We start from the raw sequence: 57,671 nt of genomic DNA, 5'->3' as shown, positions 1-57,671 counted from the left end.
GAGCAGTATGGTCATGTCACAGAAATTTGAAGGCCGAACCATTGTGAATGGCAAAACTGTCACCATGATGCGCAGTATGTTGGGGAGTAGCAAAGGTGTTGTGACCGGCAGTGATATGTTTGGCAACAGTTATGTGCTTGATGCTACAGGCGAATATGGCGCCGAGGGCAAGATGGTGATGTCACAGGCATTTGTAGGTCGTGAGGTTGTGGATGGTAAGACGGTGACTGTGATGCGTGGCCTGTTGGGGAGCAGCAAAGGTATTGTGACCGGCAGCGATGCTTTCGGCAACAGCTATGTGAGTGGGTCCGGCGGCAAGATGGTGATGTCTCAGAAATTTGTAGGTCGTGCCATTGTGAATGGCAGGACTGTCACCATGATGCGCGGTATGTTGGGCAACAGCAAAGGGATTGTGACAGGCAGTGATGCCTTTGGGAACAGCTATGTGAGTGGGTCCGGTGGCAAGATGGTGATGTCCCAAAAATTTGTAGGTCGTACTATTGTAAATGGTAAGACCGTGACCGTGATGCGCGGTATGTTGGGGAGCAGCAAGGGTGTGGAGACCGGCAGCGATGCATTTGGGAATGCATACATACGCGGCAGCAATAACAAGATGGTGATGTCGCAAGCGTTTGTAGGTCGTGAAATTGTGGATGGCAAGACCGTAACCGTGATGCGCAGTCTGCTGGGCAGCAACAAGGGCGTGGAGACCGGCAGTGATATTTTTGGCAATAGTTATGTACGTGATGCCACCGGCGAATACAACGCCAAGGGTGAAATGGTGATGTCACAGGCGTTTGTAGGTCGTGAGATTGTGGATGGCAAGACCGTAACCGTGATGCGCGGTCTGCTGGGCAGTAACAAAGGTGTAGAGACCGGCAGTGATATTTTTGGCAATAGTTATGTACGTGATGCCACCGGCGAATACAACGCCAAGGGTGAAATGGTGATGTCACAGGCGTTTGTAGGTCGTGAGATTGTGGATGGCAAGACCGTAACCGTGATGCGCGGTCTGCTGGGCAGTAACAAAGGTGTAGAGACCGGCAGTGATATTTTTGGCAATAGTTATGTACGTGATGCCACCGGCGAATACAACGCCAAGGGTGAAATGGTGATGTCACAGGCATTTGTGGGTCGTGAGATTGTGGATGGCAAAACCGTAACCGTGATGCGCGGTCTGCTGGGCAGCAACAAAGGCGTGGAGAGCGGCAGTGATATTTTTGGAAATAGTTATGTTCGCGATGCTGCAGGTGAATACAACGCCAAGGGTAAGATGGTGATGTCGCAGGCATTTGTGGGTCGTGAAGTTGTGGATGGCAAGACTGTGACCGTGATGCGCGGCCTGCTGGGGAGCAGCAAGGGTGTGGAGAGCGGCAGTGATGCCTTTGGGAATACTTATACACGCGATAAAGCCGGAGAGCATAATGCCAAAGGCGAGATGGTGATGTCGCAGGCATTTGTGGGCCGTGAGATTGTGGACGGCAAGACGGTGACCGTGATGCGCGGCCTGTTGGGCAGCAACAAGGGCGTGGAGACCGGCAGTGATGCATTTGGGAATACGTATACGCGCGACAAAGCCGGAGAGCATAATGCCAAAGGTGAGATGGTGATGTCGCAGGCATTTGTGGGCCGTGAGATTGTGGACGGCAAGACCGTGACTGTCATGAGAAACCTCCTGGGCAAGGACAAAGGTGTGGAGACCGGCAGTGATGCATTTGGGAATACGTATACGCGCGACAAAACCGGTGAGCATAATGCCAAAGGCGAGCTGGTGATGTCACAGGCATTTGTGGGCCGTGAAATTGTGGATGGCAAGACCGTGACTGTTATGAGAAACCTTCTGGGTAAGGACAAAGGTGTGGAGACCGGCAGTGATGCATTTGGGAATACGTATACGCGTGACAAAGCCGGTGAGCATAATGCCAAAGGCGAGCTGGTGATGTCGCAAGCGTTTGTGGGTCGTGAGATTGTGGGCGGCAAGACCGTGACTGTGATGCGGGGCCTGCTGGGCAAGGATAAGGGTGTGGAGACCGGTAGTGATATCTTCGGTAACATGTATGTCTGCGGCAAACGGGCATCCGGCGCAGCCAAGGCGAATATGCTCATGTCTCAGAAATTTTTGGAGTACCGTGTGGTGGACGGCAAGACCGTGACCATGATGGAGGGTACGCTGGGAACGGGTGAGGGTGTGGTCAGCGGCAGCGACATGTTCGGCAACCAATATGGCATGATCGAGAGCCGAAACAGCAAGGCTGAATTTGGTATGACCAGTAAATATCTGGGAACCGTAATTATTGACGGTAAAACCGTCACCAAGATGGAGGCCTTGTTGGATCTTGATCAGGACGGTACGGTCGAGCGGGGTGAAAAAACAATCACCGGTTCTGACGTATTTGGCAATCAATATGGTGTGGACAAAGAGGGCGAATTTGGTACCAAAGGCGCTTTTACTATGACATCTAAATTCATGGGCAATGAAGAAATAGGCGGCGTCATGGTCACCAAGATGATCAACTTGTTGGATGAAGATGCGACCATGACCGGTTCGGATGTGTTCGGCAACCAGTACGGTATTGACGAAAAAGGTGTCCTGGGGGACAAGGGTACATTTAGGATGATTAGCAAGTATCTTGGTAAGGAAGTCGTTAATGGCATGACGGTCACCAAGATGGAAAATTTGCTGGAAGGAAATGTGACCGGTACAGACATGTACGGCAACCAATATGCTAAAAATGAACATGGCAGTCTGGTGCAAATTAGCCGTACAGAGGTTATTACTGTTGATGGCAAGGATATTAAGTTGACCCTTTCAGTTGAGGACGATGCGACCATGGTTCGCGGTCTGGGTGAAAAGCCCATTAAAATGGGGGCAGATATCAAGGTCAAGGTCGAGGGTGACAAAATTATACTCACCGATGCCCGGGGTGTCAAACGCACCTACACCGGAGATGGACGCGAAGTGACATCACTTGGCCGGAAATTCGGCAATGTTTGGAATAAATTTGCCTCTGCGATTTCCGGTGCGGTTAATAAATATGTTGACGGTGTGATGAAGGCCTATAATGAAGAAGGCGGATTTACACTGAAATATTTTGGCAAGTCCATGGGTGAATTCGGTAAGATGCTGGGCCGGATGACCTTGGCTACTGTGGTAGGTATTTTGGATGGCGCCGGAACAGCCCTGCGAGCGGCGGTTGAGGTGTCGCTTGATTATTCCGGAACCGGCATGCTGTACAAAAAAATGACCGGTGAGTCTTTGGGTGCTTTGGTAATTGATAAATTTATGGCAGGTGTGGAAACAGTTTTTGCCCCTATGGATTCATTTTTTCAATGGGCCGGTGAACAACTGAATGCACTGGGTGATTATTTTGTGAAAGTTTCTGAATCCTATGCCGATATGCCTTACGGTGATGCGGCCAGTGCGATTTTTGGAACCTTGGCAGTATTGGCCAAAGCCACAGGCGATAATCTTCCGATTATTATAATTTTGTCCCTTAACCTGATTCCGGTTGTGGGAACGATGCTCAGCGGTATTGCCGCAGCGGTTATGATTGGAAAAGATGCACTGATCAATGGTTTGGGCACTATGTTCGAGACATTTTTCGTCGAACCTTTTGTACGAATCGCAGAAGGCATTCACATGATGGGGGATAGTTCCCGGCCCGGATCGCGAATTCGTCATATCGTTAACGGTATGTCCCAAGTCGTGGGCGGTGCCATCGGAGTTATTTTTGCAGTGATGATGGTCAGAGCACCATTTGTTCAGGCAAAGGGAGCCTTCAGTGAAGCTGGGTTGAGTAAGATGAAGCAACACATGAAAACTGAAATTGCACAGGGTCGCGGGAAGCAATTACTTAGTAAGACAGTTGAGCAGTTGGCAAAGGACGCTGGTTTGAAACCCAAGAAGGGAATGTCAGGAGGAGAAATTAAGGTTCGTGATCTTAATATCACTTCTGGTAAAGGACAGGGCGCAACGATCGGCCAGATGGCTGCCCGCCAAGGCGGCGGTGGCGGAATGGCTCAGTTTATGAAAATGGTGGAAGCTCCTGGATTTAGAATGTCGCATCTCCAGATGCCCAAGGGTGCGGGGACTTTTGCCGGTCATGCGTTAACAAGTGCTAAATTAGGCAAACAATTGAATAATTTCAGGGGTAGGCACAGCGCAGGGAATTATGCCAAAGCTGCGGGGACGTTTATCAGTTCGTTTGCCAAACATCAGGCGCAGATGATAACCAATGCGCCTAAGATGATCAAATTACTGGCAGAGGGTAAGACGATCATCAAAGGAAAATCCGGCGGTGTTAAAACGGTGGAGATTTCTTCAGTTGCACCGCGGTTTGCAGCTTTCTTTAGCCCAGTCGGTCGTTTTATGGGAGCTATACGGGTGCGTATGGTGAGTGTGCGCAATTCGGTCATGAGTCGCATTACCGGGCGCCAGACCAGTAAATCACAGGTTACAGGTGAGACCGGTGCAGCATCCAGAACGGTTCAATTGGAAGGCACACCGGCGCAGAAAACTGTTATCAAGGCGGAAGCATCGCTGAGAGTGGCTGAGAAGCTGCTTTCCAATGCCAAAGCCGAAGGAAGCGGGGCATCTGCCAGATATACGGCGGGATTGGAGGCCAAAGTGACCTCCCTTAAGGCGGATATAACAGCGGCCCGGGAACTGGTGATTCCTGAATTAAAAGCTCAGCGTACGGCTGCCGAGGCGCGTACGACAGATGCGTCTTTAAAAACAGCGGAACGTCAAGCTGCTGCACAGGAAAGTGCACTGTTAACTGAACAGATTAATGTTGAGTCTGGTAAAGTGGAAATTGCAAAACTGAAAAGCGATGTTAAAGCACTCCGGGCGGAAACCACGGCCAGTGATGCAAAGATTGCCAAGTTGGAAAGCCGCATGGAAAGTTATCAGAAAGCCATTGAAGGGTTGGAAGCCAGGATGCAGACTCGGGCCCAAGGGGGGACACATGCGGCAGCAATGGCAGAGCTGACGGGGATGAAAAATAAAGCCGAGACCCGGATGAAAACAGCTGGAACAGCAGAACAGCGTTCAGCCGCAGCGGCGGAATTGAAGCAGATTCAAGCAGAAATGACATTGCAAAAAGCCAAGCAGCGGGTATTGGATTTGGGTGCGGAAATCAAGTCCAAAACTGATGTAAACGAAGTCGCCAAAATGAAACTAGATACCATGGAGGCAAAACTGGAAGCTCAGCAGGAAGTTGTCAGCGGAATTGAATCGCGGCAGCAGAACCGCCAAGCACTGGCTGAGCAAAGCACAAAGCTGAAATCCGAGGCCAAGAAGATGGCCGGGCAAAGTGAGACATTGAAGACCGAAATGGAGCAGGCAAAAACACCTGGGGAACGTGCTCAGCTTGAATCTCAGGCCAAGCGTCTGGAGATCGCTCAAGAGCGCAATTCAAACCAGCAAAAGCAGGTTGATACCCAGAAAAAAATACTTGACCTGGATGCGCAGTTTGAGAATACAACGGATGCAAAGCGCTCCAATCAACTATTGGATCAAAAAGCGGAAGCCATGTTTGAGCAGGCCGGCCTGCAAAACGAGGCCAAGGAGATTGAAAACCGTATAGACAAAGCGGATATGGAGCAATTGGAGGCCAAAATTCAGGATCTGACGCAGCGCACCGGAGATGCAACGCAAGGACAGCCTGCACGTTTGAGTGAAGTCCAGATGAAGGAATTGACCAAATCCTTTACAGAAGAGGGCGGCAAGCCCGTGGAAGGACGCCGTCAGCTCATGAAAATGCTGGATGCCATACAAAAGGGCGGCAGCATTGACGCCAAAGTGATGGCCATGTTCCAGGGACCGGGAGCTGCCATGCGCCTTAAGGCTATGGCCGGAAACGGTATGAAATCCCAGGCACAAAAAGTATTTGAACAACTCTGTACTGAGCAAAAAAGCAGGGGGAATCTTTCAATAGAACAGCAGCATTCCTTGGCCAAAGACCTGGGACTCAAATACGATGCCGAACTGGCAGCCAAGGCCGAGGGTGCGTATGACGTGGCCTTAGCGAAAGAGAGCGTTTTCAACATGCAGGAATCAGCCGCGCGTCAGTCAAGCATGACTGCGGAATCAATTGGAGACCAGCATATTAAAAATCTTGATGCAGTGGAGACCTTTCATAATAATGTTGCTGAAGCTGGAAAACAGAATATGGATGTGGTAGATGCCCGTGTAGAAGGCTTAGCCAGAAGCAAGGCTCCGGCCGGGGAAGCTGTCAAGAACCTTATGAAGACTGCGGAAGGCCGGGCCACGGTACGCGAGATGTCACGCCGCATGACGGTTGATCAATTGCGTAAATTGCTCTCGTCCAGTGATCCCATGCAGGTGATCCGGAATTTCAAGATATCCCAGACCAGTCAGGCTGCCGGTGAAATTATGGGACGCCAGGCCAAGGTTGAATTGCGGCAGGCGGAAAGCCGGGCCAAGACTGCGGAAGCCAAAGTGGCGCAGGCCGGAAAACAGGGCGGTGATATTCTGCAAAAAGCGGAGATGGCATTGGAACAGGCCAATGCAGAATTGCAAACTGCAAAACAGAATGCAAAGATTGCGAACTCTGCTGAAGTTACCAGCGCAAGAAGTGCGATGACCAAGACCCGCAATCAAGCAGGAGAATTACGCAGGCAGATAAAAAAACCAGCGGAAAATCTCCAAAAAGCTGAAGCTGAGGCGACAACAGCCAAAAGTGGTCTGCGCGCAGCTGAACACGGCGTGGAAGCGGCCAAAACTTCGGGCAAGGGCGTGCAGGCTGCGGAAGCAAGCCTCAAACAGGCCCGGGCAAAAATGAGTGAGGCTCAGACCAGTCTGGCCAAAGCCAAAGCAGACTATATGGAAATTGCTGCCAAGTATAATGAAGCGAATCTTGCACAAAACCGTGCCGAAGCAAAAGTTGAGGCTGAAATTGCCAAGCAAAAACCCACTGCAATTGAAGCAGCCCAGGCTAAATCTGCGGAAATGGTAAAAAATGCCGAGGCGAGAAGTGCTGAGTTGACAGAACAACGTGTTGAAGCGGCAGGCAAAGATGCGGATACCATGATTAAAAAGGCGGAGAGTGGGATTGAGAATGCCAAGGCGCGTGTGACTGAGGCGGAAACCGCCCTGAAGAACGCCCAAGGTAAGAAAGCAGAGATACTTTCGAAAGTTGAATTGAAGAAGGCCCAGGAAACTCTGCGCGCTGCTGAGAACCATCTCAAAACCGTGAGTGAACAAAAAACCGGCATGATTGAGTCGGCCAGGAAAACCGGTCAGGAAACAGCCGCCAAGATGAAAGAACAGGCGGTGAAACAAGGTGAGCAACTTGTCAAAGAAGCGCAGACCCAGGTTAAGAAATCGAGCACACTTGCCGACCAACCCGGCAACCAAAAAGGCTTGATTAAACGCAGCCATCAGATCTCCGAGGCTGTCAAGGCGCGGGACCTGCTCAAGGCAAAACTTAATCGGGCATCCGACCAGACTGTCCGGGAAACGCTCAAAGCCGATATTGTCAAGGCTGAATCCCGAATCGATAACCTGCGGGAGCTGGCTTTGGAAAAACCGGCTGCAGGCAACGCACTAAGCGAAGCGTATATGAAGACCAAGCTCGCGCTTAAACGCAGGTTTGCTAAAAAAGATTCAGCGATTTTGAAATTTGATGTTGCTGCTGCGGTGGCACGCATCCTTGAACCTCAAAAAGCGGCTGATTTGAAAGCGCGCTTGAATAGGCTTAATGAACTGCAGGCGGAAATTGAAAAATCTGCTGAAACTACGAAGAAGACGTCCAAACGTCAGGCAGCCAAACGCGAAAAAATGATTAGTGAGCGTCAGGGAATTTTGGAAGGCCTGCACAATGACGGTTTTACCCAGGTCATGCTGGAGTCGCTCGGGTTGAAAAATATCACGACCAGCAAACCCGCAGTGCTGGAGCAGATCGGCTTCAAAATGGGTGAAGCGCTTACAAAGTTGCGCAGCAAAGGCCGGATTGGTGAGTTGCAATCCGAATTAACCAAGGCGTTTGATGCCAAGGAAACCGCCAAATTTGATGCGCTCATGAAGGAGTACAAGGCTGAAGTTGCCAAGTTAATGCCGGAAATGGAAGCGATGATTGAACGAATTCTACCCAAGGAAATGAACAGCCAGGCCAGGATGATTTTCAAGGAATTGGTCAAGCAGTTTCAGGCAGATGCCAGTTACCGGTTCTTTACCCTGGACCAGCCCATGCTTTCGTTTCTGTTCAGGCAGGCGGAATTGCATTATCTCAATATGGAGCTGCATGTGAAAAACCCGGCTATGAAAACTGTGATCGGCGAGGCATTGCAGTTGGCCATGGGCGGTGGTAAATCCAGTTCGCCGATTACCTTGAAAGTTGCGATGGAGCTTTTCAAAGCCAATCATCCGGGGATGAAAGTACCGGCCATGCTGTATATGACGGTTAATCCCTCATTGGTGAAACAGATACTGGGAGAATATGCATTTAAACAGATGGCCAAAGAGGGCATGCTGATTGAACTGACCAAGGAAACTTCAGCTGATGTGATCAAGAACGGTTTTCAGGAAGGTAAGATGTATGTGTCGGATTGTGAGACCTTAAAACATGTTGTGTTGGAAATGCGCAGTGCTGGCAAGACGGATGCTCAGATTGCAAAATTGCTTCAGAAAAAATTAGGGACCGCGGCCTGGGATGAACTTCATGCCGCTTTCCATGTGACGGACACCATTATCGGAGCGTCAGGTATTGCGCCTTATTTAAGCGGCGCGGTAAAGGCTCAGTTGGGTGATGTGGCCATCAAGCATGTGGAAATGTATGGTAATGTGCGGGAATGGTTTATCAATAAAGTCACGAAGGATGGTGTGGTACAGAAGAATAAAGTTTTTGAAGTTTTTGAGAATGTGGAAAATGGATTTGGTAAGCAGGCGCGTAACCAGATACAGTTTACAGCAGAAGCACTCAAGGAAATCCGTTCAGCGACGGGCCTGGATTATGCCAAATCAGGTGACCGTATTATTTTGGATAAAATGGCAAAAGTTCTTTCAACCAAGAATGGGCGCGAGTGGACCGGTGAGCTGAAAAAGGGTCGGGCGCATTATGGGACTGCTGAAGGCGGCGTGGGCAAGCCCAATACCATTTTCGGAGATCAGCTCCAGGCCGCTTTCACCAACATCGAGATATTTTTTCAGAGCAAGGGTGAGGGGATGACCGGACATCGGGCTGCCATGCGTGAGATCAAGTCGTCCAGTTTCCGTGCACGCAACAGTCAGTTTATAGAATCGGTTGTCGAGGCACTGGTACATACGACGACAGAGAGAGTAACCATGACCGAGGCTATGAATCTTTTGGGTGCTCAAAATATTGTGGGTTTTTCAGGAACTTTCGAGGGGATTACCGGAACCTTATCAACATGGGGTAAGCGTCTCGTTCGGGTGAATAATGAGCCTGTTGTTGATCTGTATGATGTTGTAAAACAGGAGGGTTATTTTCAGGTTAAGGTCGGTCAGGATGTTATTACGCTCCGTATGGGAAGTGACGGTAAGGTGAAGATGGAATTGAGCCGCGAAGGATATAATGATCGCACTGCCGTCGTGCGTGAAGCTATTAAACTTATGGAAACAAAAATTGAGGGTGAAACTATTCATCAACAAGTTTTTACGCATAATGATAATCCGGCACTGATGGGAACACTCGCTGAAATTAAAAAAGCATTACACGAAGGAACGTTCAGCAAGCAGAAATATAAAACACAGACTGTCGAGATCAACGCGAAATCAATTGAGCGCTATATCAGCGATCACAATATTAAGGTTGAGCGTGGTGAAGGCAATGTTTTGACCTCTGCTTCAGCGGAAAAGGTGATTCGCCGAATGATGAAACATCCTGGCGGGGACGTGGTTCAGCTGATTCAGATTGACGGTATGGCACCCGAACTTTGGACCGTGGCCATGGGTGAATTGGAAAGTATGATTAAGGCTGAAGGCGGTTGGAAGCAAAAACGTATGATTATGGCACCAAAGGTGGGCGAGGGGTTGAATACCTTGTCCACCAAAGGACATATGCAGAAAATGCGTGCAGCGATTCATCAGATGGATATGCGCCCAATTGATGTTTATCGGCAGGCGATGAAACGTGTTAATGTTCTTGATAACAATACGGGTGCGCATAAACGTGCTCGGGGTATTTCCGGACTGAGTCTTGATCTAAATGAGATCAATAATATTACGCGGGGTGAGATCGGTGAATTCAGAATCCTGTTTGACAAGATCCAGGCAGCAATGGAGAGTAAAGGAAATCAAAATAAAGTGCTTTCTGTTGATCTTCAAGCAAAGGAAGTTAATGGAAAGCGTGTTCCACTCAGTTCAACGGATGCCCATTTTGATCTGTTCAAGCAATTTAGCGACCTGTTGGTCGGTGAGGGCAGGGTAAAGGGTGAAACCACAGGTATTGCCAAGCGTATCTTGAACGAGGTGGATGTGCAGAAAACCCAGGCATCGCGGAAAACTCAGGCCGGCATTCAGACCGAGGAAACCGTTTCGGTCAAGGTGGCGAAGGGATCTCCGGAATATATGGCTGAGCTGGCCAAGACGGTTGAGAGCAACCTTCCCAAACTGCTCCGGAAATACCAGGGCATCACGGATATAGCTGCACGTCGCTCAGGGACACCTGCGACCGCGCTTTCACGCGTGTTGACCTTACCCAATTACAATGCCTCTCGGTTGCAGACAAACACCGGTTGGCAGCGGATTCCTGTTATCAAACAGCTTGCCGGATATTTTGAGGCGCGTACCAGTGCCATTCAGGCATCCGGTGCACAGATCCAGCTGGTGACCGAATATGCCAAGACTTGGCAGAGTGATGCCTGGCAGCAGAAAAATTCGGAAACAGTTGCCAAATATCAGGGACAATATGGGGAGCAATGGGTTGACGCTAAAATGACGGAAAAGTTCGGCGAAACCTGGAAACTCTACCAAACCATGGGTGAATCTAATAATATTGTCAGCCAAATACGTGTTTTGAATCGCGGCAATTCCCTTATGAAGCGTAGTTATATGAATGCCGTTGAGAATATTGCACGAGTCAGTATGGAAATACCTGAATTGCAAGCCAATCCCCATCATAGCACCATGAGCTATCAGGGACTGACCATGGATCTTTTTGGGGCCAATAATTATATAAATCAGCAGTTAAATAGAGTTCGTTATTTCAATCAATTTACAACGATTAAAGTCAGTGCATCGCTCCAGAAGCTTATCGAAAGCAGAAACAATATTCCTGTTACACCAGGCGAATTAGAAGTTGCTGCGCGTGAGACTTTGGCGATGCAGAGTTGGGCCAAGAGAACTGTGAAAGGAATGACGCAAGGTTGGAGCAACATGCTCCGGCACATGCAGCAGGCAAGATTTATTTTACCGCTGTTCAATGTCAAAGACAGGTATCTTGTGCCGAGCCGGACATCGACCCTGTTGATTGGTGCGGCAGCATTTGCTTTGCTCGGATTCACAGGATTACCGACACTGGGCTTGGCCAGTGGGTTGTTATTAATGCCTTTGGCACAGCCCTTGTTCAACCAGGCAACACGATTTATACCAGGTAAGGCACAGGAAATTGTGCAGGCAATGAGCGGTCGTTGGACATCATTGGGCAGTCGCTTGTTTTCAACTGTGATTACGGCAGCATTGATTGGTGTCCTATTGGGAGGACCAGTGGGTATGGTCTGCGCAATTTCCGCGACAACAGGTACTATTGTAGAGCAAGGTTTGATCGTCAGAGTAGAGAAGGAAAGTCGTGTGACCATTAATCATCAAAAACCGGAAGTGGCAGGTGCGGTTGAAAGCACACGCAGTGCGGAAAATCAGATACAGGCAGGCCGATCATTGGTAGACACCTGGAAGCAACAGATGGGTGGAAAAGAAGCGGACGGTCAGACGGCGGTCAACACACTCGTTAGTCTGCTTAAGGAATCCCGTTTTGGAAACATAGATCTTAATGTTCATCAGCAGGCGCGGCATTATGGGTATATGCATTTGTTGGCAGCTGTTTTTAGTTTGGTTCCCAATGCACTGGATAGTGTTCATGCCGTTGATCTTGGTTCGGATACAGTGGCGGAATCTGAAAATATTGTGAATCAGGCAGGTTCCAGAATTCGGGTTGGTCGTGATTCCATCCGGTTCCTGGATCAGAAATTTTCCAATATATTGTTGACGCAGACCATTATGGCGATCAGTTCCATGTTCAGTGATGCTGAGTATAATGCCCTGGAATCCAAGCTGCAGCAGAGCCCGCATTTCAGGGAATTTGGGCAGTTTGCGGTCGTCGAATTTATCAAACAGTATATTCTTGACGGAGAAGCTCTCAAAGAAGTGGTCGGGCAGGCCGAAATGACGGGTTTGCGTTGGGCCGGTATTTCCCGTGTCCAAGACGGCCAAGCGCTGCAAATCAATCTTTATGAGTATTTAAAGAGCAAATTTGAAGGTCGTGAGTTTACCAATGATGATCTGGTTGAGCTCAATCAGGCCATGGGTGAACTGGAAAATACGGCATTGCCGCTGATGCAGAAACTGTCCGCGCAAATTGAGGACCGGACGCTGGCCCGGGATGACCGTGTCTATCTGGAATCCTCGTTTGAAGCGCAGTTCGGTATTTCCTATGCCAGTTATACTAAGATGATGAATCCGTCACTCATGCAGCGTGTGCTGACCAGACAAATCGGACAGGATATTCTGGTGGGTACTGAGCCGCGCTCGGCAATCAAGCAGTATGGAAGAACGCTGTTCGGATTTGGTGCAGCACTGGCCTTGGCCGGCGGTATTGTGGTCGGGGTGATGATGTCGGCTGTGATTCCTGCGATTGTTGGTGCTGTGATTGCGGTCGTTGGTCTGGCGATCGGCATGCAGGGACTTCTGAGTTGGGTGATGGCTGATCAAATTGCGTTTAATGTTAATCCGTCCAATGCGGTTTTGGAAGGGATGCGCAATGCTGAATTTGGTTTTGCCAATCAAGCTCAGCAGGAACAGGTTCATTCCCTGGGGCTGGACACACGCCAGTTGTTGGAGAATGTACAATTTACATCTGCAGTAGAAGGGTTGAAAATAAAGGGTACCGAGCAGATGTTATCGGAAAATAACCGGACCCGCGCGATCCGGATGGTGCTTTCTCATCTGGTTCGGGTGATGGAATCCAAACTCGACCGTGAGATGAAGATTCAGTTGGCGCGTGAGACGACGCAAGTTTTGGGTTTCTTGAAATTTGATATTGATATGCATGTCAAACAATATGAAAGCCAATTGGCCATGACCATGACACCGACGGTTGAACCGCAGGCACTGAAGCATGATTATAAGATTGGGCGTCTGATTCGGAGGTTAAAGAGTCTGGGTGTAGGCATTAATATTAATGTTGCTCCCGGTAAGCAACCCAAATTGAAGATCACGGGCAGTGCGGCGTAATGACGGCTCGCCGCTGAGGCGCTGAGGACGCAGAGAAAGTATTTTTGGATTACTGTAAATATAAAAAAACTTTTCGAAAAGAAGCCCGGTTGCAAGTACCAGTGCAACCGGGCTTCTTGATATCAGCAAAGAAGCAATACTTTTCTTGAAACCCATTTCAAAGCAACGTAAAATAGACAACATGACAAAGCATCTGGTGGGAATTCAATATCCAAAGCTGACGGCCGCAATTTTTGTGGGGATACTGCTGTTGGTTCCGGGAACAGCCATCGCTGCGGAAAAATTAAAAGCACCCCTGTACGGTGGTGCAGGAGTGCTGCAGCATGACGCCTATTCCTGGGAAGCATTAGAGGCCAAGGGACGGACGGTTTCACAAGCCCGGCGCCTGAGTGGCAATTTTTCCCTGCAGGAAGAATTTTCCCCCGACGGACGGTTGCTGGCGCGATTACGCAAGGATGGAAGCCGGGAAAGTGTTCATTACGGAAAACGCCGGGGAATGATTTTTGTTTGGGTGACGGATGGTGATGGTAAATTTAAAGAAGAACGTCTTTATGTGGATAATCTATTGCGTGCTGTTTTGTATGTGGACGGTTCCTTGAAAACACTCCAGCATTTGGCCCCGATAAGGTTGCACGATCCTGCGGCGAAAGATAACCGCGAATGCGCACTTTGTGTCGTTCTCTCATCTGGCAAGAAAACAAAAATACTGAAGTATAACCAGTTAGGGAAATTGATTTCTGTGTATTTGCCGGATGGCAAGGAACTGATGATCCAGACCCAGGCATTTACGGAAGACTTAAGTCAGGTGGTAAATATTGAGGACCTTGAGATTAAGCAAAAGAGATAAAAAAACAGGATGCCGGAATAGGGTCGGCTGGATGCTGGGTATCTGTCTGTTGGTGCCGTTGGCTGTTTATGCGGCCCGGCATGACAGCTCTGAGGTCCAGTCACGGCAGCTTGCTGAACAAATTTATAATCAAATTCGCGACCGCTATCCGGTGAAAAGTTACTCTTTTGATAATTCCGAGGGGCAGTATTTGGCAACCTTTAATCTGAAAGATGGGATGGTATTGACCTATAACGCCCGCGGACATTTGGTCAAGCGCCTTGAACCGAATGGCTATGAGATCCAGTATAAGAAAGGCTATCCGATAAAAAAAGTATCCCCTTTGGGTGAAATGATTTGGACAATTGCGTACACCTGGACGGACGCCGGTGAGGTTAAACGGACAATTCGGCAGCAGGGCGACTATATCACCGTCAGCTACTTTGACGACCAGGGAGCAACCCGTCTGGAAATGCATGAGGGGCCTGGGGGGAAAGTCTTAAGATATCATTTTAATCGTGAAAATCAGCGAATTTACAGTTATTTTGAGACTGATACGATGACCGGTATGACGGACCTTTTTTTTGTATCTGCCGTTACCGGACTGATTGAAGATCACTGGCGTATTACGGGGCGTGTAGAACAGATCTGGGATGAAAAATATGGTGTTTTTATGCAGTTGATTGAGGAGCGGTTTCGGCGGGATTATGCCGACCGGACAAAGTTTAAAAAAGACAGCTTGGGACGGACCCGAGGGGATATTTTGCTGGAAAATCTTGTGTCTGAGGAGTTATTACCCCGTCGGACATTTGCCCGATATGTGCAGGAAAAAATGATAACCTTTGATGACATTTGGGACTTTATTGATTGTTCGGATGTGAGGGTGACTGTTCCGGCAGTGGAGCTTTTTGAGAATGAGCAGGTTTTGGTCCAGCGGGCCAAGGTGCAGGGCAACACTGTTTTGGTTTGGGTTAAAGAACGATTGCAATGGGAGGTCTATCCATTTGATCCGCGTGAAGAAGAGTTGATTCCGGTCAACATGCGGGGGGATGTGCGTATTGAGTCGCGCTATCAGAATAACCAGTGGCGGCTTGTTCCGGGAAAGCGCACGGAGATGTATCTATCTGTAAGGTTAATGATTTCAGAAGCTATTCACCGGAAGCAACGCGAGCGACTTTCGCAACATCTGCATGATGATCCGGATTTTGATGATTTATTTACCGTGATGCAGCAAGCGGCTAAAAAATCGACCCCGACCCCCGCTGTTCAGATCGGAGAGGCGGTGACGCATTTTACACGTGACGTATTGGAAACCTTTCGTATTGAATTAACCTTTCGGGTGAAAAATATCATGCAGGCCGCGCCCCACCTCAATCAGCGGGATAGTTTTCAGCGTACGCAGGCGGAATTAATCCTTCAGACCCTGACGCCGGAAAAGATATTATCCCAGGAGGAATTTATGAGGCAAAAGCACCGGTTGCGCAGAGAGGTTATGCCGCCTTTTGATAGGATTATTTACAGTGGTCTTGAAATTTTTATGCCGGCGATAAAAAAAAAGAAGCTCTATAAAGAACTCACCCGGGTCCGTGAAAAAGATGGCTTGATACAGGTTTGGAAAGAGGATGTGGACCATCCGGACAATGGGTACTGGACGCCGTATGCGCTGCGGCCTTCACGCGATATGCTATTGCAGGATAACGGGCGGATGCTTATTCGGGTGGATGAGGGGAAATTTAAGTGGGAATTGACGTCGGTGTGGCGGGGAAAAATTGTATCGGGTGAGATTTTTATGGCCAAGGCGCAGGGAGAGAATTCGCAAGCCGTGCGTGTCAATGGCAACCAAAGCAATGTTGCGCTGGTGCAAGAAACCCGGGGCACACGCGGCAGGATTCAAGCTGGGCGCGAGGTTGAGCAAGTCGGGAAGGATCACTATCTACAGGCAGCGTTGCCAAAGCGTTGGCATGGTACCGGCTTATTTGCGCATGCGTTGATTGCCGTTATTCAGTGGATGATGGAAGGTCAGACCGGAGAAAATGTTGTTGTCCAAAATATAACTGCATCGGGTCGGGAGATCAGTATTTTAGAGATGCGGAATTGGCATGGTAAGATTACCGGGTATCGGCGTTTGGTAAAAAACCAGAGTGGTTTTTTTTCCCGCTCGCAGTATGATGCCAAAAAAAATCTTTTGACCATGGAGACCGCGAATGGTGATGACTATCGTATTGAGACCGTCGGACACGGAAAGCGTAGTGTGGCAAGGCGGAGGGGACGAGAGAAGCAGATATTTCATTTTGTAGGGAATCGATTGGAAGCCATTGATCTGACAGATAAAAAAAGACTTACATTTACATCGTCGGGTCAATTTAATAAAGTGAGTCTTTTTGACCGGGCGGAAAACTTGATTTATGAGAAGGTCTATAATGAGCAGGGTGATCAGGTGGCGCTTTATTTGCCGGATGGTGAAAAAATCCAGTATTTTTATAATCGGACGAAAAATATTTTAGGTATTACAGTGGAGAACCGGCAGGGGCAGCAGGCATCCTTGATCCTGACTCAGCAGGGGAAAATTACCAAGCATTCAGGTAATGGAAAACTTATTTATTTTGCGACCAAGCAACTCAACTTTATTCGACCGGATAAGTTGCTGCCTCTGACCATGGAGTTTAAACTACCGTCGTTTTAGGATATGTCCTGTATAATCGAGCCTGAAAAACACGAAAAATATTGGGGATATTGAAGAGACAGCAAAAAAGACCTGTGCGTGTTGTTGAATGAATATGCTGCAGGGGTATGGCCTGGCAGACTTATTCAGCAGCCGGTGACTTAGTGCAGGCAGTTATAATATCATAAGGCCCCTTTGCAGCACAGGAGTGAAACAATGCGCACAGGTATTGATCGTATGAAGGCACAAAAATCACGCTAGATTGATCGCGTGAGCCGCCAAAGGACAAAGTATGGAACCGGGGATGTGGATAGACACTAAAGTAGCGGCCACGAAGGCGAGGTATCATCGTATCATCCGAATCCCGGCAGCGTACTTGCTCAATCGTTTGACCAGGTTTCATCGGGAAATGAGTTTCAATTTGACTTTTTCAGGATTGACGATGTAAGTATGCGCACCAAAAAACATACCAAAATAACTACATTTTTTAGAATATTACCACTTTTATTCATATATAATATCCTGAGTGCTATCTGTTCTAAAATAAAACAATTTTTATCCTCGATTTGCGAACGTTTATTTCCTATGCTATACTTAACTCTGTAGAAATATATTTTTATTACCATAGGATATCTGTATCCTTTGCTTGATCTGCAGGGAAAAAGCAGTGCACCTATGTGCCTTGCAGGACCTGTAGATGAAGTCTGTGAAGGGAGTGACCTTTTCATGAAAGTTATTTCAAGTACTTTCCAGCCTGAAACCGTGTTCAGCCTTGATAGGTGGCGTACGCCCGGGCGGCGGATGTGGACCAAGGTGTTGGCAATCTTGGTTTCAATTTCTTTCTTATTGCCGTTTATGTCGTTTGCTTTTCAAGCCGGCTCTTATCCCGGCGGATTGATCGGCGAATTTGGTTATACGCCATTGAAGGCCAATGGGAATACGATTCATATCAAACCGGATTGGGGTCGGGTGACCGGCAGTTTTCAAGGCAATTCGGGACGTACCATTGTATATATTCAGGATTTACACTGTAATTATGAGGTGCAAACCAATATCCGCTTGATGCTGGAACGGATGATGAAGAAAAACAAACTGCGTCTGGTGGGTGTGGAAGGTGAGAGTACGCCGGTCAGTGTCAGCAAGCTTTCGACGGTTCCGGCGGAGGATCTCAGAAAAAACATCAGTGAATATTTTATGCAGCGCGGCCGGATTACCGGACCGGAATATCAATCCGCAGTCACAGATGGCGGACTTATTCTTCAGGGGATTGAATCGGAAAGGCTCTATGTTGATAATCGCGATACACTGATGAAATTTCTCAATGAGGAAAGTCAGGGGTATTGCGAAGATTTGCGCTATGCGTTGGAGCGGCTCAAACGTCCGCTGTATAATATGAATTTGGCAAAGATGGATCACAAGTGGGAAGAATTTAATAATGAAAACATCAGCCTGGAAAATTATTGCGATTTTCTTTTACTTGAAGCGCATACGACCGGGGTTGATTTGGAACCCTATAAAGTCATGCGGCTTTATTCTTTGGAGCACAAGCTTCCGGTAAACGCTGCGGTTGACTATGAGAAGTTGCTTCAGGAGGCGGAGACGCTTGAACGGGCCATTCGGAAAAAAATGTATACCTCGTATGAGCAGCGCCAATTAGACCACTATCTCTACATTCTGAAAGTAATGGAAAATTTGGTTAATATCAGCGCTACTACGGATGATCTGCGTTATTTTCGTACCCATCGGGAAGAATTTAAAATCACCACGATGCTTCACTTCCTGGAGGATATCAGTTACCGGTTTGCCATCCAGCCGGATCTGGATCCCGGTGTTTTGAAAATAAATCAGTATTTGGATTTGGCGGCAAAATTTTATGTTGTTGCCGACAAACGCTCGCATGCGTTTGTGGAAAATATTATGCAAACAATGGATCGGCGTAACCAGGTGATATCGGTATTGATTACCGGCGGTTTTCATGCCTCGCATGTGGAAAAAGCTTTGCGCCGTCAGGGTGTTTCGTTTATTACGGTGAAACCCCGCATTACCAATACGGACGCAGCCAATCCTTATTTTTCTCTGCTGCGCAATGAAAAAACTCCCCTGGAAAAATTATTGGCGCGCAATGAGAATATTTTCGCACCCCGTAGTTTATTCAACAATACGTTATTCAAACGCTATATGGAAACGGTATGGGAGGTTGAGCTGGGGCGTAAATTGGTTTTGGAAAACGGGCTCGCAGGAGAAGAACTCCAGGCAGCCTATCGCGAAATGCGGGGGAACTATGCGGCAGATGATCCCAATGTTGCGATGGTCTATCAAGCGGAAAATTCCAATCCGGCAAAAGGTGTTTATGTATTTACCTTTGAAAAAGCGCCGGAGCATTTTGTGGTCATTCGTCCCAATACAACCCAAAATTATACATTGGCAGTTCCCGGCGAAGCACTCCAAGGGAATAATTTTATGTTTCAATTTGTGTCTCAGGAAGAGTTTGCTCAGAAACGGGCGGATATTTTGGGAACAGAGAAAAAAGGTCGCGGTGGTGTTTTTGCGGTAACAGGATTGATTTCAAAAATTGGCGGGATCAATAATCCGGTTACACGTGCTTTCGGCACGCTGGCCATGATTGTGAGTCGGCCCGGAGGATTGCAAAGGGGTTTGTTGGCTTTTAGCAATAGTTTGTCCACGCTGTCACCTACAGCCATTCGGGAAGGTTGGCGAGGTTTTCAAAACATGCTTGCCGGCAATCGTTTGGCTGCTGTTTGGTTGACTACGATATCCGGTGTGCTGCTGGCCGGCAGTATAATCATGGGTATATTTCCTCTGATGCCGATTGCCTTTAGCGCTGCATTTGTATGGAGCGCAGGCACCCTGATGCAGAATAATCAATTTAAGTCGTTGGCCAACAGTGTCTTGCTTCCGCAAGGGGATTTGATTGCACGTGCCAGGACCTGGGCCAGTGATAATTACGGCTATGGCGCCAATACACTTAAGCAGACTGATTTTCAGATTGCTTTGGAAAATGTTATGACATTGGCGGAAGGCAGCCCGACGCTGAGTGATTTTATCAACAACCGGGCCGACCGTCTGGCCATGGCCGGGATGGCTTACCGGAGCGGGGTGATGCCCTGGACGGAAGGCACACCGGTTTCGCAGGTGGAGGCCTTGGCAGCGGATTTCATGGAAGCGGAATCTCTGGCAGAGCAGATAAATCAAGGTGTTGCGCTGGAAAGTCTTCAAGTCAAGGGAGACTCGCCGCTGGCGCAATTGATTAACGCAATTCATTTAAACCGCAATTCATTTGAATTGGGTGCTCAGGATTTTATAAATCCGGAACGCATCCTGCCGGAATATATTACACAGGCACAGCGGGATGCCATGTTGGCACTATCAAAAGCGCATGATGTTGAACTAGCAGTTTTGGATATTACCTTTAATCCTATTTCAAATATACGACCTACCTTGGCACAAGCAAAAGAAATTAAAAATAATGTTATTGAATTGTCAGAGGTACTTGCTGCAAAACAAGTAAGCGCGGATGAATTTAAAGGAATTTATGCCAAAGCTGCTTCTGGTGTACAGGAAGATGCTTCCGTTTCCGAGGACGTGGTGCTTGATTTGGAGGAAGACATTGACCTTGGAGATATTAACCTGACCGGAAAAACCCCGGGAGAAGATACGGGGCAAGTGTTGCAGGATACCGAGGCGTCAGGGTTGGAATTATCGGATAGACAGAAAAGGATTCTTGACCGCTGGTTTACAGTTGACGGCTGGAACACCCAGCATGTGAATATGGATGTGTTCACGGCTTATGATCAGGTATTGACCCGGGCGGAAATTTCCGAATTGATTTCCAAGACCGGCGACAATGCCGAAGTGCATGAACTCGGTGTTACGCTGCTGCAAAAAATATCCGAATCCCTCATGCAGGCCACCGAGGGCCTGTATTCCGCCGGTGATATCCTGGAGGTATTCAGAGTTGTATGGGAGCGGGGGTATTCGGTTGAGGTAGCAACACGTCGTTTTATGAATGAGCGGCAAGAATATTTGAGTCGAGCTGCGGATGCCCCGATTGTGGAAGCGGTGGCACTTTATGAAGAAAAAAACGGTGCTATTCAGAGTGTGACTGATCTTCAGAAAATGCTGCGTTCCGGCGATGCGGGTGAACAACTGGCGATTATACCGGCGTATCAATACTTTGCAGACAGGGTGGCGGCGCAAGAGCAGGCTGCCATGGCAGGGGATGTTAATTATACAGTTGATCTGTTTTTGAATTTTAATCAAAAGATAGGGCAGCGTCTGGCCGGGTTGCCGGCAGCTATTCAGGGACCGGCCATGGAGAGCTTGTATGCCGAAGTCACCCAGGCACTGGCCGGGAACCAGGGAGCCATGAGTGTGCTGGTTGCGAAAAAATTGAGCGGTATGATTACTTCGCAACAGGCCGCCATTGCTGCGTTGCGAAATTTTGATCAATTTATGCAGGACAGCATGAATGATGCGGTTTTTCAGGGTAAGGAAGACGCAATCCGGGACGGACTGCGCACCATGGGGCAGGATCTGCTGCGTCAGGCAGCGGCCCAACATGCCTTAGGTTTATTTAGTAACAAAGCGCCCCCAACCAGGGAAGACCTTCAACAACTACTTCCTGAAGGCTATCCTGCCGACCTTTTAGAAAAACTCTCAGATGCAAAACTGACCAGTCTATTTCCCCGCATGACCTCCCAATTGATTCGCAATTTTTCATATTTATATTCATCCAGCCAAAACAATTTTTCCCAAGCACTTGCCGCACTGACAAATGCACAGCAAACCGCCCGGGGAAAACAAGCTGATATTGAAACATTTGTCCAAAGCCAATTGAGTGAAATGAATAGTGTGTTTGATGAGATGACATGGCCCGAAATGATGCAGATGATTGCCGGCCGGTATATGGATCAGCATCTCCGGACAACCGCGCAGCAATCCGGAAATGCTTTGGAGCAGATGACGGACCTGACCGCGGAATTGAACATTGTCCTTGAAGTGATCAGCCAATTGCAGGCCAAACATGGCGGTGAAACAATTGCCATGGCAGCGCTGGTATCCAAATCTTCCCAAACAGCCAAAATGGGAAAGGGTTTGGAACTGGCAGCGTATGATCCCTGGACAGCGGCGGTACCTTTGGATGCCTATGGCAATCAGCAGGTCCAAGATGCAATTAATACTCAACTGACGCGTATTGGTTTTACCCTGGGTGAAGATAATACCGTGACGTTGAGCAAAGATGATCTGTTGGACAAGCTTGATCAAACACGCAATAAACTCGTTGCGGAACGAGATAAAAAAGAGAAACGCGATGTTTTTCTCAAGCGTAAAAAGAGTCTTTCTTATAATGAAAGTCAGGAACATGCCAAACTGAGAAATCAGCTTAATTTTGATTTTATGCAGGCCAATAGTGCATTGGTACAGTTGTACGCGAGTATTGCTGAAGGGCCGGCATTGACCTATCGTGTGCTGGTTTCGGATAAAATGTCTGATACGGATCACGGTGTTGCATTGGTGCGCGGCGATCAGATTTGCCTCAATGCCAATCAAATTCAAAAATACGCTGCAAAAAATAATGTGACCAAACTCATGCGGCTGTTGGCACATGAGACCGGCCATATTGCCGGTTTGAAGGGTGATACAACCGGTGAGGCATTTGCCGGAATTGTGGCCCGTTTGCTGGCGGGATACGACATGGGGATAGAAGCGGTCAGTGCCGAGTTTAGCAAGGCGGAAGACCGCAAATTGACAGCACCCGAATCTGACACAGCTTATTCAGGTGCCGCTGCCAAACAGGATTTGGTTGCAGCGGTTAAAGAAAATTTTAACACCGCATTGACCCAATACCGCAGCGGTCGCTATAATCAGGCCCGGTTGATGGAACTGTTGACTGAGGCTGAGCGGGTCATAGAAATTTTGGCAAAACGCTACAGCAAAGATGAAGATGTCCGGGTCCTGCAGGCCAACCTGGTAGAACAAAAAATGTTGCTGGTTCAGGGTATGCAACTGAATACATTTACCTCGCGCAATCCCGGTTTTCGGCAGGCGCTTGAACGTATTATGGATCAGGTGGAAGAAAGCGAGTCCGCAATCACGATCAGTGATTTTATCACCTATGCCGTGGATGGCAGCCAGGTAGTCTCGCGCGGCGGTGTGCCGCATGCCACCTATTCCAACCCGAATGCGGAGAATATTAGGACCGCCGGTTACGCCGGGTACATGCGTGTGGCAGTGATCAACGGGCAAACTGTGCTTTGTGTTGACAACGGCTCCTCGCATTTCAACCGTCCCGGGTTTAGGGGTGCGGAAAAACAGTTTATCAGCACCCTGCGAGGGATCAAACAGGCCTTGCCGGCTTTGGGCATTGACAAGGTGGCATTTTTCTCCGGACATTCAGTGGAAGGCATGACTGTTTTTGATCAGAGCAAAATGGTCGGTGTTATTGATTTGACCACACCGACACTGCGCGCCAGTAAGGATATTGGCATTCAAGCCAGCCGCCAGGCAAGAGCCAAACTAGTTATGACGATGGGAAATGCGGTTCTGCGCAGTGCAGTGGCTTCAGAAGAAGCCCTCGCGGTTCAGACCGTGGGAGAACAAATCGGACGCGGCTTGCGTGTGGTGGCGGTCCAGGATCAATTGCCGCATCCGGTGGATACCGATTTTTTTAACTGGCAGAATCGTACACGCGACAATATTGATTCTTTGCAGCACAATGGTGCTGAGTTGGTGGTTTTTCCTGAACGGTATATGGCGACCGCTGATCCGGCCAAGATGGAACAAGCCATCGATGCTTTACAGAAGCAGGCGAACGATAAAAATGTAAATATTATTATGGGTGTGCGCTTGTCGGCGGAAGGGATGCCGGTTGACGGTGTGTTGGTGATTCGTCCCAATGTTCCGGCGACGATTGCGCGTGATCTGGATACACTGCGTGCCGTCCGGCAAGGGACCCGTTCAGCCGATGTGGCCGGTAGGCCGCAGATTCAAAAGCTTTTGGCGGATCACCCGGTGGTTGCGCAGGCTTTTGCTGATGGGTTGGCGCTCCGCGACAATATTGTTTCCCTGCAGGTTGATGGGAAAGAGTATGTCCTGCATTTGAATATTTGTGCAGATGCGCGGCAGGCTTCCCATTATAAAAATTTACCTGTCAATGTTGACCTCTCGGTAAATGTTGCCAGCACGCGGCCCGAGGATGTGGAGTTGTATGTCGCAAATATGCGTAAAGGGATGGGCGAGACCGCTCCGGTTCTGGTTGTCAATGCCGGGGTGAGCAGCAAGAGGCACGGTGGGAATACAATGCTTTCGCTGGAGGCGGGAAAAGAATTTCGGCTGCAGTCTGAGAGTCAGATGGTTGGGGCCATGGCTTTTGAAGTGGCCGGACTCAGCGCGCAACCGGTGTTGGTGGAAGAGTTTACCCAGGTGCAGAGCCGGTCCGAGGCGTTGCAGGAAGAAAAGACGGAGGTTTATGCCCGTCATATAAAAATGCGTTCCCGCGAGGTGGTAAGTGTTCTTGATTCTTTTATCGAGGACAAAACGGTGTTGGCAAGCATTGAAAAAGATTTACATGCCATTTCAGCGGAAAATCTTTCCATTCAAACAACCGACAAAATCGTTGGCGCCTTGGCGGTGAATGAAAATTTTAGCGGTAAGATTAGTGTTGTTTTTGAAAGGCAACTTTATGGCGAGCTGAGAGCTTCGACGGTTTTACATGAAATTGTCGAAGCTGTACTGCAAGCCAATGGGATTGAGCAATCACACGCTTTGGCGTTTATTATCGAACAAGCGCTTTATCCGGAAAGTATTGATGCCAAATTGAGCAACCCACGGCATTATGATGATGCTCATTTGGCGGCCATTATTGAAAATACGGCGAATGTGATTACTCAGATAGATGCGCAACCAGGCGGGGTGGCAGCCATCAAGGAGCAACAAAAGAAAAACACACTCCTGGTTTTAAAGGCCGCCAGAAAGATATTGAATCTTCGGCAGCAGGCAATAGCACTGAACTTGCAGGAACGCGGTTTCTATGGGGAAGAAACGCAGCAGACCCTTACACAGATGATGACAAAATTTCTGGAGGGACGTACGACGATTTTTAAAAAAATGCGCCTGACGGCTCGACAGAATAATATTATTGCCTCACAGACCGGGGACTTGGCTGATGCTGTTGTTAAACAGGGTTTCTCACTGATGAGCCAGAAACAACTTAATGCTTTTTTTGATTTTTTCGGACATAACGTTGAAACCAGAGATTCGGAGTATACGCGCGAGCTGCTGCGCTATGAAATTGAGCGTATGGAAAAACCTTTGCGCGGAACAATGTATGAAGCCACCCTGGCCCGGTTACGCAATGTACTCACGCAAATGGAAAAGGGAAATTCCATCAGTGTGGCGGTTTTAGGCCGGGATCAGAAAATTGTTGATTTAAAGGTCAGGAAAGTGTTTCCGCAGAAGGGGGTGCCATCACGGGCCAAGGAGATTGGCGCTTTTTTAACCATCGAAAAAACCGCCCACGGCAATATTGGATACATTAATGTATTGGAAGGTCATACTGTCAGTGAAGCGGTTCTTCATGAAGTGCTGGAAAGCGTACTGGGAGAACCGCATCAAACCGTCAGCGAACTCAGCACCTTTTCGAAGTATTCGTTGGGACAGATGACATCAATTCGGAGTTTTTTCCAGGAGATTGCCTGGCCCACCCGCTTATTCTCGGCGCTATTCATTACAGTGGGTGTGGTTGGCATAATCAGCGCACTGCTAACCATGTTTTTTGTCGGTACGATAGCGGGCATTTCCGGCGCGTGGATCGCCATCTCAGTGCTGGTGCTGGTTTGGGGTGTTTACAATTATTTTAAAATTAAATTTGTGATCACCGTGGACGGACCCGATGCTTCCGGAAAACAGGAGATTGCCCAGGTGCTTTCCAGATATTATGGATACACGTTGGTCGAGGCGGGTGTCTATTACCGTGCCTACGCCTGGGTGGTGAAAGCGGCAATTGAAAGCGGACGTTTGGATGCTTCGGTTTTTGAGAATCTTGCTGAAATTGATGAGGAGATTGATCAGGTGCGCAAGGAAATTCGTCAAAAGGAAGCGTTTCGTAAGGATATTGTTTATCTGATTGATCTGCTGGATACCCTGAAAGCGAAAAAAGAGCAGTTGGTTAATTATGTTGAAAACCAAGTTGTGAGAGATTTAGAACAAGCTGCGGTGAGTATGCAATTTGATCGCGCAGCGACCGAGCGTCGGATGCGGGTTTTCATTAATCCGGAGAGGAAACGCAGACAGGAAATTACGGATCAGGTTATTCCGCAACTGGATGCCGCAGGCAAGGTGCGTGAAGTCGAGGCAGGCATCAAACTCAAACCGATTGTGACGGCCTTGGGTAAAGTGCCTGCAATTCAGGATATGCTGGAAATACAATTGCGCCGCCTGGCCAGAGAACAAAATATTATTGCCGTCGGCCAGACCATGGGCGCAAAGATTTTTGACCGCCAGGCCCGGGCGAAATTTTATGTGGTCAACAATGATTTACGCAGCCGGATTGAGCGCAAAGCCCGGCGCCGGATTTCCAAAGATGAAGTTGTTGATGCAATGAAGCGTTTGCGGCAATTAGATAAACTTGCCCGGACGCGGAGACGTGATCCTTTGCAGGCAGTCACAGATGCTGTGATTCTTAATACCACTGATTTTACTCTGGCTGAGACGGTCTCTATGGCACATCAGGAAGTCATCCTTAAATCCAGTGTGTTGCAGCGTCTGCGCAACCGGTTTACGGGCTGGTTTTTCTCCTCAAATAAAATGTTGACCCGTGCACAGGGTGAGGCGCTGCGTAAAAGAATTCTGGAAAAAGGCGGCGATTTTTGGGAGGCGTTTTCAGATATTGACGGCCTCTCCTCCTACAACCTCATCTATGGTAAGGCTTTGACAAATTGTGTGCTGGATGATGTGCTGGCAGTGATGACTGAGACCGCACGGGCACCCGGTGTGAAGCAATATCTTCGGAAAGGACGCTTTGAAATTCTGAGGAAAATTCGGCAAGCACTTTTTCAGGTGCGTTTTTTAGAAGCGTTCCGTTTACTGCCTAAGTTGGCAACCGGCAAAATTTTTACGATTCGCCACGGTGGTGATGAAGGGATTTATGTGCTGCCGGATAATTTGTCCGTGGCAGATACCGAGGCGGTTTTGGAAGTGTTCCGCAAAGCCATTCAATCGCGGATGCATAATCAGCTGATGGCGTTTGAATTGCCGGGTATGGATGAAACCCAAATGCAATCCCTGAAAGCTATTGCCGATGAAATAAATCTCCGCTATGAAAAATTTGGTGCCAAGAATACGGTGCGGGTGGTGCGTGATGAAGTTATGGGTATTCGCGTTATGCTTAAAGTCGGGTTCAATGAATTATCTGCGGCCCGAAAACGAAAATTAATAACCCAATTGCAAACCGAACTCAAAGGGTATCTTGATCAGGACCAGCGTACGGCCTATTTGGAGGGTGAATCAATGGAGCAGGCCGGCGGCCGTTTGATGCAAGGGCTGCTGCAAAAGGCCATGGAAGATTTGAAAATAGATGTTCAGTTGAAAAACATGAAAATGGCTGACTTGGTCAGTCGGGAACTCCGGGAAACTGCCCGTGCGCAAGGGGTTGATTATCTGGAAAATGGAGCAGTGTTGACGACTACAGCAACCACCGGTGCCACCAAACCGAGTCGTGTTCCCAATGACATGGTACGGAAACAGCGTAAGGGGACGCTCAATCGCACGGATATCAATCAATGGGATGATGAGGTGTATGAACTGGCCGGAGATTTTTTACATGACGGCAAGCGCGGGGATAAACATGCCGTGTATGGTCCCGGCCGGATAGTGGATGTTGAAAAGGGGATGAAGAAGAATCAAGTCGTGGTGGATCAGATGGATAAGCCGATTGAGCCGAGGATAAAAGAAGAAGGGGCCACGCTGCTGGGTGAGACGCATACTGAGCAGATGCAGATGCAAAAACTCTTGTTTGAGGACAACCTTTTACTTAAAACTGAATTTCGCCCGGATGGCAACGGGCATAAGCAAAAATACGAGACGCTCTATCCCCGGCATTTTACGATTGAAGGATTGCGGGAAACGGTGGATCAGCGCTTGAAATTTCTCCGGGGGAAAAAGAATTTTTCATCTGAAGTTTATATCGGCCGGGCGCCGCCCTCGACCGGACCGGATAAGATACAAGTGGTTGTGATTACGCCCAAAGAAACCCACCTGATTGAGCTGGAGGGGCAGTATTACGGTAATTTCATAGATACTGCGCGTATTGGTTTTTCAGAGTCTTACGCTGAAGAGACGGCACAGAATATGAAGGCGGCCGGTGATACACGTTCTTTGGACGCTATTATAAAAGAGATCAAATCGGATACGGCAGGATTCGACGCTGCCGTGGATGAGGCGATGCGGGAAAAATTTGTCTCCATGTTTATTGATGTCGGCGGTAAATTGGTGAGTGCGAAGGAAGCCGCCTTACTGGATACGGCGGAACGTGCCCAATTGACACCAAAATATTATAAATTTAAATTTTTGAATGATTTCATCAGCTACAGTGCCGGCGACCAGCTGATCGCTTTGCCTCATCTGGCAATTGATACGATCGGGACGGATGTTTTGCGATCCGGAAAACCGGAAGATGAAGCGATTGATGCTTTTGTAACTGCCATTGAGGCGGAGATGAATAATTCCGGCTATGGCAATAATGCCCAGGTTTCCCTGACGGCTGTGTATACCAGCATGCCGACAGCGGAGGTCCGTCAGCCTGGTAAAATCGGGCGCATGTTCCAGGATCTTCAGGTCGCGAGTATGGCCAAGCAGGGGAAAATTACGCCTTACAGCCGAAAATTACTGGTAACAGCCCGGCAGAGTATGCGGGATCTGGCCAAAGAAAAAGCAGCCAGTTTTTATCGGGAATTAAGCGCCCAGGTCCGCATGGTCCGTGAAACCACTGGCCGGCTGGCAGTGCTGCCCCGCAATGAAGCGGGTTTCTTTCGGCTCGGGGCCGCAATTTCCCTGCTGGGATTGGGCATCATGACATTTGGAATTTACGGCATCATTGTAACCGGCGTTTTTGCGCCAATTGCGGTGGGCGTCATTGCGAGCGGTTTTTTAATAACAGTATTACCTTTTATTGGCATTAAAATTATCCAGAGCAGGCAGTTGCAGGTTCAGCCTCAGGAAGTGAGTCGGTTTGGGACACTGCGCAAACTGGCTCGGCGCGCCGTTGATTTTGTACGCGGCAACCCGATGATCATCCTGATGATCGCAGGCGGACTTTACAGTTATTTTAATCAGGAAGCCGGCGGCGGTATGCTGGCCATGGGGATGGTAGGATCGCTGGGGTCGGACGAGGGTTATCCGGGAAAAATTAATTTCCGGACTGCGGAATTCACAGATTCGGACGGCGATACTTTTCGGTTTAAAATACCGCTGAGTCGTGATTTTAAGCGTAATGAAAAAATAGAGGTCATCAAAAACGGCAATACAGAAGCGCCGCTCAAGATGGGATGCCAAGACATTTATGCTGGATATATTTTGTCAATTCTGCAGGCTTCATTTCCGCAGATCCCGCAGCCTGAAAAAAATCATATTCAGATTTTTCGCAACGGCCCCATCAACGGTGTGAAGCGGTATTTAAATGTGGTTGTCGCACAGGTTTTTGACGGCCAGGAGGAAATGCGCAGCAGCCTGCAAGATATCGTTTCAGATGCCTGGGAAGAAAGCTTTGGCGATTCTTTCGGGATGCGCCGGTATCTGGCCAAAAAGACGGCGGAAAAACAGATCACAGTTGATGGCAAACTGGTCCGGGTGATTTTTACGGATATTCAAAAAAGCGAACAACTGCGGATCAGTGAAGTTATCCAGCAGGACCATATCTTGGACGCGGCGCTGGAAGAATTGTTCGGTATGGGATTTCCTGAAAAACTCAGACCGGAAGATTATATTTCGGTTAGCTATATTGACAAAGGCGCAGAAAAAGCCGCTTACCTGATTAACATCAAGAGCGGCCGTGGATTTCGTTCCCTGGTTTTGAAAACCACGAACAAGCCGGGAAACACTGAAGTTGTCCGTCAGGCAGTTAAGGCTTTTGAGATTTTACGAAAAAAACGCAGGTACAAGGCATTGCTGATGGGACCGGTAGGCAAGGATTGGATGTTTGAGGAGTATTTCCCCGGGGAGCGCATTTCAGGATGGGAGCCGGAATTTGAAAATCCGGATGAAGAATTTCTTCAAAATTTTGAAGATGCGGTGATCGCTGTTGTGGGTGAATATATGAAATTGGCCCGGATCGGTGGTACCATTTTCGATCCGACTTTTAAAAATATCTTGGTTAAACGGGTTCAGGTCGGAAAGAAATTCAGATGGACCGCTGCCATGGTTGATATGACCACACTGGATTTTCCGGAAGATTTTCCTCCGGAGCGTCATCTCTACCGCCTTTATGAAAATTTTAAAAAGGGCTGGAGTGTGCGCAAAGAATGGGTTCCTTATTCCGTGATTTATCGAGGGGTTATGAAAATTTTCGGTCCTGTACGCGGGGCCGCCTATTTGCAGTCGGCATTGGACAATCTGATTGCGACTGCCAAGGATCGTGAACTGTATCCACGGGAAGAAGCGCAGGTTGATACCCTGGTTGCGTTTTTAAATGATCTTGAAAAAGCGAATTTAAGCGGTACACTCCAGGGAGCAAAGGGTGAATTATTACTGGGGACTTTATTGAAAAACGCGACCGAGAGCATGTATAACATCACGCTCCAACCGGCCAAGGCGCTTGCGACGATTGCGGCATTTTCACGTGACCGTATTGAAGAAATTGTGAATGCCGTATTTTCCGCCCAAGGCCTGGCGGCAGTGACCCTCTCGCGGTATCGCGGCCGGGCATCTCCCATCCGGAACCAACTGGCGGATTATCTGGAAATGGCGGTCAATGCGGCCCGAGATGAGACAGAGGCCGCACAAATCAAAAAAATTAATGCCACGCAAATTTCCATCCATATCGCGAGGCGTGTTGACGGAAAAAGGATCGAAACGGATCAGGATCTCTATGAAACCGGTGCATTCCATCTCAATGGGAAAGTCTATATCACCGGGAAGGCATTCCAACAGTTTGAAAATAACCGCAAAGATAATGAGGTGGTTGCCGCCATTGTGCTGCATGAAGCATTGGAAAGCGTCGGGTTTTCCCATGACCGGGCGGATGAGATTGTCACAGCAGTGACCGGTTACAGTACGGATGCGCTTATTGCCCGTGTGGAAGGCATGGGTGTGGTTTCCGGCATCCTGACCTCTGACGAATCACAGCCGGGGCGCTTGAAAGATACGGATGATTATATGTTTGATACCTTGCTGCCGGAAATTGGGATTGACTTGAGCCAAAACAATCCGGTGACCGGTAAGGCACCTGTTTTTATAGAGGTCGGACCTGGCCGCGATGCGGACACCACTTTGGAAACCGCCAAACGGATCGGTGAGATCAATCGTGAGGCACAGGTGATTGGCATTGAAAACAGTCTGGAGAATTACCGCCAAATCGTTGCACTGGAGGAAGCGCATAATAATGTCGCTTTCCAATTGGGCGGATTTGAGATTCAGCAGGAAAATGTTGACATCATCCGCTGTACAAACGTGTTGCGTTGGTACAAAAGCGAGCAGGCCAAACAAGCAGCTGTACAAAGCATGGGCAAGGCTTTGCGTGAGGGCGGTATTCTCATCGAAGGGCGTGTAAGCACCATTGGCGATAACAGTTCTATTCTGGTGCACATAAAAAGAAACGGCCGGTTGGTGCCCTATCAGATGATGATGCGTTTCAGTGACAATGCACATGAATTTCCGGATAGCCTCGATCAATCCGATCTGCTTAGGAAAATACGGACGCATCTGGGGCAGGCACGGAGTAAGGTCCTGCAGGATCTCCGGCAGAGTTTCGGCATGCTCTCGCCGCAGATATTGCGGCTCCTGCCGGGCAAACTTAATTCGGCCATGGAAAGGGAATTTGGATATAGTGTGGATTCCAACGATTCCAATAAATTATTAATTAATTTTGATGCGCAGGGAAAGCCCCAGGCGAAACCTTTACGGTATCAATGGCTTAGTTTGAAAAACACCCTGGTTGTGAGTTTGCTGTGGACGATGCTATTACTCCCGGTGGTCGGTATGGGTCCTGGATTGGCAATCGGCTTGCTTTATCCTTCTGCCAAACTGGCGGCTGTGGGCCGGGCACTGTATGCCAAACACGGCTGGTCCGGCATGCTGAAAAACTGGGGAAAACCAGTGGGTGCGTATGATCCGGTTACGCAAAAAATGGTTGATCCGGTAACCGGTCAGGTTGTGGCCGAAGCGCCCTGGCCGATTGTGGCGCATGAATCCTATTCGCATGTTCTGGTGGATAAAATGATGCGGCAGCTTGGGCTGGATATTACCCGACAGCAACCCGGAACTCCGGCATACCGGGTGATGAGTGGTCTGGCTGAATTTATGGCGCATACACTTGATTTTTTTACTGCTCCGGTTGCCATCGCACGTGTCGAGCGCAGTGGTGTTCGCACCGGTGCGCTGGTATTGAGCGGAGTGTTTACCCTGTCCGGTGTGATGCTGGCAGCCGGTTTATTTCTGACAATACCGGCCGCTTTGGCGGTACTGTTACCGGCCGCGATGGCGGTAAGCGGGATCGGTATTGGGCTTATGTCCGGGGTGCAGACGCCTCGTGACAGCCGGCGTTCCTTCGGAACTCCCGGCAGAAATATAAGCGGATTATTAAATGAACTTTTACAAAAAACTGACTACGCCCGGGCAGCGCAAGCCACGGCCCCATACGATAATATTGAAGAAGCGCTTTTTAATGCATCTTTGGATATTTCGGATGAAGCGTTTGCGCAAGCCAAAAAGCAGATTGCACAGTTTAGCCAAAGTCCACGGCGGGAAATTTTAGAGGCGCTGGCAAAAACAGTAGGCGGTGAAAAAAATACGCGGCAGTTGTCGGAAATGATCAGGATTCTAAACCACTATGCGCTTTTTTATGCCTTGCAGGCCGCAATTGGGCGTTTGCCTGAAAACAGGCGGTCGCGTTTTATGACCCGCGGTGTGATCACCGCGCCCGTGTTTTACGCAGGCAGTATGTCGCGCCTGGGAGAACCGGTCACTGAATCAGATATGGATATGTTTTGGATCAGTAAAAATGATGCTGACCACAAAGCGGTTGAAAACCTGAAAAATGTTGTTGACGGTATTCTTAGTAAGGAACTGGGATACTTGTCTGATCCGACGAACGAAATTTATGCCATTGAAACATTGGAAAATTGGTCGCAGGACACAGACTATTTGGTGCGCAGTAAATTACTTGGTGCCCGCGCTATGACAGGATCGCAAGCGGTGCAAGCGGATATTATTCGGATACAGGCGGGAATTATGGCGGATATAAAGTATCAACTTGATTTGACCTATCTTGCCAAGCAGCAGATTAAGAAGTCCATTTCAGCGATCACGCCCAAAAAGACACAGAAGCTTTTTTATAATCTTATGCTGATGGCCAACAGCCTCTATGGCCGTCATTTTGCTTCGGTGGATGAAGTCATCAATCAGTATGTCCGGGAAGGGATTATTTCAGAGGCGGAAGCAGCTGCCATGTTACGGGCATATAGTTTTATGATTGATGCGCGAATGCAGGGGATTCCGCAGCAGACATTACTTGATGATGTTGCTTTTAATCAATATTCCGATCAGGTCAAGGAAATAACCGCCAAGGTTTCTTCGGCGTTGTTGCCGCAGCTACAGGCCGGGATGGCGCAAAAACTGATGCAATTCCGGGAGAATGCAGAGCAAGCCGTTCCGGATGCGTTGTTGTTATCCCGGGTGGGAAACCGTGAAAGCGTCGTAGCGTTGTGGGATGCAATGAATAAAAATGTATCTGTCAAGGCGGCTTTAAGTGACGCCCAGGCGCAGGTGCTGATCCAGGCAGTAAACAATATCTCGATTGAGGATCTGGATAGTGTGATCCGCTGGATATCGGAAAGCCAGGCGAGGGCACAAAGGTCTGCTATGGCGTTCGCCCAGGTGGACGATACCGGTACGATTCAAAATGTGATTGATCAAATTTTGCGTGTTCAGCAGATTGGTGCGGCAACACCCCAAACCGCAGTGCGACCTGCCGGTGGAATACTTCTCAATATGCGGGAAGGCCGGCTTGGGCAGTGGTTCAATCGAATGCGCGGTGTTCCGACCAGTTTGCGGTTAATGTTGTTACTCTCCAATCCGCGTTTGCAGGGATTTGCTAAAACAGCAATGCTTGGATTGCTTCTGAGTGTTTGGGCAGGTCTTGGTGTGGCTTTGATGGGCGGTTTTAGTGTTGAACTGGCGGTAGCAGGAACAATGCTTGGTGTTGCGACCTTTGCCCCGGCCCAGTATTATCACTATCGACTCAAGACATCAATCACGAGCCAGGTAAGTACACAGTTGGTCCAAAGCAGATGGATGCAGCAATCGCTCCAAAACTTAGGCCAAAAGTGGGACCAGGCTAAAGTCATGTTTCTTGTTCAGGGGCTTATGAGTGTCCTGGAAGGGGTTCAGGATAGTACCGAAGCAAGTAAGGGTGTTCTTTCTGTTTTGGGAGAAATTCCTCCTGGAATCGCAAAAGAAACAATAACCGTCACAACCCGGGATGGTACTAAAATTGATCAGGTTGTTCCGCGGATTGTTATTGAAAAACCCTATTTATTAAGGAAATTATTGAAAATGTTCCCGGCGACCTTGTGGAAGGGTGAACCCTTACAACTTCCCAAACCGCTTTATCGTCGTGGATTGGATAGTGCTGCCTAAAATATTAGGCGAATTTATGTTTTATGCTGTAGTGAAACTGAATAGATATAAACGCTTCACATTGAAATACGGCTTAAAATGTGCTATATTATATATATATAATTGATTGTGATTTATAATAAAACACTTTTGGCCCTTTATACTGAAAAACATGGGGGTATTGACACATGAAGATAAAAGGTTCATTTACTGAAGGAAAACTAGATTCCTGGTTATTATCACTATGGCACAAGCCATCACAAATGATGGTGAAGCGGACCATAGCCTTGTTGATATCCATTAGCTTTCTCTTTCCCACGTTGAGCTGGGCTTTTGATGTAGAAAATTATCTTTACGCTTCTGTCCAGGGTATTGAACTGGGCGGACCCGGCAGCCGCAGTCTGGCTTTGAAGTATTCGGTTCCTTCGAATTTGGGAAAAGTTGTGGCAGCAGATTATCAACCCGGTAAGCAGACCTTTATTCTTATCCAGGACCTCCATTGTCATTACGAAATCCAGAAGAATATAACCGGTATTTTGGATACACTGACCACCCGCCATGATGATATCAATCTTATTGCTGTAGAAGGCGGCAGTGGGATTATCCCTTCGCTTGAATTGGCGGTTATCCCTGACTCTGCTGCCAAGCGTGCGGTCTCGGATTATTTTATGAAGCAGGGAAAATTGACCGGTGCGGACTATTTGGTGATCAATGACAGGCCGGATCTTGAGTTGTACGGGGCAGAGGATGCGCGGCTGTATCAGAGCAGTCTGGCTTTAATTCAGCGTTTTACCACGGAAGAAAATCGCGGTCGGGTGATTGAAATTTTAGATCAGCTGGAATTCATTCAGGAAAAAGTTTACAATCCGGCGTTGCTTTTTTTTGAAAAACGCAGGAAGCACTACTTGAGAAGCGATGCGGATTCCGATGCTTATTTGCGGGCGTTGGTCCGCGAGGCAAACAAGACGGACATTGCCCGCTTACCCCAAACGCTTCGGCGGATTGGTAAGCGCCGTGAGCTCAATTATCATGAAAAAATTGAGCAACAACAGTATTTAGAGAATGCACTGCGGGGAATGGTTTTTCGGACGGCAGTGGAACGCCGGCTGTATCAGTATCAAGTGTATATGGAGCTGGTGGAGCGGATGATTAATGTCTCTGCGTCGCGCGAGGACTTGGAAGCATATCGTTTGCTCGCGGAGACTGTTTCGCTTAAAAAAATTACGGCGGCGCTCAAGCGTGATTTGGGTGGTGTGTATTTTAATCTCTCCGAAGAAGCGGTGCGGCTTGAGGCCTCGCTGCATCAGGCGCTGCGTTTTTACCAATTTGCCGATCAACGCGATCATGCTTTATATAAAAATGCACTGCAAAGGATTCACGATCGCGGCGAGCAAAAAGTTATTCTAATCACAGGGGGGTATCATACTGTGGCGATTCAAGAGCAGATTAGTCGTGCCGGATATACGTATGTGACCATTCAGCCGGATATGTCCAAGGCGGAAGCAGGAACACACTATTTTGAACTGCTTCGCTATCCGGAGCAATTGACTGAGTTTGAAAGAATTATTGCCGGTCAGCCGGTAATACCGCTGGCGATGGCGGTCAGGAATTTTTTGACAATGGGAAATTTCCGGAATCAGTTTACGCGGGCAGTTGATTTTGTGAATTTGACAACGGTCCGTATGCGCGAGAGTGCTCTGGTGCGCCTGCCGGGACTAAGCATGGAACGTATTCGCAATAAACTGGTTAAGTTTGGGACACCGGACGGCACGAATTTTATGGGAATGCTTTTTAAACGCCGGGGTATGGAAATACTCGATAAAGAAGCGGTGAAACGCTATGCGGGTGAGCCCACCCTGCTGGGTTCCAATCAGGTGCGGGTGGTTTCTTTGGCAATGTTAAGCGCAGCAATTTTGTCCATAACCATTCTGCCATTACTTGGTATCGGCGCTGCGGTTTCGCCCGCCTTGACCCTGATGGCCATGAGTTTGATTATCATTGCCGGCTGGTGGACTGCCACCAACAGTGACGGAGATTTTCTGACCAGGGTTTTCACCAAGCGCAATATTATTCTGGCGGTTATGGCTATCGGTGTTTTTGCGTTGCCGGTCATCTCCCAGGTGATTATGGCGGATGTCACGTCAGCTGTGGCCACGGGTGCTGTCGGTGAGATGAGCAATTTGCAATTGTTGCTGGGCGGCGTAAAAAATATTTTTAGAATTTTCCCTGAAATTGCCGCCATGTCGCCAGTGGCGCATGATCCGGCTCAAGCGCTGGCCGCTTTTGCCGGGACTGTGCAGTTTATGGCCATGGCTCCGATTTTTACAGGCTTAAAATATCCAACTATTATGGGTAGGCGTGCGATACGTGATCAGAAAAGCAGTAAAAGTGTTTTGAGAGAAGAATTTTCCAAGCTTGTTGCAGATGAAATTGAAGGTCAGATTCGTCAACAGAACGAAGCGGATTATGGTGTGAGGTATGAAAAGGGAGATGCGCGTCCGGCGCATGGTGCATTTGCAATTGTTCCAGATCAAAATGCCGCCGTTATGTTGGACGTACTTGTGCAAAATGGACTTCCCAGGTTTGAAGATGATAGAGTAGCAATTGATTTTACCATTAAAGATGTTGTGGTTAAATCTGGAGATAAAGAGTATGTTACAAAAATCCCAACTTCGAGTGAGTTGTTGTTGAAGTATCCCAAACGTAAGGGCGGGCATGCAGAGATTGATTTTCGTACACTTTTAGTGGATCCGCGGTTTGTAGATGAAAGAGGGAAACCACTATATAAGGAACTTCCTAAGCGTTATATTAAGGCTGTCCTAAATAATTTTAATCCTATGATGCTGTATAGGGCTTACGGGAACGAACTCGACGATTTGCTGTCGCGCGCTGGAGATCAGGGAGAGGCTTTTGGGAAGATTATTAAATATGCTGCTCAGCAGTGGAAAGACAAACAAACTCCGGATGATCAGGAAACTCTGCAGGAAGTGGTAAGTATGGGTATGCTGCATGAATTTACCCATGCGCTGGCCCTGCACTTGCCGGATTTAATTCCCGAGGGATCCTCCGAGGAAACCAAACGTGATTTGGAGCCCATTACATTTGATAAGTATCTTGAATTAGTTATGAACGATAACGATCTCATCACCAGTGTGGCATTTAATAAGAATCTTTTTAAAGCTTTACGTGAAGTGAAGGACAAGGACCCAAGCACAAAAACCCAGGGGACAATCAATGCAACAGTGGCACTGGAAATGTTCTGTGATCGATTTAGTATGTTTTTATACCAGAATTATATAAAAATCCAAATTTATTCTACGATCTTCAAAGATGCAGAGGTTCCTTTTTCAGTGGATATTGACGCCATGCTGCGCATGGAAACCCAGCGTAAGGCAGGTCAATTACATGAAATGCGAGGGCTGAAGGATGTTTTGAGTGCTGAAGAGTTTGTTCGATTGGAAACTGAATTGGATGCAGCCGAGAAATCTCATTATTTTGTATCAAAGTTTGGAGATTCGGCGCTGACGGCCAATGAAACAGAGTTTTTTGAAAAATTTCTGAAATTATTAAAGCATTTTGATACGGAAAAAATGATTATGCGCTTTACTATGGATCATGCTAATAACAGCCGTTTTATGCGGGCGAGTGTCACTGGCTTAACAAGCCCAAAAGCATTAGGGGTCCAAGAAGTTGTTGAAGCTTCTGATGATTTAGGCGAGCTGGCGGTCAATACATTCAAAGCTTTGACGCCTCGGCAGAGTGGTATTAAAACCATTGTTGATACCGAAACGAAAGAAGCACAGGATGTCGCACAAGTTAAAGATGATCTTGATGGACCGTCACTGGAAATTCCGAAAATTGTACTTTTTGCAGAGCGCGAAACCGGTGAAATTCAGATCGTGAATGCAAGAGATGTTGCCAAACCCGCAGCAATTGGCATAACCGAAGATGTCGAGGTGGTTATCGGTAGTCAAGCGAGTGAAAAGAAAGATAAGACAGCTGGGGATGACGAGACGGCGCTGGAGTTGTTGGAACAAGTGGATGATCAAGTACCGTTTGATGCGGCATCTCTGCTGGGTACTGTGACGGTTGCCCGCTCTTCGGTTGAAGACACCAAAGAAAATGTAGCAAAGAAGCTGATTGATAAAAATAGAGCTGAAGCCAATGTGGGTGTTACAGGTGATGTGAATATCGAGGTTGCGGCCGGTGTTGCGCTCGCACAGGATAATTTCGCTTCCAATGTTGTCGCACCGGAGGCTAACCCGGATCTGGGCATGTATGCGGCTGCCGGACGTGCAGCTGTGCCATCCAGTTTTACCAGCCCCAGTCAAATGCCCTATTTCAGCGGGGCAGACGCTTTTGCAGGCAACAATATTGCCGGTGATTTATCCACCGCATTTCAAAATCAGGCGAGTCAACCATTGGCCGCTCCCGGGAGGGGGATTAATCAAGGTAGTATTGATGCAATGAATCAGAATGCCCAATTTACGGCCAATGCGGGACTCAATCAAGGCAGCTTGCAGGCAGTTCCCGGCTCCCTTGGCACGGGTATTTTTGAAACTTCGCGCTTTGGAAGAAGTGCTACTGATTGGCAGGCCATACCTTCCCGCGATATTCCGGGACAAAAAGGAGCCGGTAGGGATCAGGCGTTTTTGGCTAATTTTAACCAAGCCAATCCGGAATTGTTCCGCGCCTTAGGACTGCCCAAAGATACGCAGAACCAGATTTTGGCTGAACCGCGGATCGGCTACTTGCTAGGCAAGGCATCCCAGCTATTGCCGATGCTTCCGGGAAATCAACCCATTACGTTTGGATTCGACAGCCAAAGTTTGGCAGATCAAATGAATGCCATATTAACTGCTATGCTGGGAACGAAACAGGGGGCGGACTTGGCCGGCAGGATACGGACAGATGTGTTTCCCCTGGACAAAACTTCCGGGCAGCGCTTTGCGCCTTCTAACTGGCAGGTATTTAATGGTATTGCCGTGATTAGTGATCAGATGAATAATCTCCGGCCTGTGACAGTGGTTTTAAATGCTGACGGTAATGCCGCCGTAGCAGTTCCGCTTTTGGGAATTAAAAAAGATAAGGTGAATCTCGAATCATTACAGAGCATTCCCGGGTGGGAAAAAATACTGGCTGCCAGCAATAAAACCTTGGGTCAGATGCGCAATCAAGGAGAGCTCAGTGACTATTATTTGGTCACAGCAGCAACGATTCGTGAATTACAGCAGGGCCGGCAGGGACGACTTTTGAGCAATCTTTTATCCCCGGTAACCGGCTTTCAGGATGTGAGCAATTTAACGGTGCAATTGCCGACCTTGGCATTGCGGGTTGCCGCCCAGCCGGCTTTTAAACAAGGAGCAAAACGGGTGGTCATGGATATAAATTTGGCCGGGCTGGAATCGTTGCTGCGTGCAGGCGAGGCGAATGCATTGAGTATTGCGATGTTCGGCACGAGCGAGATTATTTCATCTTCTCTGGGATATAATATTAATAGTGCATTTATTCAGGCATTATTACAGGCAGATACACTGGAAGCCGCACCACTGGAAATGGTGGTTGAGCAAAATGCCCTGGAAAGCGAGTATGGTGTCAACCGCCAGAGTGTATTTAATCAATGGTTCGAGAGTTTGCAAGCAAAATTTCAGCAGTTGCTGGGAAAACAGGCTGCCGGGCGCATGAGCAAAGCGGAAGCCGAGGCGCAGGCTGATGAGTTGATGGGGTTGGATACAGTGACCCTTATTTCCCGCAATAAGCGTTTGGGTGAACATTTGACCCGGTTGCGCGGCCGGACTTGGGAGCAGGAACCTTCGCTCTTTTCTTCGGATATTTACTATGCCTTTAAACACGGGCGTATGCAGTCCAAACCGATTGTAGATGTTGAGGCCTGGAATCCCAAAGTAGAACCTACCAAGCACAGCCGCCAGCGCGGGCTTTCCAAGATATTTTCTGCGTTATTGCTGGGATTTGCCGCCGGGGTGCTGGTATTTGATACCTTTGTCGAGATCGGCCGCACCCGGGATGCTCAGGGCAAGCGTATCTCGGTTTTTGCCATTTTTCGTCACCCCAATTTTGTCAAAGCATTGCAATTAATGTCAATGGTGATCATGGGCAATGGCAAGGCCATGGATTATCTTTCACCGGCGGTGAAGCAACAAATCAATGATTTGCAGAAACTTAGCGCGGTTGAAGATGACACGGATGTTGTGAATTTACAGGAGCGTGAGGCCATGATTGATACCTTGTCGTTCGAGCAGATTCCTACATCGCTTAAATATTCGTTGGGGCAGTTTAAATCGTTTAAGAAGATGCTGGTCAATCATCCGATTTTTAAATTTTTAATGAGGATTACAGGTATTCGTAATATCGTGCCGCTCTATCCGGAGTTGTTTGTGATTCTTAGTGAATCGCAGAATATGCAGTCTGTGATGTGGTATTTTGCACCCGCAGTTACGACCCGGAAAAATATGGCTGAACTGGATAATGCCAATCAGGTACTTCAGGAGAATTTGACCCGTTCGGTTGAGACGGCCCGGGAGGAAATGGGACGGCTGCGTACGCAGTTGCAGGAACAGCAGGCCGGTGCCAAGCAGGATTATCAGGCCATGAATCGGATTAATAGTCAGATTAAGGATCGCCGGTTTACCTTGCTGTTAAACCGCGCGCTGGACAATCTGGGCAGGAACAACACAAACCGTAACATAAGACGGTTGATCCGGGTTTTATTAAAAGAATTGGCGCGGCGTGATGTTGAAAATGCTGAAGGGTATCAGGAAGATATTCTTAAAATTTTGTCCATGCTGGAACCGTTTCAGCAGGTTCCGGTCCAGATTGTGCTCGAATCCGGAAAAAAAGTACAGGCCAGTATTCCGGCCAGCTTAAATGATACCGTGTTGCGGGATCAGCTGCTTTTCTTTCTGGATGTTTATGATTCTAAAGGACAACCGATGCAGCCTTTGCGTCGGAAAGTCCTGCGGGCCGGTGCCTCGGCTTAATCGCCGGCATCAGTCAATTGTTATCAAGGGGCTGCACCAGACGGTGCAGCCCCTTTTTTTTAAAAACAATTGCTTGATGATCCGGGCGTGTTACCGTTTTTTTTGTTGCAGATGGGCATACGGTCGATCCGGGGATGCGGGAAGAGTATTTTGTTATTGGAAAACGGTGAATGACACTGAATATGCCAAACCCGTGCAGCCTGCAAAACCGGCAACATACCCGGATCATTGGAACCAGATAGCCTGATGCTTTGTGCGGTGCACAAAATCCATACCGCAACTGGAACCGGCAATATGCACAGACCGTTAATAAGTGCGTGTTGGAACAGGAAGATACATTGATTGAGAAAGCTGTTAGGGTTTGGTCGGTTGAACACGAAGTTTTGTTCAGCATCATGATGACGCTCATTGTGCATCCCCGGATGGAAGGATGGCCCTATCGCAGTCAACGAGATCAATGCATATCCCTGTTCCATAGCAACAGTAGTAAATAATGAAGGCCTGAAATGCTGAAGGAATAGACATTGTTGAATTTATAGGGATGGTTTAGAATGATATCTTGGGTTGCAGGGCATCCGGGATAGACGATGTAATGCAAGTTGACTTGGCAAACGAGGCAAATACGATGAAGCTAAAAATACTCCTGATCCTATGTGTCCTTTTGGGGTCCCTGACAACCGCTTGGGCCAAAGAACCAAAATTGATTACCCGCTATGAAAAAACGGCGCAGCGTTCACCTACGGAATTGATCATTCGTTATAAATCTCAGGAACATTTTCAGAAACAGGCCGGGCACTATTCTTCCATGCTTTCCATATATAAACAAAAAGTCCCGCATGGGCTGAAAATACAGTCTTGGGCAGAGGAAATCCGGAAGGATCCTGCCGTCGCATGGGTCCAACCCAACCACTGGCGCTATGCTTTGGCCGTAAGTGTGGTCCCCAATGATCCCTATTACCTGCCGGACAGAAATCAGCGACAGTATCAGCAGTGGTATCTCCCTAAAATAAATGCTAATTTTGCATGGTCCATTGCCTGCGGCAGCGACACATTGATTGTTGCGGTGGTGGATACCGGGATTGATCTTAATCATCCGGATATAAAAAACCGTCTGGTACCGGGTATCACCATTGTCAACCAGGAAAATTATTCAGCCACCTTGGATGGGATGGATGATCACGGTCATGGGACGCATGTGGCGGGTATTATCGGCGCCGGCACAGATAATAATCTGGGCATCAGCGGGTGCTCCTGGTACGGGAAAATGATGCCGGTCAAGGTGCTCAATAGTAATGGCGAGGGATTGGATTCGGATATTGCGGAGGGGATTCGCTGGGCCGCCACGCATGGCGCCCATATCATCAATCTTTCCCTGGGCGGAGCAACCGAGGACAACCAACCGCCCCAGGTGGTGCAAGAGGCAGTGGATGAGGCCTATGCCCGGGGCTGTCTGGTGATTGCCGCAGCCGGGAATTCAGGGGATGATACGGTTCATTTTCCGGCTGCGATGGACCATGTCCTGGCTGTGGCAGCGACCAATCCCTGGGATACGCGTGCTTCATATTCTACCTTGGGTGCTTTTGTGGACATCGCAGCACCGGGCGGCGCCGGCGATGACCGGTTCAACCGGGATACCGGTATTTTAAGCACCTACTGGAATGAGAATAGTGATATCACGGATGGTATGAGCGGTTCCGAGGCAGGCGAGTATGCCGTGACCGCCGGGACTTCCATGGCAGCGGCAGTGGTTTCGGGGGCTGCGGCGGTTTTATGGAGCCAACAGCCAACTCTTTTGGTGGATCAGATTGAAACTATGTTGAAATCGAGCGCACGGGATATCGGCGATTCGGGGAATGATCAGGCGACGGGCAGCGGCTTGCTGGATTTGCTGGCTGCCATGGGGAATCCGCCGGTGGAGCGTCCTGTTCTGACAACCTATAATTATCCCAATCCTTTTGATCCGGACAAAGATCGGGAAACCAGGATTGTTTTTTTATTGGATCAACCCACGGCAGTGGCGATTAAAATTTATGATAGTGCGCGCGATTTGGTTTGGGAAGATCGCGTGGCGGCGTCGGAAACGATTTCCGGAAAAAACACATGGGTGTGGACAGGTAAAAATAATAAAGGAATACGCGTCGCCAATGGCGCCTATTTTTACCGGCTGACAACCCCGGACGGCAGGCAGAGTAAAATAAAAATCATTGCGGTGCTGCGATGAAGAAAGATTTTAGAAAAAAAATTATGGCCGTGACGTATTTGATTGTAATCATCATGGTTGCGAAAACCGGCGGCGCGGAAGGAACGGCAGGTGCTGCCGGTGCTTATTTAAAAATGGGCATCGATGCCCGTGCGTTGGGGATGGGTGGTGCTTATACAGCCGTGGCCGATGATGCTGCTGCGGTTTATTGGAATCCGGCCGGACTGGCGGTTATGAAAAGACAGCAGCTCGCTGCCACGTATACCCTGTTTCCTGAAGGCGGCGATTATTCGCAATTTGTCTATGCCATGCCGCTTAATGTTTTTTCTTTTCCGGAAGATGAACTTTCAGGCAGCCATGGTCAAGCGGAGTCGGGCACCCTTGGGATATCCCTGATTCGTTATGCGGCAACGTACAATATTGAAGCACGGCGCATTGATTCGCTTAATCCCGATTATCTGTTTTCTGATATTGAGGGGTGCTATCAGCTGGCGTATGGAATACCGTTTTATCAGCGTTTTTATCTCGGACTTGGCGCAAAGGGATTGTATCATGAGCTGGATCAGGCCAATGCCAATGGTTGGGGATTCGATGCCGGTTTGACATGGCGCGGTATCGAAGGATTGCGGGTGGCAGTGGCGGTACGCGATGTTTATAGTCAATTGCATTGGTCAACCGGTATTCAAGAAATATTTCCAATGGTTTTTAAACTGGGTGCTGTATATGACTATGCAGTGCAAGCCCACGGAATTATGTTGAGTCTTGAGGGTGAAAACAATTTATCCGAGATGCCGACCCGTGTGCGTATTGGTACGGAATATAGATTTCATCAGCTTGTATTTGTCAGAGGAGGCTACAATGATGGTGCATGGGCTATGGGCGGCGGTATTCGTATTCCGTCAATCGGTTGGGGACGGGCCGGTTTGCAGCTGGATTATGCAGCCCAAGAGAACCGGATAACGGGTTGGGACCACTGGATGTCCATGAAGGTGAATTTTTAAGGGTCAAATTCAATGGAATCAAACAAGATGGAGATCATGCCCTGCGGGTTTCTCTGGTTGACAAAAAGGATAATCCCAAGTAAACTTTACTCTTTTCGGCAAGAACTACGAACCCTGTAGCCTTGGTTACAGGGTTCGTTTTTATAGGAAAAAGGGAGTGGTCAAATCGAATGCCTTCTCCAAATAGTAAGGGAAAAATCAAAGCAGGAACCCCGGAATTTTCCATTCGCGTAGCGTTGCTGGGGATTTTTGTATTGGCGGCAATAACCATCATCACGATTTTGTCATTACAGCCGCTTAATCCGGCAGTAATGCGGGTCATACTTATTTATGTATTCATTTTTTTAAGTGCCGGATTATTGGTTGCGGCGGTGATCAACCGTTTTATGGAAAAAAAGTCATCTGAGGAGTCTGCATGATTACCAGTATGACCGGGTATGGCCGGGGTGAGGCGCGTCATGGAAAAATGGCGGTTGCCATTGAAGTGAAGACCGTGAATCACCGGCATTTTGAAGCAATTATCAAATTGCCGGGCGGTTTGTGGGAATTGGAATCGGAAATGAAAAAGCGTTTGCGCGACGTGATCCGTCGCGGCCGCGCGGAGGTCTATGTGCATTTATTGTCGCCGGTCGCCGGGACCCGGGAGCCGGTGGTGGATGTTGATTTGGCGGCGAAATACATGCGTGCATTGAGCCGCGCAGGCGTACGCTTGAATTTGAAAGGCCGCCCGGATTTACCGCTTTTGGCAAGGCTCCCCGATGTGGTGCGGGTTGAGGAGCGGCCGGTTCAAACCAATGTGGTGAGCCCGTTGGTAGAGAAGGCCCTGCAGCAGGCTTTGAAGCGCCTTGCGATTATGCGACGCGTGGAAGGTAAACGCCTGACCCAGGATATCCGGTTGCGGTTGGGATTAATCCGGAAAACTCTTCAGCAAATTCAGCAACGGTTTCGCGTTGCCCTCAAGCTGCAGGAGCAACGATTGTATAAGAAAATTTCTTCATGGATTAATACGGATGGCAATGAGGCGCGGAAAATTACGCAGGAAGTCATCATAAAACACGTGCGTTCCGACGTGACTGAGGAAATCGTGCGGCTGGGATCACATCTGGCGCAGTTTGGTTCTTTTATTCAGAGCAAGGAACCGGTCGGGAGGCGGTTGGATTTTCTTATCCAGGAAATGAACCGCGAGATCAACACGATTGGCGCCAAGGTCAATGATGCGATATTGGCGCAGCATGTGGTGAGTGTGAAAGAAGAAATAGAGAAAATTCGTGAGCAGGTACAGAATTTAGAATAACAGGTGGGGGATGGAAACAACACTGATACCAATTGGTTACGGCAGCAGTCTTGCAGCCTGGCGCATCATCGCTATTATTGCGCCCGACTCATCACCGGTGAAACGGCTGCGTGAGGAAGCGCATGCCAATGGAAAATTGATTGACGCCACCCATGGGCGGCGTACCCGGGCGGTTCTGGTGATGGATTCAGATCATGTTGTGCTTTCGGCACTCCAACCCGAGACCCTATCCCAGCGATTTTACGGCAATGGCACAACGGAGACCGGGACGGAAAACCGGGGACGGAATAAAAAACAATGAAGCGCGGAAGACTCATTGTCATTTCAGCACCTTCCGGCAGCGGTAAGACAACCATCTGCGACCGGCTTTTAAAGCGGGACAAAAAAATCGTCCGCAGTATTTCCGCCACCACCCGTGAGCGCCGGGGGCGTGAGCGTCATGGCCGTGATTATTATTATCGGGACAAAGCGGTTTTTAAACGCGATATACAGGCGGGAAAGTTTTTAGAGTGGGCCGAAGTTCATGGACACTATTATGGGACGCTAAAGCAGGAAGTCGCCCGGCAGCGAAAGTTGGGCAAAGATGTTGCGTTGGTGATTGATGTTCAGGGCGGCTTGACGGTCAGACGGCTTGACCCGGAGGCGGTTTTGATTTTTATTCAACCACCGTCTTTTCAGGTGCTGGAAAAACGCTTGAGGTTCAGAGGCACAGACGATCGCGGGACTATTGCGCAGCGGCTGAAAAATGCCCGTTGGGAAATGAAATTTGTGAAGGATTATGATTATTCGGTTGTGAACAATCGTTTGGAAGAAGCGGTTGCGCAGATAAAGGCGATTTTAATCGCTGAACGATTGCGGGTAAGCGTAAAACGCAGAACCCGGAAAAAATAAAAGAACAAAAGGAGTACGTCGTATGAATACTTTGGATCTGGAAAAAATTGTGGATAAAGTGGGAAGCAAATATGAGGCAGTGTTGCGGATGTCGGTTATTGCCCGTCGGCTGGCCAATGACGGCGTCAATGAGGAAAATACCGGTGGGGATAAAATTACCCGGGTGGCGTTGAACGAGTATATTGAGCAGAACGATCTTACCAGCCACGTCGCAATCAGACCAAAGGAATAATCCGATGTTAAAAGGTCGGCGTATACTTCTGGGGGTGACCGGAAGTATTGCCGCATACAAAGCCGCCGAGCTGGCCAGGAAATTAATCAAGGCGGAAGCGGATGTCACAGTGGTTATGACCGGGAATGCGCAACAATTTATCACCCCGTTGACATTTCGGACCATTACCCGCAGGCCGGTGGTAACATCTCTGTTTGCCGACCCGGCATCTCCGGTGCCGCATATTTCTTTGGCCCAATGGGCGGAGCTGGTGCTCATCGCACCTGCGACTGCGGATACCATCGCCAGGGTTGCCCGGGGGCGTGCCGATGATTTATTATCTGCGCTGGTGTTGGATACCATTGCGCCGATTCTCTGGGCGCCTGCCATGAATACCCGTATGTGGGAAAATCCAGCGACACAGGAAAACATTCAAAAACTCACACGTTTTGGGCACCACTGGGTCCAGCCTGCTTCAGGCGAATTGGCTTGTCTGGAACAGGGCAAAGGCCGTTTGGCCGGGTTGGAAGTTATTTTTAACCAAGTCAGCGATATGCTGGTACCGACCGGTCCGCTGGCCGGGAAAAAAGTGCTTGTTACTGCCGGACCGACCCGCGAGCCTTGGGATGGCATTCGCTATTTATCCAATCGATCAACCGGGAAAATGGGATACGCTTTAGCGCAGGAAGCGCAGCGCCGGGGTGCATGCGTAACGCTTATTTCCGGACCTGTGGCATTGGAATCACCTGGGGGTGTTGAATGTATTTTGGTTGGCACGGCCAAGGAAATGCATGCTGCCGCCATGCAGGTGTTTTTGCAAACAGATATTGTGATTGCGGCGGCGGCGGTCGCGGATTTTAAACCGGCAGAAAATATTGTGGGTAAAATTAAAAAGAATCAGATGCCTGATCGGATTAAGCTGGAACCCAATCCGGATATTTTAAAGGAGATGGGCGCGAAGAAACAGCACCAGCTTCTGGTTGGGTTTGCGGCGGAATCGGAAAATATTGAGGCAGCGGCCATTGCCAAGCGGAAGGCTAAAAATTGTGATCTCATGATCGCCAATCAGGCATCCGGACCGGAAGATGCTTTTGCGGCGGATACTGCGCAAATTTTTTGTATTGACCGGGAGGATAGCGTGGAATTATTTGAACGCCAGTCCAAGGATGCGGTTGCCGGATTGATCTGTGACCGGATCGGGAAAATGATCAAATTGGAACAGTAGGGGCGAATTCATGTATTCGCCCGGCTGGGCGCAGGATGATTAAAGCAGGGTGAAAAAAACAAAAGGACGTCTGTAGTATGACTATGAAAAAAGGTATGCCTTTCATCATCATGATCGCAGTGTTGTTTTTGCTAGCCGGTGCGTCATGGGCTTCCTCATACAAACCGGGCGAGCTGCTGATAAAATTTAAAAGTCAATTAAGCGAGGAAAGTATTGTTCATGCAGCGCAGTCCTTGGGACTTCAGACGAAAGAAAAGAAGGTGTTGCAGCAGGCCTTGCTGTCCCCTTATGGAAAAAAAATATCCACTATTTCAGAGCGGCTTGGTGTAGGACAATGGCAGCTTGCTGATCCCAATACGCTGCAGCAGGTGCTCAAGACATTACAGCAGTCTTCGCTGGTTGAGTATATTGAACCTAATTACCGGCGGATTGCAACTGCGCCGCTTACCAATGGGCCGAATGATGCTTTTTACCAAAACGGGAGTCAATGGTGGCTGGAAGCTGTGGCAGCGGATCGTGCTTTTGCCGAAGGATTGATCCCCAGTGGGAATACAATCATCATCGCCATTGTGGACAGCGGTATTCGTTTGGATCATCAGGATCTAAGTGCGCAATTGGTAACCGGAAGAGACTATGTCAATTTAAACGGCAATGCAAACGATGATGAAGGCCACGGGACTCATGTGGCCGGGATTATCGGTGCGACGACGCATAACACGATCGGGATTGCAGGCACAGCATGTGATGGGAGTATTCAATTAATGCCGATCAAAGCGCTGGATAGTGACGGCGTTGGTTTTGATTCGGATATTGCCGGCGGAATTATTTGGGCTGTGGACCATGGTGCCCGGGTTTTGAATTTGAGTTTTGGCAGTGATGCAATGGGTAAGACGCTGCAGGATGCAGTTGACTATGCGTATCAGCAAGGCTGCGTGGTTGTTGCATCAGCCGGGAATTTTGCCCAGGAAGGTAATCCGATATTTTACCCGGCAGCATATCCTTCGGTGATTGCTGTGGCAGCGACGACAAGTACCGGCGCCTGGGCGGATTATTCAGAGTATCATGACTATGTAGACATTGCCGCGCCGGGTGGGCACGATAGCGGAAATAATGCAACCATGTTGTTGAGTACTTATTTTATGGCAGACGATTCCTACGCCTATTCATACGGCACCTCCATGGCATCGCCGGTTGTAGCTGGCGCGGCCGCACTGCTGTTAATACAAAATTCGGACCTGGCGCCGGACGAAGTCAAAAACCGGCTATGCATGACAGCGACCAAGACCGGCAGTCTGGTAAATGATCCGGACGGGTGGAACCGGCAATTAGGATGGGGTCAGGTGAATGTTTACCAGGCGCTGCGCAATACAACCACCTATGTTCTGAAAAAAACCGGACGGTCAAGTTATAATTTTCCCAACCCGTTTCAACCGGCCAGAGGGGAAAAAACCGAGATCATGATCCCGGCAGAGCAGGCAGGCGGCGTGGTGAAATTGACCATTTTGGATGCCATGGGACATTTGGTGTATACGCAGACAGTCTCAGGGAGTGTGGTCTATCCCGGCGCCACGCTTGTCTGGGACGGACATGACAACCAGGGCGATTGGGTCGCCAACGGTATCTATTTCTACCGGTTGGATGTGAATGGTGAAATTTATGAAAATAAGATTGCGGTATTAAATCAATGACCAGGCAATCAAGCATACATCGCAAGCAACGACTGCCGGTGCGGCGACTGATCGCGGCAGCACTGGGACTGATCGTGATAGCCGGTAGCAGCTATGGTCCGTGTATTTCGCAGGTTTATGCAGCCGGCCAAGCAGCCGCTTATCTGCGCGAGGGTATTGGGGCGCGTGCTATGGGCATGGGTAATGCCGGAACCGCATTGGCGGATGATGCCACAGTTGCTTACTGGAATCCGGCAGCCTTGCCTTTTTTAGAAGCGATCAGCATTGCCTCACAAACCGGTATTTTGGAATGGGATCGATCCTGGAATTTTCTTAATTTTATTTATCCCGGGATACGACAGGACGGAGGCAGGTACGCTTTCGGCGCCAGCTGGGTCAGTTTTTCCGCCGGCGATGATATCGAAGCGCGGACGTTTAACCGTCCGGAAGCGGACTATACATTTAAGGATATGCAAGACACCTATCTTTTTTCCGCTGCGGCAAAAACCCCCGCAGGTTTAAGTCTGGGTGCGAATATTAAAATAATAACCCATTCCCTGGATGAGGTGTCCGGCAATGGCCTGGGGATGGATTTGGCGATTTTTCAAAAAGTAACACCCCACTGGCAGTGGGGTTTGATGATGCAGGACGTGTATAGTACGATTCAATGGCCGGGAGATTATCTGGACCGGCTTCCCATGCTGTTGCGTGCCGGAGTTCTGCATCGGATGCTGGAAAACAAACTGCTTGTGGCAGTTGATTTGGGCGGGGAATTTTTCCATGCTGCCGGGGCTTTTCGGGAGTTTCATTATCAGCTTGGGGTAGAGTATCAATTTATTCCCCGCCTGGCGGTTCGGGCAGGTCTGGATTCAGGTCAATGGACACTGGGCGCGGGGTACGGCTTTCTTTTAAAAGATTTGGCAATTGTACAACTGGATTATGCATTGGCAGGGGAAGCGTCGGCCGGTATGGGCCTGACGCACTTGCTGTCGCTGGTGATTAATTTATTGCCCGGATAGGGTATTGTGTAGAATAATTAGCCGATTCTGAAAAACATGAAAAGTGTTGAAAGTAGTGAAGAAATAGTAAAAAAGACCTGTGCGTGTTGTTGGACGAATAAGCTGCATGGGTGTGGACTGTAAATGTTTTTACGGTTTTTGATTTGTTGTAGCATACCATTTGTATGTCCCCGTATTATTGTATTGCCCATTTGCAGCATAGGCGTGAAACAATACGCACAGGCCTCAACCGATAGTAGGGAATGGTCGCGACCATTCCCTACTCAGACGATTGATCGCGTGAACTGCCAAAGGACAAAGTACAGAATGGGGATGAGGATAGATACTTAAATAGTAGCCACGAAGGCGAGGTGTTAGTGTATCATCCAAATCCCGGCACCCGGCATTCGCCGGGCAAGTCCGCCGGGCAATGCCTGGCAGCGTACTCGCTCAATCGTCTGACCAGACTTCATCGGGAAATGGGTTCCGATTTGACTTTTTCAGGATCGACTGGTTAAGATAAGAATGATGAAAAGGGATGGCTATGTCACAACTCAAGAATGAATTACTGGACTCAATTCGCCGGATGAAAAAAAATATTGCTGCACAGATTAACCGCGGTGATAATATTATTTCGTTTTTCCGGACAGGTAAGACATCCCCCAGCCGCATCCTGCAACCCGCAGCCAAAGAACAGGATGGATTTCAAAAACTCTATGCGCAGGTGAAAAATTGTAAGCAATGTGAGCTGGCTGGTTCACGGCGGAATGTGGTGTTTGGTGAAGGAGATCCTTCAGCACAATTGGTTTTTGTGGGTGAGGCGCCGGGATTGGATGAAGATAAAAGCGGCCGTCCCTTTATGGGAGAGGAGGGGAACTTACTGACCAAGATTATTGAATCCATCGGACTCAAAAGAGAAGAAGTCTATCTCTGCAATGTTTTGAAATGCCGTCCGCCGGGAAACCGCAATCCTTCGTCTGTGGAAATTGAAGCATGTCAGTCTTTTTTGAAAATACAGCTGGATTTAATAAAACCCAAGGTGATCTGTGCACTCGGTGCATTTGCCGGACAGGTGCTTTTGCAGACAAAAGAACCGATTGGTACACTGCGTGGTAAAATTTACACCTATCAGGGTATCCCGGTTGTTCCGACCTACCATCCTGCAGCATTGCTTTATCGTCCGCAAAATAAAAAATATGTCTGGCAGGATATGAAACACATTGCTTTACTTTTAAAATCAGGGTAATGCCGGAATAATGTCAGGTTTTTTTTACCGTTTATTCCTTTTAAAATAAGCGTATTTTTTAGAAAGCGCAAAATAGTACTTGAAGTATTGCGCGTAACTACTTTTATTACAAAATAAATGTATTTATTTGATTGACAAATACACTATAAGGGGTACTATCATCTAAGAAACACAAAATAGCCTGGAGGACAAGCTTGAAAATCAAGTTTGGATCATCACCTTTTGATGACGATGGAACGTTTCTTAGAACCTTGATGTTATTTGCGCTTTTAATCATCTTGCTGGTATTTATTTTTGGACCACCCACGTCATCAATCACGAAAGTGAATACAACGCAAACGACAGCCAAGGCTATTTTTATGCCCTCGCAGGCGCCATTGCTTAAAATGGTGACCAAACCCAAAGCACTTTATATTACTGAACAGGCCGGTTATCCACCCGTGATTGAAAATACACCTATGCCGACACCCACACCCGCGGGTGGCGGTATTTTACGGAAAATTGCATTTGCTTCTAACCGGGGGAACGGCAGGCATTATCAACTTTATATGATGGATGCCAACGGGAGAACAGTCGAGCAGCTCCATGAATCCAAATTTTTTGACCGTGATCCACATTTTTCTTATAACGGGACCGAGCTGGCTTTTTCTTCCAATCGTTCCGGTACCTATCAAATTTATATACTTGATTTGAAGACCCGTGCCGTCAAACAAATTACCCGGGGTGGTGCGGACAAAACCAATCCGTTTTGGAGTCCCAATGACAGCCAAATTTTATTTACGCTGCACAAAGATGAATCCGCTGAATTGGGTATGATGAACGCCGATGGTTCCAAACCAAGGCAGCTAACCCGGGCGTTTGGGCACAGCCATGGCTATGGTTTTTCACCGAATGGCCGGTGGGTTTCCTTTGAATCCACCATGAACAACCGCAGTGAAATTTTTATTTATGACTTACTGGAGAAGAAGAGCCGGGCTTTGATTAAAAATGATGACTTGACCTATCAGGGTGATCCGGTTTTTTCACCTCTGGGAAATAAACTGGTTTTTTCCTGCAACAGTCTTGAGAAAAAAACCCGCCAGCTTTATATGTATGATCTCGCCTGGCGGAAATATTATCGAATTACCGATGACCAGATGGACAAAGATGATCCGCTGTTTTCCCCTGACGGAAGCAAAATTGCCTATGTGGCCCGGTGGGAAAATGCCTGGAATATTTTTATCATGGATACAGATGGTAAGCATGTGCGCAATGTGACCAAGAGCTATTACGATAATGTTGTGCCCAGCTGGCGGTAACGCATTCCCACCATATTTTTTCTAAAAACCCTTGAAAAATATGAAAAATATTGAAATAATTATTTCCTTGGGGTTGTCTAATAATTGATGGAACTTTACCGATTTTTTTGAGGTGCGCCAATGACTTGCCGGATGAAGCGATTGTCGATTTTAAAAATAGCTTTTTTGATAGGTGGTATTCTAAGTATTGCGGGGAGCGTACAAGCCGCCTCTGCACTGATGTACAATATTACAGTTACTTTTGTGGGTGGTGGGCCGCCACCGACTGGAGTATCTGTACTGGAACACTTTCGTGAATCCGGTAACCCCCATCCGGGATGGTTCAATGTGTATAATGCCCAATTAGTTGGTGACGGCACAGGAAAAGCAGACCTTTTATATCAACCGACCGATTCAGCCACGTGGGGCTACGCAACATCCAATACATTTACTGATTTTGACATCGAGGCAATGCCGCATATGCGCGTGGTTGTGACCAATGTCGATGCGTCAACCGGAAATGAGATTTGGGTCAATGACGGCGCCGGTGATCGTGTGCAGGTTTCAGCAGGACTGGGTGTTGGCGAGCATGATGTTGATGTTCAATCAGCTACGGGATGGACCAGTCCAAAGTCGTTTTTTGTTGAATTGATTGTTCAAAGTTCGACGCCGGGAACAGGAACCCGGTTTGATGAGATTCAATTTTATAACCAAAATACCAACGGCATGGTGGATCATTTTAGGTTGACCGGCAATCCGCATCCGGGATGGTTCAATGTTTACAATGTGGAAATGACTGGAGACGGCACAGGGAAAGTTGATCTTTTATATCAGCCGGCCGATTCAGCGACATGGGGTTACGCAGCATCCAATACATTTACTAATTTTGATATTGATACCTATGCTCATATGCGAGTGGTCATTACCAATGTCGATGCATCGACTGGAAATGAAATTTGGGTCAATGACGGAGCCGGTGACCGGATCCAGGTTGCATCTGGATTGGGCGTGGGTGCCCACAATATTGACATTGATGCAATTACCGGCTGGTCAAGCCCGAAATCTTTTTTCATCGAACTTATTGTGCAAAGCAGTACTCCGGGGACCGGAACACGTTTTGACGAGATAAAAATTGGGGTGCAGGAGTACTGATATACTATAAAATATTTTTTTTATTTTATCCGCTTGACGCGCCTATAAAATATTGTAAACTGACTATTACGCACGATTCCCAACAAGATACACGATGTTATCCGCAATAGATCGAGTAAAAGAAAAGCAGGAAATATTCTTTATTATTGAAGAAAAGTTTGGCTTGCATATAAAAAAATAAAAGGGGGATGAAAAAGAACATGAAAAAAGGATTGATTGCCATAACGGCGCTGTTTTTATTGATGGGCGGGATGAATCTCGCAGAAGCAAAAAAAACAACCAAGACTGTTATTCAACAAGATGTATCACCTTCCCGGTTAATTGATACCATGAAACCGGGATTTGCTTTTGACGGCAGTATTGATATTAAAATGTTTAATATGACAAATGCGAATTTTATCGAGTCATCCGATTGGTATTTTTACCCGGTTTATCAGATTGTTGTGGCCAATGTTTTTAAGCAAAAGAATTTCGGGTTGTATTTGGATGTTGAAAAACCCGGTTATGCCAATATTACCTACCCCTTTATCAAAGTAAATGAATTGTTTGCCAAATTCCGGCAAGATGCCTTCTATGTTAAGTTAGGGCGCCAGGTTTTTGGTGACAAGGATGATTTGCTGTTGGGATTTGAAAATGACGCAGTCAGTCTTGGGTTTGATCTGGGAACAACCGATCTGCTTTTCTTTTTGGCAAGAACCCAGTTGATCACACCTTGGAACACAGGTGGTAACATTGAAAGTTTGATCGGGTTTGTGCCTGATTTTTCTTTTGGCAAAAATATGGGGCTGCGCGGTTATTTGTTGGTGGGGATGGAACCGATCACCATCACCTCCGGGACCCCGCCCACATCAGAGGACAGCGTGAATACGCTGATTCAGGCCGGCGGTAAATACTCCATGGATATGCAGGCCGGTTCGAAAGGCAAGTTCGGGTTGGATGCGCAGGTGGGTATTCAATTTGGTATGGCCAAAACCGCAGGGGATGATTCCATTGATGCGACCGCCCTGGGCATGAAACTCGATGCAGGCTATGCCATGCGGTCGAATGAAGATTTTGCTTTTAAAATCGCAGGCCATGTTGTTTACACAGGCGGCGATCCTGATCCATTGTTGAATACCAAAGCCGGTTTTGCCAGCTTAAACAATTTGTCTGAAGCCGGACCGGGGATGTTCTCTCAAATTCAGGATGGTGCCGGCCCGCTTACCTATTTGGATGGTAATCTCGGCAGCGTTAAAATCGACAGCTATATGGGCGTTTTGGTTTTAGGGGTTACCGGAGAGTTTGATTTTGGGATGGTTAAACCTGGTGTGGGATTATGGACCTATTCCGATACCGATGATGAAGGCGAGGCGCTGGGTGTGGAATTTGATCTCTGGGCTGCTGTCCCGATCTCGGAGATTGTCTCGTTTTACGGTCAGTTTGCGTATTTTGTCCCGAACCGGGATGGTATTGGCTGGCCGCCTTCACCGGCTGACGGACCGGAAAATGCGAGCAAATTTTTGGTTGGCAGCACCATTAATTTCTAGGAGCTGATATTATGAAATCAAAAGTTCTGTTATTTATTTTTGGAGCAGTCCTGGTTGCCGGTATGCTTTCAGCAACCGGGTGCTATAAGGTTCCGACCGCGCCGACATTGGTTACCAGTGGCGGCGGTTCCGGTTGTCCCGGAGGACATGTGGACGGTTATGTCGATGACTATGATAGTGACCTTGGCGGGGGGACGGATTCCGGCTCCATCAGCGGAACCATCAGCAATTCAAGCAGCGGTGCCGTTTCGGTGGTCGCGACCGATGTTGTGGACGGCAATAATTATTATTTAACCACAGTTGTCAGCAATGGGGCATATACCATATCGCAAGTATCGGACGGCACTTATGACGTGTCAGCTGTGGACGGCATTACACTTTTGACCTATTCCAGTGAGGTGACGGTTTCCGGTGGCGCCGCAGTGACTGGAATAGATTTTTCGTTTTAACGCAGCAGTGGATTTTTAGAGAGGGAAGGTGGCAGTAATGTTAAAAAATAATCTATGGGTCAGGTTGAGTTTTGCGGCGGCGGCGGTTTTTTTTATTACCATGGCGGGATGTTTTAACAACCCGGTCGACCCCATTACCGGTGGCGGCAGTGGCGGCGGTACTATACCGGTAAATTCGAGCGATGCCACAACGTCCAGCGTGACGGCTGGGTATTCTCAGGCCAATGATCAGGGGATATTTATTTCCGTGCGTGATCAAAACGGCGATGCCTTGAATGCGGCGTATTTCAACAACGCCAGTTTTGCCGTCAACTACAATGGCACTCAGATTGCTGCCGGTTCAATATCCGTGGCTACAGCCAGTGGGTCGGGACAGAGTATTTCCAGTTCACTGGTGCTGGATTATTCCGGGTCCATGGGTTCACAGGACATTACCGATATGGAAAATGCCGCAGTGACATTTGTGAATAACATGCAGGCAGCGGACCGCGGTGAAGTGATTAAATTCGGGAGCTCCGTGGTTCGTGAGATGAGTTACACGGCGGACAAAAGTGCATTGTCTACTGTTATCACAGGGCCAACCACCGCGGGCGGATCAACCGCCCTGTATGATGCAGTCTATATGGGACTCACCGATACAGCGCAGGAGTCCGGACAACGGGCAGTGATTGCATTTACCGATGGGTATGAAAATGCCAGTTCGCATAGCCTGACAGATATTGTAGGTTATGCACAAAATAATAGTATTCCGATTTATACAGTCGGTCTC

21 protein-coding genes (2 of these 21 cut by a window edge) are annotated in these 57,671 nt (G+C 48.3%); all 21 read left to right on the top strand.

What is annotated here, in order from left to right; all coding sequences use genetic code 11:
* Window positions 1–13,432, top strand: the 3' portion of a protein-coding gene (locus K8S19_08550) for a hypothetical protein (GenBank protein ID MCD4813725.1). 9,971 nt of this gene lie to the left of the window's left edge; only the last 13,432 of its 23,403 coding nucleotides appear in the window; its start codon lies beyond the left edge, outside the window; the stop codon is at window positions 13,430–13,432.
* 145 nt (window positions 13,433–13,577) lie between these two features.
* Window positions 13,578–14,279: a hypothetical protein gene (locus tag K8S19_08545; protein MCD4813724.1), complete on the top strand. Its 702-nt coding sequence runs from the start codon at window positions 13,578–13,580 to the stop codon at window positions 14,277–14,279.
* Window positions 14,248–16,941 carry a hypothetical protein gene (locus tag K8S19_08540; GenBank protein MCD4813723.1) on the top strand — a complete coding sequence of 898 codons (2,694 nt, stop codon included), beginning with the start codon at window positions 14,248–14,250 and terminating at the stop codon, window positions 16,939–16,941. The genes K8S19_08545 and K8S19_08540 overlap by 32 nt, the downstream gene beginning before the upstream one ends.
* A 705-nt stretch (window positions 16,942–17,646) precedes the next feature.
* Complete coding sequence (locus K8S19_08535; protein ID MCD4813722.1) at window positions 17,647–34,788, top strand: (d)CMP kinase; 17,142 nt, start codon at window positions 17,647–17,649, stop codon at window positions 34,786–34,788.
* 167 nt (window positions 34,789–34,955) lie between these two features.
* A complete protein-coding gene (locus K8S19_08530; protein ID MCD4813721.1) occupies window positions 34,956–41,765 on the top strand; it encodes a hypothetical protein in 6,810 nt (2,269 codons plus the stop codon).
* Between the two features lie 625 nt (window positions 41,766–42,390).
* Window positions 42,391–43,986, top strand: a complete 1,596-nt coding sequence (locus tag K8S19_08525) for a S8 family serine peptidase (protein MCD4813720.1) — start codon at window positions 42,391–42,393, stop codon at window positions 43,984–43,986.
* On the top strand, window positions 43,983–44,966 hold the full coding sequence (locus tag K8S19_08520; GenBank protein ID MCD4813719.1) for a PorV/PorQ family protein: 984 nt from the start codon (window positions 43,983–43,985) through the stop codon (window positions 44,964–44,966). The genes K8S19_08525 and K8S19_08520 overlap by 4 nt, the downstream gene beginning before the upstream one ends.
* 170 nt (window positions 44,967–45,136) lie before the next feature.
* Window positions 45,137–45,385 (top strand): hypothetical protein, encoded by a 249-nt coding sequence (locus K8S19_08515; protein MCD4813718.1) that lies wholly within the window; start codon window positions 45,137–45,139, stop codon window positions 45,383–45,385.
* Window positions 45,382–46,260 (top strand): YicC family protein, encoded by an 879-nt coding sequence (locus tag K8S19_08510; protein ID MCD4813717.1) that lies wholly within the window; start codon window positions 45,382–45,384, stop codon window positions 46,258–46,260. The genes K8S19_08515 and K8S19_08510 overlap by 4 nt, the downstream gene beginning before the upstream one ends.
* A 10-nt stretch (window positions 46,261–46,270) precedes the next feature.
* Window positions 46,271–46,561, top strand: a complete 291-nt coding sequence (locus tag K8S19_08505; protein MCD4813716.1) for a DUF370 domain-containing protein — start codon at window positions 46,271–46,273, stop codon at window positions 46,559–46,561.
* Entirely contained in the window at window positions 46,558–47,151 is a 594-nt protein-coding gene (gene gmk / locus K8S19_08500) for a guanylate kinase (protein ID MCD4813715.1), read from the top strand. Before K8S19_08505 ends, gmk begins: the two co-directional genes overlap by 4 nt.
* A 22-nt stretch (window positions 47,152–47,173) precedes the next feature.
* A complete protein-coding gene (locus tag K8S19_08495) occupies window positions 47,174–47,383 on the top strand; it encodes a DNA-directed RNA polymerase subunit omega (protein ID MCD4813714.1) in 210 nt (69 codons plus the stop codon).
* Window positions 47,384–47,387: 4 nt separating this feature from the next.
* On the top strand, window positions 47,388–48,587 hold the full coding sequence (gene coaBC / locus K8S19_08490) for a bifunctional phosphopantothenoylcysteine decarboxylase/phosphopantothenate--cysteine ligase CoaBC (protein MCD4813713.1): 1,200 nt from the start codon (window positions 47,388–47,390) through the stop codon (window positions 48,585–48,587).
* 77 nt (window positions 48,588–48,664) lie between these two features.
* Window positions 48,665–50,275, top strand: a complete 1,611-nt coding sequence (locus K8S19_08485) for a S8 family serine peptidase (protein MCD4813712.1) — start codon at window positions 48,665–48,667, stop codon at window positions 50,273–50,275.
* Entirely contained in the window at window positions 50,272–51,273 is a 1,002-nt protein-coding gene (locus K8S19_08480; GenBank protein ID MCD4813711.1) for a PorV/PorQ family protein, read from the top strand. Before K8S19_08485 ends, K8S19_08480 begins: the two co-directional genes overlap by 4 nt.
* A gap of 523 nt (window positions 51,274–51,796) precedes the next feature.
* Entirely contained in the window at window positions 51,797–52,498 is a 702-nt protein-coding gene (locus K8S19_08475; GenBank protein MCD4813710.1) for a uracil-DNA glycosylase, read from the top strand.
* Between the two features lie 194 nt (window positions 52,499–52,692).
* Window positions 52,693–53,796, top strand: a complete 1,104-nt coding sequence (locus K8S19_08470) for a DPP IV N-terminal domain-containing protein (GenBank protein MCD4813709.1) — start codon at window positions 52,693–52,695, stop codon at window positions 53,794–53,796.
* A gap of 120 nt (window positions 53,797–53,916) precedes the next feature.
* Window positions 53,917–54,927 carry a hypothetical protein gene (locus tag K8S19_08465; protein ID MCD4813708.1) on the top strand — a complete coding sequence of 337 codons (1,011 nt, stop codon included), beginning with the start codon at window positions 53,917–53,919 and terminating at the stop codon, window positions 54,925–54,927.
* Between the two features lie 200 nt (window positions 54,928–55,127).
* On the top strand, window positions 55,128–56,453 hold the full coding sequence (locus K8S19_08460) for a hypothetical protein (GenBank protein MCD4813707.1): 1,326 nt from the start codon (window positions 55,128–55,130) through the stop codon (window positions 56,451–56,453).
* Window positions 56,454–56,464: 11 nt separating this feature from the next.
* Window positions 56,465–56,902 carry a hypothetical protein gene (locus K8S19_08455; protein ID MCD4813706.1) on the top strand — a complete coding sequence of 146 codons (438 nt, stop codon included), beginning with the start codon at window positions 56,465–56,467 and terminating at the stop codon, window positions 56,900–56,902.
* Between the two features lie 37 nt (window positions 56,903–56,939).
* Window positions 56,940–57,671, top strand: the 5' portion of a protein-coding gene (locus K8S19_08450; GenBank protein MCD4813705.1) for a VWA domain-containing protein. It continues 243 nt past the right edge of the window; the window shows 732 of its 975 coding nt (coding positions 1–732); the start codon lies at window positions 56,940–56,942; its stop codon lies beyond the right edge, outside the window.

It is taken from the genome of bacterium, from assembly GCA_021108215.1.
Taxonomy (GTDB): Bacteria; Oederibacteriota; JAAXVQ01; order JAAXVQ01; family JAUVAV01; genus JAIORK01.
This window is presented reverse-complemented; position numbering and strand designations above follow the sequence as displayed.

What these genes read in the sequence shown, in the direction of transcription:
- K8S19_08495 (MCD4813714.1), top strand. Translation starts at nt 47,174, where the DNA reads ATGAATACTTTGGATCTGGAAAAAATTGTGGATAAAGTGGGAAGCAAA.
- K8S19_08515 (MCD4813718.1), top strand. Translation starts at nt 45,137, where the DNA reads ATGCCTTCTCCAAATAGTAAGGGAAAAATCAAAGCAGGAACCCCGGAA.
- K8S19_08520 (MCD4813719.1), top strand. Translation starts at nt 43,983, where the DNA reads ATGAAGAAAGATTTTAGAAAAAAAATTATGGCCGTGACGTATTTGATT.
- K8S19_08505 (MCD4813716.1), top strand. Translation starts at nt 46,271, where the DNA reads ATGGAAACAACACTGATACCAATTGGTTACGGCAGCAGTCTTGCAGCC.
- K8S19_08480 (MCD4813711.1), top strand. Translation starts at nt 50,272, where the DNA reads ATGACCAGGCAATCAAGCATACATCGCAAGCAACGACTGCCGGTGCGG.
- K8S19_08525 (MCD4813720.1), top strand. Translation starts at nt 42,391, where the DNA reads ATGAAGCTAAAAATACTCCTGATCCTATGTGTCCTTTTGGGGTCCCTG.
- K8S19_08535 (MCD4813722.1), top strand. Translation starts at nt 17,647, where the DNA reads ATGAAAGTTATTTCAAGTACTTTCCAGCCTGAAACCGTGTTCAGCCTT.
- K8S19_08460 (MCD4813707.1), top strand. Translation starts at nt 55,128, where the DNA reads ATGAAAAAAGGATTGATTGCCATAACGGCGCTGTTTTTATTGATGGGC.
- K8S19_08485 (MCD4813712.1), top strand. Translation starts at nt 48,665, where the DNA reads ATGACTATGAAAAAAGGTATGCCTTTCATCATCATGATCGCAGTGTTG.
- coaBC (MCD4813713.1), top strand. Translation starts at nt 47,388, where the DNA reads ATGTTAAAAGGTCGGCGTATACTTCTGGGGGTGACCGGAAGTATTGCC.
- K8S19_08465 (MCD4813708.1), top strand. Translation starts at nt 53,917, where the DNA reads ATGACTTGCCGGATGAAGCGATTGTCGATTTTAAAAATAGCTTTTTTG.
- K8S19_08475 (MCD4813710.1), top strand. Translation starts at nt 51,797, where the DNA reads ATGTCACAACTCAAGAATGAATTACTGGACTCAATTCGCCGGATGAAA.
- K8S19_08530 (MCD4813721.1), top strand. Translation starts at nt 34,956, where the DNA reads ATGAAGATAAAAGGTTCATTTACTGAAGGAAAACTAGATTCCTGGTTA.
- K8S19_08510 (MCD4813717.1), top strand. Translation starts at nt 45,382, where the DNA reads ATGATTACCAGTATGACCGGGTATGGCCGGGGTGAGGCGCGTCATGGA.
- gmk (MCD4813715.1), top strand. Translation starts at nt 46,558, where the DNA reads ATGAAGCGCGGAAGACTCATTGTCATTTCAGCACCTTCCGGCAGCGGT.
- K8S19_08455 (MCD4813706.1), top strand. Translation starts at nt 56,465, where the DNA reads ATGAAATCAAAAGTTCTGTTATTTATTTTTGGAGCAGTCCTGGTTGCC.